The sequence below is a fragment of the Microcoleus sp. FACHB-831 genome, from assembly GCF_014695585.1.
Taxonomy (GTDB): Bacteria; Cyanobacteriota; Cyanobacteriia; order Cyanobacteriales; family FACHB-T130; genus FACHB-831.
Genome location: NZ_JACJON010000025.1, coordinates 1 through 57,671 on the forward strand (window position 1 = coordinate 1; position 57,671 = coordinate 57,671).

Here is a 57,671-nt window from a genome sequence, read left to right on the forward strand (position 1 = left end):
TTGCTAGGATATGCTGCGCGTCATTTGCTCACAAGGTGCTGATTCTTCTACAAATTTCAGCTTAAGCCTTGTGAGTTTTCTTACAACAGCCCCCCACTTTTAAAACATCCTCTTAGGGGAAGTGTTAGGAAGGAGCGGTAGAGAGGTTCACAAATCCTTTAAAATTGCTATAAAATTATTTTAAAGCAGCACACAGACTTTAGGGATGTAGTTAAACTAAAGCACCTGGTAGACGTAAATTGCGTTTTTAGGATGGAAATAGAAGATTATAAAGGGGGAGTTATTACTTAACATCAGTTAACGCCCCATAGACAAAAGCAACAAGTTACGTTTAATTAGGCGCGTCTGATTGTAAAAAAAATGTTACTTTCTTGAGCGAGACAGAAAAGTTTAAAGATAGGCTGGGTGTTTGATTTAATAATTAGGGTAGAGATCAACTTCCTATGCGCTACTTATTCCTAATTTTGGTGTCTTTATTACCAGCGTTGCTCGGACAGCAGGTTATAGCAGCGCCGTCGTCTCAAAAACCAATTGTGGCGAGGCAAAGTTCTTTCAAGTTAGCCCAAACAAACGATTTCTGGCAGCAAAGCAGGGAAATCGTGCAGCAACAGATAAATTTAATTGAGCGTATAGAAAGAGCGATCGCAGGGCCAGATTTAAATAGAGCGCTAGCTACGCGATCGCAGCTTACCTTCCACCAAGGCATTGTTGAAGACTTTCTCAGAAGTCAATACTCCAATCCTGCTGTCTTGTGTTCTCCCAGCGGCGCGAACAGGTCGGATTTGAGCGTTGAGCAAAAACAGGTTTACTGCTATCTTTATGCTTCTATTGGTCAACTCCAGCCGCTGCGATCGCTCCTGGAAGCGCGTTCAGTAACACTTGGAGATCTTGCGGGAGTAGACCCTATTGTTCCAGATGATGGAAGGTTAGACTACAGCAAGCCGATAACGCCTCCTTGGGCTAACGCTCCGAATTTGCCTGCACCAGAACCGGGAGTAATTGGTAAGCCAGCGAAGAAGCTGCTAGCTAATTACGATCCGCCAATCCAACCCGCGATCGCGCCTCCGGTACAAGGAACGGTGGCGATACAAGCTGCAAGACAGCTTTTGGCTCGTGCGATCGCCGCCTTTCCTCCAACTTTCAGGTTTACCGATCCAACCGAAACCGTCAAAGAAGTCGAGCGCCTGACGTACAATGCATATCCTCTAGAAGCTGAATTCTATGCTAAGTTTCTGGCGGTACCCAATACGGGCATTTCCCTTATATTGCCAGCAGAGGCTTACAATCCAGATCCCAATAAGCTGAGAAATCGATTAGCACCTACGCTAGCACAGCGTAATCCCTACACCCTCTTGCACCAACGCCAAAATAAACTTAGCCCCCGCTTAGCTGTGCGTTCAGAGAAGGGTAATTTCCGCCTTGCTCAGCCGGGATTGGATTACGGGTTTATGGTAGATGTGGGCGATGTACCTTTAGAAAAGCTAGATTCTACGCTGAAGCAAGCCAGAAGACTTTCGCCACAAATGCGACAGTTATTCCTCACTTATAGCCCTCCCAATCGGATAAAAGCGTTGCAAGAACACGGACGAAGCTTTTATAGCGGTTCGCTGGCTAACTATCCCCCGAATCAGTTAGGCTACTCGCAAGCACCAGCCGTGTTGAACCATACATATGTGGTGCGATTAGTGCAGTTCAAATTGCCGGAAGTTCTTTTAAATCTTCAGCCAGTTGCTAGACGCGATCGCCGCAAAATTGACGAACTAATTCAAACATCTAGCAGCGATGTACTTGTAGCTTTCCGTCCAGTTCACCGCCGCACTGATGGCACTTATACTATTTTGTGGCGATTCTTGGGCGAGTTCCCAGATCCGCAAGTTAAAGACATTGAAGATTACCTCAATTTAGACTAATATCATTGCTCATCAATCTCTGAATTTTTACCTAACTGTTTCAGATACCCGACTTATCTAAGAAGTCGGGTATCTCGCAGGTTGCGTCTTACATCTTAGGGCAGTTTTGCACCCGTAAGTTTTGCATCCTTTATTTGAACGTTGCTCATATTAGCCGCGCTCAAATCTGCATAGTTCAAATTGGCACTTGTCAGGTTAGCATCACTTAAGTTTGCACCCGTTAGATCGGCGCTTGGCAACTTAGCACCCGTCAAGTTAGTTTTGCTGAGGTTGACATTAGTTAGATTAGCACCTGTCAAGTTAGCACCTTTCAGGTTAGCACCGCTCAAATCGGCATTTTTGAGATCGGTATATGCTAAGTTAGCACCCCTTAAATCGGCATTTTTTAGGTCTTTTCCCTTAAGATTTGTATTCCACAGGGTTGCGCCTGGGAGATTTTTTTCAGGTGATTCTGGTGGTTTAAATGTTCTGGGTGCAGGCTGGGTAAATTGCCACAAACCACCCAAACTCAGTATCGCCGCCGCGCTAATAATAAATACTTGGGGTAATTTGATGTTATCTTTTTTTGCAGGCCGAAGTTGTAGTTGCGCGATCGCCTGCTGGATATATTTTGGCGGAATTGATGTATTTGCACCCGCTTGGTGCAACGATTCAAGAGAATATTCTTTATTTTCTCTAACGTATAACCAAGCAGCCAGCTTTAAAACTTTTGGGGGAATTTTTAGACGAATTCGACGTTTTGCGTGGTTCGGGTGTAGGTGATTTGAGTCAGCAAGATGTGAGTTCATAGCATCACCAGAACGACTGCATTTGGGATTTGAATGAATCAAAGCACTCGCCAACGAGTGCTTTGTATTAAATTTCCCAAATTTGTTTTATTAACACTTCTATATTAAAATTTGTGACGCGATCGCACCTCTTCCGCTGGTATGCATCGATACTTACCCAACGGATGAGTTTACTAGGGATGCGCCCTATTCTTGTAGGGGGAGGGAGGCGATCGCATCTCGCTTGCAACTCCCATCCTCTATCAAACTATTCATCTGTGAATTAGCCGGAATTTATTTTTTAATCTCATAAGAAGAGACTGTTGGCACTCCCCCATGATTATCAACCATCAACTGCGCCACTTTGTTGGCCATTTATAATAAAATTTTTTATCTATTAGTTATACATATTCTCGCGCCTTTTGCGAAGCTTTAAACCGCATTCGCTTCGGCGGTTTTTTTTAGTATAGCAATCCTATTTGAGTTGTGAGATGCTAAGGGTTCAGATCCCCGACTTCTCCAAGAAGTCGGGGAGCTAGCAGGAACGTTCAAACTGATAATCAATTTGTAGCTTTATCAGCAGATTTCGGCTTATAAGTTGAAGCAACTTGCAACTCTTTCAACTGCTTTCCATCCACACCAGAAGGCGCATCGGTTAACAAACACCGCGCCTGCTGCGTCTTCGGAAATGCAATTACATCGCGAATTGACTCTTCACCAGCTAACAGCATCACCAATCGATCTAAGCCGTAGGCAATTCCCCCATGCGGCGGCGTGCCATATTCAAATGCTTCTAATAAAAACCCAAACTTGCTATTAGCTTGCTCTTTAGTTAAACCAATAGCTTCAAATACCTGCTCCTGAACTTCTCGCTGGTAAATACGGCGACTACCACCGCCTACTTCTGTACCGTTCCAAACTAAATCGTAAGCTTGCGCTCTTGCAGTTTTTAGGTCGCTTAAATCGTCAGGATGAGGAGCAGTAAACGGGTGGTGCAATGCCTCTAATCGCTTCTCTTCAGCATTCCACTCAAACATCGGGAAGTCTACCACCCACAACAAGTTAATCTTGTTTTGGTCAATCAAGCCCAATTCGCGACCAATAACTTGCCGCAATCTGTCTAAAGTTTTATTGACAGTGTTAGTATCTCCGGCACCAAATAGCAAAAGATGGCCTGCTTTTGCACCAGTTCGACTGAGCAATTCTTGCTTTTGCTCTTCGGTCAAGTTGTCTTTAATTGCGCCAATGGTGTCGATTTCTCCATTATCGCGCACGCGGATGTAAGCTAAACCTTTTGCACCTGCTTCGCTGGCTTCTTTGAACAAGTCGCCACTAGAACCGGGTTTAATTCGCACGTTGGAGATAGCATCGTTACCGCCGGGAATTGGTAGCACTTTGACAACGCCGCCAGATGCAACAGCGCCAGAAAATACTTTAAACCCGGAGTCTTTCATCAAGTCGGAAACGTTGACAAGTTCCAAGCCAAAGCGTGTGTCTGGTTTATCGCATCCGTAACGTTCCATCGCTTCAGCGTAAGCCATACGCGGGAAGGGACGCGGGATGTCTAAGCCTTTAATAGCCTTAAAGATATGACTAACTAAACCTTCATTTAGTTGGATGATATCTTCTTGGGACATGAAGCTCATTTCCATGTCCAACTGGGTGAATTCTGGTTGTCTGTCGGCTCTTAAATCTTCATCGCGGAAACAACGAGCAATCTGATAGTATCTGTCAAAGCCGGATACCATCAGCAGTTGCTTAAATAGCTGCGGAGACTGCGGTAATGCATACCACTCGCTAGGATTGACGCGGCTGGGTACGAGGTAATCGCGTGCGCCTTCGGGAGTAGACTTGGTGAGAATAGGCGTTTCTATTTCAATGAAGTTTTGCTCGTCTTCCAAGTAGCGGCGCATAGCTTTAACTACTTGGTGGCGGAGTTGCAGGTTGCGAGTCATGCGATCGCGCCGCAAGTCCAAATAGCGATACTTCAGCCGCAAGTCTTCGCGCACGGATTCTGTATCTCCCGCGCCAACCTGGAAAGGCATCTGCTTGTGTACCTGATTTAGCAGTTCAATCCGATCGGCGTAAATTTCAATCTCGCCAGTGGGGATGCGGGGATTGAGTGAGTCTTCGGGACGCTTGCTAACTCTACCTGTAATTCTGAGGACGTATTCGTTCCGCTGCTTCGCCGCCTCTTCGTAGGAATCAGGCGTGCGTGCTGGGTCGCTGATAATTTGGACAATTCCGGTGCGATCGCGTAAATCTAAAAATATCACACCCCCGTGATCGCGGCGACGGTCTACCCATCCACATAGGGTGACTGTCTCTCCAATATTTTCCGCTCTAATTTCGCCGCAATAATGGGTTCGCATAGTTGCCAATCGGGATGCCTGCTGCAAAACTGGGATTCTTAACGTAACAAAATGTGAAAGCTTTGCCCATTATCCAGCATTCCTGGCAATTCTGTTGCATTCAAATGACTAAAGCTCAACCAACTGTCGGTTGAGCGCTACCATCGTTATTCTGTTTTAAAAAGCGTTTCCGGCTTAATTCCCCGGTTTGCCCAGTTCTATAGCTCTTTTCACTAGATCGTCGCTATCGAGGCTCGGCTGTTTTGACGCTTGGGGATTAACGTCCGCAGCCATTTGACGGTAATCGTCCGGGCTGTTCTTTGCTTCCGGTGAAGATTTCATCTCTGTTGCATCGCTCACTTTGAAGTCAGGTGCAGTAGCTGCTTCTGCGGCTTTCGCGCCTTCTTCTGTGGTATCTATGGCACTAACGCTAAACGCCTTTGATGCTTCGTAGTCACCAGCTACGTCGATTTCTGGCGTATCCTCGTTCCCCGCGAGCATACTTTCCGCAGCCAGTTGAGCGTCCTGAGTTGTAGCTTGGTTTGGATCTGGTTTCAATTCTTCAGTCATAAGTAACTCCTATTTATCTAGACTTTTTTTATCTGCAATCTAGATTTTAAGGGAGCGATCCCCCTTCCTTTTACCCTCTTGGGATAGATTTTCCTGGCATCTTTGTGCAAACCCTAAGCTGCCCTTTATTAGTATTTTAAATCTCTCTCTTGGAGGGCGATTTCAACTGGCAAAGTTTGATATCCATTATCTGGAACTAATTAAATCACTTTTGGGCAAAATTTATGGTTTCAGACCAAAACAGCATAAAATCGCAAGCACTCTCAGACGAAACGTTAAAAGTGGTTAATGCTTTTGAAGCATTAAACACTGATGATAAATTGGCATGGTTTTATTATGTTTATGAAAAAATGGGAGACTCAATCACCCCAGCAGCGCCAAACGCTGCCGATCCGGAGCTGACTCCCAAACTATTAGGAGACTATTATGAATTGGATGACCAACGCCAGTTGGCAATCATGCGAGAAATCGTGAACCGCGAGGACACAGAATATTCCCGCGCCTACGGGGCATTGAAAGAGAATAATCAGTTAATGGTCTGGTACGCTTGGGCGAGAGGTATGGGAGATACGGTCGTGGGTATGCCCGCAGATTACCAAGCGAGCAAGCCCATTAACGATTTGATGAGCCTAATTGAAGGCTTAGACTTCCAGGGGCAAATGTCGATGTTCCGTACAATAGTCAGCAAGATGGGTCACACCGACGTTAAGCCTATTCCCACCCAAGCTGAAACCGGGAAGACATCTAGCCTGTAGATAAATTAGCTAGACGCATCTTACCTTAAAAGGTGAAATTCTTAAGAAGAGTGTTTTTCCCTTAGCGGAACACTCTTTTTTATTTGGTTTCAAAGTGCGATCGCCATATTACTGCGCTGGCTAAAGTTACACGCTGATTGCTTTGCCTAGAGCGATGGTGCAAGCATCTAGTTATAATGTCTAAGAAGTAAAAAATCTACTTAACACTTTAACCCCAGCTTCATAGTGCGTGAGTTTAAGTTATCCTGCCTATTGCTAAACTTCTACTTAAAAAAGTTACCAATTTAGGAACGCCATCGTGCCAATCAATACAGCCAAACTTCAAAGCATTTTGCAAAATTTTGTTACTTCTGCGAGTGATGTTCAGGGTGTAGCCCTCGTCTCGCCTGACGGATTATCTTTAGCTGCAACTTTACCGGGCGAAATGGATGAAGAACGAGTTGCTGCAATGTCTGCTGCTATGCTGTCTTTAGGCGAACGCATTGGCAGCGAGTTGTCGAGGGGAACGATAGACCGCATCTATGTTGAAGGCGATAAAGGCTTCGGCATTTTGACTTCGTGCGGCGAAGAGGCGGTATTTTTGGTGTTAGCGAGCAAGGCTGCTAAACAGGGTGTGCTGATGCTAGAAATTAAGCGCGTGCTTCCAGAACTGAAGACGCTTTTAACTTAAAAAGTCGGTAAGCCAAAATAGCGCGATCGCGTTCCAAAAGCTCTAATCATCACTAATTGTTCGTTTGAAAAAGGGTTTCTTTTTACAAGCTACACATCGTCGGAATAATAATGCCTGATATCTTAGTTTAGGTAATGAAAGTACTACCTCTTTGCCCCCTATCAAGGGAAACAAAAATCATTATGAATCCTGAATCATGAGGTTTTCTCAGGGACAAAACCTGCGGCAAATTATCCCCGTTGTCGTAACAGGTACAGTAGGCGCTGGTAAATCTAGTTTTATTCGCTCGGTCAGCGACATCGCCCCTGTCGATACAGATCGTAAAGCTACAGACGAAACAGCTTTGATGAAGAAAAAAACAACTGTAGCTATGGACTTTGGACGCTTGCATTTAGGCAATAAGATATCAGTCCATCTTTACGGTACTCCAGGCCAGTCTCGCTTTGATTTTATGTGGGATATTTTGATTCGCAGGGCGGCTGCTTATATATTATTGGTAGATGCCCATCGCCCCAGCGATTTTCGCTATGCTCGTAAAATTTTATCTTTTATGAAACAGCGGGTAAATATTCCTTTGATAATTGGTTTAACTCATACTGATTGTAAGGGGGCTTGGTCTAAGGATAATGTGGCGATCGCATTGGGTTTTGTTGATGAGAAAAGACGCCCCCCAATTGTTATTCTCAATCCCACGCAGCGACAATCGGTAGTTCAGTTGTTAACTATATTAGTGCAACAAGTTTTGCAAAGAACAAGATAATTTGAAGTGGAAACTTTAACCTCGCCCCCTGCCCCTGTCTCTTGGAAATTTCCTGTAAGGAGAGGGCTACCGATTAGGATTGGATATGTTAGTTGATGTGGAAAATAAATTATGGAAGATGGAAGAAAATATCTCAATCGTCGAAAGTTGCTGAAGAGATACGCAGCTGGCGAGAGAGACTTTGCTGGGATTAGAATCAGTTCGTCCGGACTGGATGGAGAAGATTTGCGGGAAATTGATTTGAGCGGAGCCGATTTGATAGGTGTTAATTTGAGCGGCGTTAACCTGAGCTATGCCAACTTGAGTAGAGCCAAAATGCTTTGTGTTAACCTCACTAATGCCAATCTCAGTTATGCCAATTTGCGAGGAGTTGACTTGAGCGGTGCTGATTGCATAGGGACTGACTTCTCCAATGCCAGTTTGAATGATGCTATCTTGACGGCTGCTATATTTGATGGGGCTAACCTCTACAGGGCAGCGATTGGTGGTACTGCCAAATTCATAAAAACTGACTTGAGGGGAGCTAAAAATTTCCCCCCCCTCGGAGAAGGTGTTTTCGTGTATCAAACCTTTAGAGAAGATGGAAGTTTCTTCGAAGGACCTGCTTGGATTGAGTGAGGTGTTTTTAAACTTATAGTATTAAAAAAAAAGGGCTTAGTAAAAAGCCCCTAAACTTATGAAAGCTACTAAAAGATTGGTTAGAAACTAGCCCACCGCTACTTTTCCAATTTCGTCGGGGGTGAGATGCGAGTGTAAAACTTCTCCGTCGCGGAACCAGACTATACGTTTTGTGAGACGCGCTACATCGGGTTCGTGAGTGACCATTACTACAGTTATACCACTTTCATTCAGCTCTGTGAAAATGCCCATTACTTCTTGGGTGGTTTTTGAATCGAGTGCGCCTGTAGGTTCGTCAGCTAGTAGTAAGACTGGACGGTTGACAATAGCCCTCGCGATCGCTACCCTTTGCTGTTGTCCTCCAGATAGCTGATTTGGTTTATTATTTAATCGATGTTCCAACCCAACGCGCACCAAAGCTTCCCTAGCGCGATCGCGTCTTTCAGCATAAGGAATACCAGCATAAACCATCGGCAACATAACATTTTCCATTGCCGTTAACTGGTGCAATAAATGGAATTGTTGGAACACAAACCCCAGCTTGCGATTGCGAATGTTGGCTAACTCAGAGTCTTCCATCTGCGCCACATCCTCGCCATCTAGGTAATAGTGACCAGCCGTAGGTCTGTCTAGACAGCCAATAATATTCATAGCGGAAGACTTACCCGAACCCGACGCACCCATAATCGAGCAATACTCGCCCTGTTCTACCGTTAGGCTAACACCAGCAAGGGCGCGAACTTCAGTATCGCCCATACCATAGACTTTGGTAACGTCCTCCATCCGAATGATCAGGGGCTTTTGCACAGAAGCGGTTTTCTGCTGTTGGGCGCTATCAACTGCTGTCTGTTGGCTGTTGGGTGTCATATCAAATTTGGGTCTACTTGTTAATAATTATGGCAGAGCAGCAAGGGAAGTGCTTCACCTATTCAGGTGACATCAGTGGTAATTTGAGCTACCAAAGGCGGTAAGAGAGAGCAGGCTTGCTCTAATTCACGATACGTGGAAATTAGTTTAAGTTCCAACCTGGTAAATAATAGGTCGATATCTAGGCAAGGGAATTGGTTTACCCTCTGCACTTGCAGCCTCAAGCCATGCAGCCTTAGCAACAATCACCTCACGCACAGCTTCTTCTGGTGTTTCGCCAAAAGCAGAACAGTATTTTAAGTCAGGAATATCGGCAATATAACCCTCATCCTCTTCGCTGTAGAAGACATTAATGTGATAGTCTTTCATAGTTCATCCTCAAGCGTGAGAGCGTACTCTTCAATTAACAATAAAAATTGGCGTATTTGGTAGGGAATTGCCTTGCCTTTTTTATTCTGAATGTTAATAAGCCCTGGCACAGAAGGATGTTTAAAGATATGATGGCTACCGTTGATCCGATCCAGACTGAACCCAAATGCTTCAATCAGCGTCACCATTTCATCAAACTGGATATTCTTCGATCCAGATAGAACTTTTTCCAGTAATTTGCGCTTTTTCACTGTCGTTATGGTTAGAGTCGTGAATAGCAGCCTTACGCACTTCTGAGAGCAACAATTGGGTCAAGTTTAGCTGCACGTCGCGCCGGAACAACCCCAAAGAATAAACCAATACCGCCCGAAATACTGACAGCCATAATAATTGCGATGGGCGAAACTCCAGCTTTCAAAGGCGTCAACGCACTAATCAGCCCAATACCGCCTACACCAAGGACAGTACCTACTAAACCACCAGCAGCCGAGAGAATAACCGCCTCAATAATAAATTGAATTAGGATATCTTGTTCTTGGGCACCGATAGCTTTACGGAGTCCGATTTCCTGAGTGCGTTCGGTTACGGAAACCAGCATGATATTCATAACACCAATACCGCCCACTAGCAGAGAAATAGCCGATGTTGCTGCTAGCAACAAAGTTAGAGATCCACTGATAGTATTGACAATTTGAAGTAAATCTTTCTGGTTGCGGACAGTAAAATCATCCTCATCAACAATTTTGTGGCGCAACCGCAGCAAGTTAGCAATTTGGAACTGGGCGGCGCGACTATTCGCTTCATCTTTAGCAGAAACGGAGATAAAAGAAACTTCCAAACCATAAGGAGATGTACGCCCGGTTAGGCGGTTTGCCATCGTAGTTATAGGTACATAAATCGTGTCATCCTGGTTGCTTCCCAGAAAAGAGCCTTTAGACTCCATTACGCCAATTACTTCAAAGCCAAGATTTTTGACTCGTACCCTTTGATTTACCGGATCTGTATCACCAAAAAGTTTAGTTGCTACCTCTGACCCTAAAACAACAACTTGGTTATTGCCTTTAATATCTTGGTCGTTGAAAAATCTTCCTTTAGCAACGTTAAAGCTGCGGACGGGCAAAAATGCGGGCGTCGTTCCAATAATTTGAGTATTGGTATTTTTGTTGCGGTAAACGATTGGGAATCGATTTTGTATTTGGGGAGCTACATCTTTAACAGAAGGAACCTGAGTAGCGATCGCTTCTGCATCTGCCAGCACGAGTGTCTTTGGCACGTCTCTGTTGCGTTCTGCATTTTGATTGCCCGGAATTATAAACAGCACGTTTGGCCCTAGCGACTCAAACTGCTCTGATGCTAATTTCTGAGCGCCTTGCCCGATTCCTACCATTGCAATTACCGAGGCATTGCCAATGATAATACCCAGCATAGTTAGGCTGCTACGCAGTTTATTAGCCACCAAAGTTGTAGCGGCCATTTTAACGCTTTCTACAATATCCATACTTGTTAGTGGTAATAGGAATGGGGAACTTTGGGACTGCTTTAGGGGATTAGGGGCATGGGGAACTCCGGACTCCGGACTCCGGACTCCAGACTTTCAATTCCCAATTCCCAATTCAGGCTTATTCATTTTGCGGCTGGTTGCGCTTGCTGTTTTTGGGCAAGTCAATAAACACGCGATCGCCCTCAGTTACTCCCTCTAAGATCTGCGTTTGATCTTTAATCGACGACCCAATCTTAATTGGCTTAAACTTGGGTTCGTTCTTTCCATCCGGTATCAGTACCCCAGTCTGGCCCTTCTCGGTGACAATCGCTACCGTTGGCACCACTAGGGCATTATTAACCTGATTTCCCAAAAACGTCAGATCAGCATTCATCCCCGACCGCAGCTGCTCTTTGCCAGTATCAATTGCCAGCCGCACCTCAAATGACGTGACATTTTGATCCAATATGGCTTCGGGTGCGACTAGCCGCACAGTCCCTTTAAATACTTTTTCGGGATAGGCATCAGCGACAATTTCAACCTGCTGTCCGGGTTTAATTTGTCCGATATTCACCTCTGGGACTTTAGCTTTAATTTCTAAATCCTTAGCGATCGCCACAATAGAAGTAGACGTAGCCGAATTCGTACTAGAAGCCGATGTAGTCGGCGTCACGAAAGCGCCTACGTTGGCATACTTTTGCGTCACAGTTCCATCAAACGGTGCGCGGATCTCCGTATCTTCTAGCTGATATTGCGCCGCCTGCAATTGAGCTTGAGCCGCGTCAACCGCTGCTTTTAACTGGGCAATTTCCTCTGAACTCTTACCATTTTTCAGTTGTTCTAAGGCAGAACGCGCTTCTACCACAGCAGCTTCTAGCTGGTCAATTTCCTCTGGACGCTTGCCTTTTTGGGTCTGCTGTAGCCCAGATCGCGCCTCTTCTACTGCGGCTTTGAGCTGGTCAATTTCTTGAGGCTTGCCATTTTTCACCTGCTGTAAAGAAGACCGTGCTTCCGCCGCTGCTGCTTCCAAGGCTTGTATTTCCTCTGGACGGCTGCCCTTCTTCACCAACTCCAAGCGTTTTTGGGCTTGTGTCAGGCCAGCCCCAGCTGTAGTATTTTCGGTCTTCACCTGGTTGAATTGATCCTGAGAAATCGCTCCCTTCTCTAGCAAGGTTTGATAGCTTTTCAATCTTTGTTGCGTCTGATTGACCCTCCCCAACGCATCGTCAACTTGGGCTTGAGCTTGGGAAATCTCTTCTGGACGACCCTGCCGCGCTTGAGCCAGACGCGCTTCGGCTTGAGCCAGACGCGCTTGTGCCTGGGCAATTTCTTCGGGACGACCTGCTTGGGCTTGAGCCAGACGCGCTTGCGCTTGAGCTAGACGTGCTTGAGACTGGGAGATTTCTTCGGGGCGACTTGTCCGCGCTTGAGCCAGCCGCGCTTCGGCTTGAGCCAGCCGCGCTTGAGCCTGGGCTATTTCTTCCTTCCGGCTGCCATTTTGGGCATCTGCCAACGCCGCTTTAGCTTTAGCCAAGTTAGCTTCTGCTTGTCTGACCTGCGCCTTAATCTCCCTATTTTCCATGACGCCGATGATTTGCCCCGCCCGGACTTTATCCGACTGCTCCACACGCAACTCTGCCAAACGCCCAGAGGTTTTGGGGCTAAGGTTGACGCTTTGAATCGGAACTACAGAGCCGCTAGCGGTAATCCGCACGCTCAAGGTTTGCGATGTAACTGGTACGGTCAGTTTATCGATTTCTACTTGGGGCGTACTTCGGGATTTAATGTAGTAAGTTGTAGAACCAACGCCCAATACGCCCGCTGCCACCAGCCCGATTATCCAACGGTAGGCATTGTTGCCTTTTTTACGTGGTGAGGGCGGTTTTTGTGGGTTGGACTTGGGAGTTGTTTTGGCGCTTTCTGGTTCGGCGACGCGAGCAGCCGTTCTGGAATTGCCATTGAAAAAGTTAGGAAGTTGCATACGTGTTGTCTGTCAGATTCAGGCACTAAAAAGTAGCCGATTTATCCTTGACGGGCAGAGGCGTCCGGATATCCGGATGTCGGGAGGAAGTAGGAAGATAGATGAATGTTACTTTACCTTTCTTAATCTTAGCGACTTGAGATGCCCGGATGGAAGGAATTTTTGAAGGCTGGATCGCCAATATCCGCCAAGTTTTAGTAGTATTTACCCTTCGCCTATGTGTAAACCCTGGAAGTTTACCGATGTGTAATATAGTTTTCTATCTACTAGATTAAGATGGGCTAACGGCGAAGCACTTCACCCATTAGGGTAAAATGACGTTCGCGATCGCCATTTTTCGTTTCCCCAAGGCGCGACACGCATTCGCGGGCAGGCGGCACTACACCTACGCTCTTGATATCCTGACTTGGATACTGGTCTGGTGGGAAGACTTCTGCCAATTAAATTGAGGATGGGTTAACTTATCGGAAGATTGCTTTAAGTTTTGCCCCGGCAACCTAAAGCGTCTCCTTTTGTTTGTTGTTCTTCTGAGGCTGCACAGTGCCCAAGCGTATACCTTTATTATCCCTTCTTGTTCTCCTGGGTTTATGGAGCGTGCCACAGCCGAGTTTTGCACAGGCTCTCGTCCCTTATACGCTGCAACTTGATTCAAAAGAGCTAGAGCAGCAGGGCTTGATCCTGGCACAAGATGCGGCTCAATTGGCAAGATTTCAACAATTTGAACTGGCGCTACCCAGAGCGCAGTTGTCTACTCAGCTAGCTCCTCAGCGGTTTCAAACCTGGTTTTTGCTGGGAACTTTGTACGTGCAATCACAGCAGGTAGATAAGGGAATTACCGCTTTGCAAAAGGCTCAGTCCTTGGAACCCAAGGAGGCTTCGATTCGGTTTTCTCTGGGTAGCGCGTACTTCCAGCAAGGCAAGTACCAGACAGCAGTTTCTAGTATCCAAGAGGGTTTGAAGTTAAAACCCGATGTTCCGGAAGCTTTATTTGATTTGGGCAATGCTTACTATAAGCTGGGTAATTCGCAGCAAGCGATCGCTCAGTATCAAAAAGCAGCCGCCAAAGATCCCAAGTTCTGGCCAGCTATTAATAATATTGGCCTAGTTAAGTACGAATCTGGTGATGTCGAAGGGGCGCTTCGTCAGTGGCGCGCGGCGAACTCTCTCGATAGCAAAGCCGCCGAACCCCTGCTGGCAATGGCGGTGGCGCTGTATGGCAAGGGGGACAGGGAACAAGGTTTGAGGATGGGAGAGGCGGCTATCCGCATCGACAATCGCTACACTGATTTGAAGTTTCTTAAGGATAATCTCTGGGGCGATCGCTTGATAAACGATACGAAAAAGTTCCTACAAATTCCCAGAATTCAAGCCAGTATAGCTGAAGCTAAGAGCCAACCTTCACCAAGCGAAATGGCACCCCAATAATCGGTAATAGGTAATAATGAATGATGAATTAATAAAAGATTTGATAATTCATCATTCATATTTTTTCCAATTACCTATTCCCCAGAAGTCTATGATTTTTGCAACATTGCCATAATCTGCTCTACAAATAGTTGATGGTCAACTACTGGTTTAGAAATATAGCCATCAGCGCCGCTCTGCTTAAGAAAGTTTTCGCGATCGCCATCCATAGCGTGAGCCGTTACCAAAATAATCGGTAATTTAGCCGTTTCCGGATTACCTTTCAAAATCTGCGTAATTTTGATGCCATCAACTGATTTGCCTTGATAAACACTGTTGGTCAGAGAAACATCCATCAAAATAATGTCAGCTTCCCCGGAGTGGGCAATTTGGATTACCTCTTCCACATCTTCAGTGTGCTTCACGTCCAACCCGCCACGCTTACTCAAAATTTTCGAGAAAACGCGAACATTTATTGGCTCGTCTTCTACAATCAAAACTGTTGTCATGCTTCGCTTTTCCTGAGTTCCCAGTCATTGGCGCTGAAGGCTTGCCCATCGCGCTTGATGCACTATTTAGCCAACACCGCCCTAATCCGCTCTACAAACAGTGTAGAGTCAACCACTTGTTTAGAAATATAGTCATCAGCGCCGCTTAGCTTGCAAACGTGTTCGCGATCGCCATCCATAGCGTGAGTTGCCGCTAAGATAATCGGTAATTTAGCCGTTTGCGGGTCAGCTTTCAACATCTGCGCGATCTTGATGCCGTCAACTGACTTTCCTTGGTAAACACTGTTGGTCAGAGAAAGATCCATCAAAATGATATCAGCTTCCCCAGCTTGGGCAATTTGGATTATCTCTTCCACATCTTCGGTGTGCTTCACGTCCAACCCGCCACGCTTACTCAAAATTTTCGAGAAAACGCGAAGAGTTATTGGCTCGTCTTCTACTATCAGAACTGTTGTCATGCTTTGCTTTGGCTGATTTCCTATATATTGGGGCTGATAGGCATCGATAGCGCTATTTTGGCAACAGGCCAATAATCTGCTCTACAAACAGTTGATGGTCAACCACTGGTTTAGAGATGTAGCCATCAGCGCCACTCAGCTTGAGGAAGTTTTCGCGATCGCCTTCCATCGCGTGAGCCGTCACTAAAATAATCGGTAATTTAGCCGTTTGCGGGTCAGCTTTCAACATCTGCGTGATCTTGATACCGTCAACTGACTTTCCTTGGTAAACGCTGTGCGCCAAAGAAACATCCATCAAAATGATATCAGCTTCCCCAGCGTGGGCAATTTGCATCACCTCTTCCACATTTTCAGTATGCTTCACGCCCAAGCCGCCGCGCTTGACGAGAATCTTGGAAAAAACACGAGCATTTATTGGATCGTCTTCTACTATCAGAACGGTTTTCATGGAGCTTTTCCTTTTAAGTCGCGCTCTTTATGGAGAGTTTTCCTTAATACAATCTTGCTTGTAATCCTATAGTGGTCTAATGCGTTATTTTCGGCGGACTTTTGTTCATACATAACCTCTATAAAGTAACAGCTCCTTCCCAAATAGACTAAGGATTTGTATAGGAAACCTGCCATAATTCAGGCTACGGCGGAATAGCAAGAGTATGGGGAAGTATAAAGACTCATCATCAGTATAAGAGGAGCGAGAAGGGTTTGTTGATTGTGCTTATGCCAAAAAAGCTTTTTTCTTCTCCCTTCTTTATTGTGACGCGGAGCGATTGCTATGTTTAAAATACTGCCTCTTCTCTCCTACGTCATCTATCGTTGAAGCGAAAGATTTAGGTTATGCTTGTTGTGCCTTTTTATTCCAGGGGTGTATATGTTGAAAAAGTGGCTCTGCTGATTAAAAGCGATCGCTACTCCTTTCCCTGGGGGGTGTGTCTTGGGGAATATACCCCTTAGAGGGTGGCGCTTCGCCAGCACTATCGCTCTTCGCGTCGGCTAGCATATACCTTATGACAGCCTGAATTCTAACGAATCAGGAAACCAAGCGTATCGGCGATCGCTTGGGGGTAACGAATGCTCTCCCCGACCCAATTTTATAAGCTAGAACCAATAACCCCTTTTCTTTGTGTTTATACTTAGATAATCTCAGCCTGCTTGTAAACTTGCTCTTGCACTCACACAAGATTTTCTGTTTGTATTTAACAGTATGTTCCTCTCACTCTAGCTGCGTAATTTGTGGTATTCTGCGTTTCTAAACGCGGCATCCTTGGCAGGGAGAGCTTTTAGCGATCGCTTTGTTTCCACCTGAATGCTGTTTATTCTTGACGCGCTTTTGTGGTTATCTGGGAATATGCGATCGCTTGTCTCAACAGGTAGTTAGCCTATTTGTAGAGATTTTTATTTACAAAACAGAGACATTAATCTCTTGGGAAATGCGGTTAAATTTAGAGATAATATGTCTCGCGACTAATTGCAACTTGGTTGTGGGTGACGAGTATGATGCTGATTAACACTTATGATACCAGTTGGTACTTAGTCAACATCTAGTCCGGAAAATGCCGGGGAACCCAGGCTGCAACACTCAATCCAACTCGCAGCGTTACCTGGTGTTCTATACCAGATATAGCGAAAATTGTCAAAATATTGCCTGGTTTGACGATAAACCATCACTCTGAAGATACAGAATACTTTTTTTTGTCAGGAAATTAGGGAAAGAAACTCATGGCGAAACAGCTGAACCTGCTGGTTAATGACAGGGTAATCCCCACGGCTTTACACGCGGAGATGCAACGGTCTTATCTTGAATATGCCATGAGTGTGATAGTCGGGCGAGCGTTACCCGATGTCCGCGACGGTTTAAAGCCAGTGCATCGACGCATCGTGTATGCCATGCACGAACTGGGACTTACTCCAGACAGACCTTACCGCAAGTGTGCGAGGGTAGTTGGCGACGTATTAGGAAAATATCACCCGCACGGAGACCAAGCGGTATACGACGCCTTGGTGCGGATGGTTCAAGAGTTTTCTAGCCGTTATCCGCTGCTTGCCGGACATGGAAACTTTGGCTCGGTAGATAACGATCCGCCCGCAGCGATGCGATATACGGAAACAAGACTTGCTTCCATAAGCCATGAAGCGCTACTGGGTGAAATTGGCGAAGCTACGGTTGATTTTACCGGAAACTTCGATAATTCCCAACAAGAGCCAACAGTTTTACCAGCCCAACTGCCCATTTTGTTGCTTAACGGTTGCGCTGGAATTGCCGTAGGAATGGCAACAAATATTCCTCCACACAACTTGGGCGAGATCGTAGATGGCTTAATTGCTCTAATTGATAAGCCAGATTTACCCGATGAGAAGTTATTCGAGTTGATTCCAGGGCCAGACTTCCCTACCGGAGGGGAAATTATTGGCACATCTGGGATTAGGGAAGCTTATAGCACGGGCAGGGGTAGCATCCCAGTGCAGGGAGTAGCAAGCATAGAAGAAATCCAGGGAAGCAAGGGGCGCCAAAAGCGGCAAGCGATTGTGGTGACGGAGTTTCCTTTCCAGGTGAATAAGTCATCCTGGATTGAAAAGATCGCGGAACTGGTCAACGGGGGGAAGATACAGGGAATTTCTGACTTGCGAGATGAGAGCGATCGCGAAGGACTGCGCGTGGTTATCGAACTCAAACGCGACACCAACCCGCAAGAGATCCTCGCTCAACTCTACAGACAAACGGCACTGTGTACAAACTTTGGGGCAATTCTGTTGGCGTTGGTAGACGGACAACCGCGCATCCTGACATTGCGCCAAATGTTAGATCGGTTCCTCTCATTCCGAGAGCAAACTTTAACCCGTCAATACACCCACGAACTGGGCGAGGCTAGGCGACGCCTGCACATTGTTGAAGGGATCTTGACAGCATTGACAAACTTGGACGCAGCGATCGCCATCCTGAGAAATGCCCCAGATGGCAGCACGGCTAAACTTACTCTAAGCAGCGAATTCAATATCAGCGACAGCCAAGCAGATGCTATTCTCGCCATGCCACTAAGACGGCTGACTGGTATGGAACGGCAAAACTTACAGCAAGAATTTGACCAACTCAGCGGTCGCATCGACGAATTAGAGGGATTGTTGAACGATCGCCGCGAATTACTCAAAGCCTTGAAAAAAGACCTGCGATCGCTCAAACGCAAATACGCCGATCCTCGTCGCACCAGAATTCGCCTTTTAAAAGCAGGGGAACCAGAGAGCAAGGCCGCTAACGAGAAGGAGAGTAAGGGAACCGACGATAAAGGCAACAAAGGATCAGAAAAGTCCAAAAATCCCAAATCCCAACTCTCAAATCCCAAATCTCAAGAACAGGAGAATCCCAAATCCCCAGCCCCAAATCTACAATTGCATGCCGAACCCGCAGAAGAAGAGGTAGTTGTAGAAATTACCCAGCGGGGGTACGTGCGCCGCTTACCAAAAACTGGGAATAAATCTGCGTCTGCGAAATCTAATGATGATTTTGCTGTTCAAACTAAGCTCATTAGTACAGAACAAGATTTAGTCGTACTCACCAAACTGGGCAAAGCTTACCCCGTAAAAGTGGGAGATATTCCACCCACCTCTGGGGGAAGCAAGGGAACCGCACTGATCCAGCTTTTACCCACTTCGGCTCAATCTGAAACAGTAACGGGGCACTTTTTCCTAGCAGATGCCCAAAAAGCCGATTTGCTCTTACTTACTAAGCAGGGGAAAATCAAGCGCCTGCCTATGTTAGAACTTGCTACCCTTAGCGGACGGGGGCTAACGCTGATCAAGCTTAAAGATAATGACGAGTTACAGTATGCCACTCTTACTAAAGCAAAAGATCAGGTGGTAATAGCTACTTCCGGGGGACGTTTGCTGCGGCTGTTAGTAAATGACGAACATCTACCGCTAACAGGACGATTGTCTAGCGGTGTGCCAGCGTTGCGCGTGGGTCGTCAAGAGCAAATAGTTGGTTGTTTTATAGGGGGTGTATATGACAACATCTTGCTGGTTTCCCAGTTAGGGTACGCCAAGCGAATGCCAGTTTGCGCTATGCCGCTGTCTGTACCGGGTAATATTGGCACTCAGGCGCTACAGTTTACTAGCAAAACAGATTCAATGGCTGGAATGGTTGCTGCACCAGAAGGAGAATCGGCGAGTTTAGCGACGAGTACGCAGCGAATCGTGCGAATAGCTGTGGATTCGGTGAAGTTGTTTGGGAAAGATGGGGCGGGCGATCGCATCCGTCAACTCAACCCCGATGAAAAAGTCATCAGTGTCATTTCTTGTCGTTAGCCATTAGTCCGGAGTCCGGACTCCGGACTCCGGAGTCTGGAGTCTGGACTCCCAATCCCCAATTACCCATTAACCCGAACTGGCCAAACACCCAAGCCGATTATCCGCGCTGGAAGGTCGCGCAAAATCGGCAAACGCAGGAAAGCAGGTGGCTTAAACGGCTGACTGGAGTTGAGAACGCGAGCCAATACCTGCTTCTGAATTAACGACTGGAATTGTTGGATAATACGTGTCGGCCACTCGCGCTGGCGCTGCACTTCCGCCAGATCCCACAAATGCAGAGAATTACTCTTAAGCGGTTCAGCTAGAACGTTCGCTGCAACAACTGCATCTTGAATTGCGTAGTTAATGCCAACTCCCCCAACTGGAGACATTACGTGAGCAGCATCGCCAATTAGCAACAGTCCCGGACTATACCAACGAGGGAGACGGCTGGACTCGACTGAGAGAAAGGCAACTTGACTCCAATCGTGCAAGTGTTGGACGCGATCGCTCATCTCTGGAACAATCTCTACAATTGACTTTCGCAGCGCTTCTAATCCAGCAGCGCGAATCTGCTGATAGCCACCTTTGGGGATAACATAAGCCATCTGCCACTCGTCAGTACGATCTAGCATTGCTATGATGTGGCCTATCCCGATACGTCCCAACCCACCGGAGGGATCTTGTGGCGTGCGAGGTAGGCGGAACCACAAAACATCCATTGGCGGCGAGGTTTCGATGGGTTGAAAGCCAGCCATTTGCCGAATGTGCGAGTGGCGACCGTCGGCGCCTACTGTAAGACGCGCCCTTATTTCATGCACTCCCCCGTGTCCCCTGTAGCGCACCCCTTGGACAACTCCATTTTCCTCAATCAAATCTTGTACGTTCGCACCCATGATTAACTGAAAATTCGGATAATTTTTCGCTTCTTGGGTGATGAACTCCAGAAAACGCGCCTGGGGCATCATCGTAATGTAGGGATATCGCGTCTTCAAATGACTAAAGTCAGCCAGCCTTACAGAACCTTTAGGAGTAACGACGCTAATGTTGCGGATCTTGCTGTGTGGCAACTCTAGCAATCTGTCAGCTAAACCGAGTTCCTCCATAATCTGCATGACGCTGGGGTGAATTGTATCTCCCCGGAAGTCCCGGTCAAAGTCTTTGTGTGCTTCGAGGAGGCTAACGGAAATTCCTTGCCGTGCTAAAAGCAGCGCTAAAACAGCACCAGCGGGGCCACCCCCGACGATGCAGCAGGTTGTCTGCTGGACATCTAGCACTTTTGATTCTTTATCCTGAACAGAGGTTGTGTCGATAGCCATAATCAAAACTCCTTTTCTTTGATTGACTGGTTAATCAATTTGACGTTAAAAAAAATATCGGCTTTACTCGCGTTAATTTGTTTGTGGGTTAGGTATTTCCATCCCCCGCAGAAAAACTTCAACTAAAGTTTTAACCATTGTCTCCTTACTCAATCGCTGCGAGTCCGGTTGCGGAAAAACCTCGCGGGTGAGCAAGAAAGCTATTAGGGGGCCAATGAAACAGCGTGCTGCTGCGCCTGCATCCATGCGATGCATTACGCCTGCATCCATCTGTTTTTCGAGATAACAAGTTAAGAAGGCAAAACCGCGACCAGGCCCGATGGTGTTAAGCATTTCAGCAACTATAGGTCGCCGGATGGATTCGCCCAGCATTAGCTTGAGGAGGGCGATCGCAGTCGCGTTGTCAGCTACTTTGAGAAATGTACTAGCAAAGAGAGTGAGTGCATCTGGAGGTGTTAGTGTCATCATCTCTTCGCTGTGGGTAAGCAATTGCAGCATGGGTATGCGCTGCTCAACCACTTGGCGAAACAGGTCGCTTTTGTCCTTGAAGTAGTGGTAGATTAGACCGGGCGAACCAACCCCAGACGCAACGGCAATATCTTTGTTGGTCGCCTTCTCAAAGCCTTTGCTAGAAAAGACTTCTAAGGCTCCGTCAATAATTTGCTGTCGCCGACTCTCGTAGTCTTGTTCGTCCCTTGGTGGCATGGTTGCAGTTCGTTGATTGACTGATTAATCAAATTGTAAGTCGTAGAGCGATCGCTTGCTTCATGTTTTAGATACAAAATCAACCATAATGTCAAAGTACGATGGGATCGGGCTAAAGCGCTTCACCCATCTGCATCGCCTGAATGGGTGATTCTGAAACATCGCAGCTGTTGAAATATCGTGGCTCAGGTTATTCTCGAAAACGTCTACAAAAGCTTTTGGGCGCGTAAAGGGGAACGGGCGATCGCACCCGTAATGGGACAACCCTTGATATCATCATCGGTTGATGAACCAACCCCGCAATCGGGCAGTGTGAATATTTTGCGTCGCATCACCTTAACCGTCCAAGATGGCGAGTTTATGGTATTGGTGGGGCCATCGGGTTGTGGCAAAAGTACGCTTTTGCGCGTAATTGCTGGGTTGGAAGAATTGACTGGAGGGAATATTTGGGTAGGCGATCGCCCCGTTAACGATTTGCCACCCAAGGAACGAGACATAGCAATGGTGTTTCAGAATTATGCTCTTTATCCCCACATGACGGTTTACGATAACATCGCCTTTGGTTTGCGGCGAATGAATAGGGGAGAAAGAAATCAAAAAGATTTTGTAGACAATTTGTTGGTGGGAGTGACGCGCAAGCTACCTAAAGGTTTGCGCTACATGACTAATAGAGAAAAAGCAGTAGATGAGCAAGTGCGTACTGTTGCTAAGTTATTGCAAATTGAAACATTTTTAGACAGATTGCCAAAACAACTTTCTGGTGGGCAAAAGCAGCGCGTAGCATTAGGAAGAGCGATCGCGCGTAATCCTCAAGTGTTTTTGATGGATGAACCGCTGTCTAATTTAGATGCAAAACTCCGGTCAGAAACTCGCGCCCAAATTGTTAAATTACAGCGGCATTTAGGGACGACAACAATTTACGTTACCCACGATCAAACTGAAGCAATGACGATGGGCGATCGCATTGCTGTAATGAATGCTGGACAAATTCAGCAACTTGCCTCTCCTTTAGAACTTTACAACCGTCCAGCTAACCAGTTTGTAGCTGAATTTATTGGCTCTCCGCCGATGAATTTTCTGCCAATTCAAGTTAAAGCACCGCTATTGATTACCCAAGCTCAATTTAGGCTAACTTTGCCAGAAATGTGGGAATCAGTATTGCAGAAATATGACGGTAAAACTTTAACTTTAGGAATTCGACCAGAACACTTAAGCATTAGCCTTGCAGCGCCTAAAAATTTGCAAGTGCGAGTTGAGTTAGTGGAAGCTTTGGGGAACGAAACTTATTTATCTGTTAGTTTGATAGATTTTGGCGCGATCGCGCCTACTTTACAGGTAAGAATTCCCCCCGATCGACCCGTGAGAATTGGCGAAGAACTCTGGTTGTCCTTAGCATCAGATAAAATTCATTTGTTCGATCCTGAAACTGGTGTTGCAATACGCCCGTAATGCTTTTAATGTTAATTATCTGGCGTATGTAAGAAAAGGTAAATTGTTATGGGCTTTTTGAGAGAAATATTCGGCCCTAGTAAAGAAGAAGTCTGGCAAGAACTGTGTAACCAAATCGGCGGGGAAATGAAAGGCGGATTCTGGGGTGGGAACAAAGTTGAGATACGGGTTAAAGAATGGATAATTATTCTGGATACCTACACGGTTTCTACGGGTAAAAGTTCTACTACTTATACTAGAATGCGATCGCCCTATGTAAATAGGGATGGTTTTCAGTTTGCCATCTATCGCCAAGGCTTTTTCAGCGAAGTAGGAAAAGTGTTTGGAATGCAGGATATTGAAACTGGCGATTCTGAATTTGACCGCAACTTCCAGATCCAAGGTAATGATGAATTTAAAGCAAGGGAATTATTTGCAAACCCCAAAATTCGTTATCTAATTCAGCAGCAACCCTCGATTCACTTTGAAGTTAAAGACGATGAAGGCTGGTTTCGCGCCAGTTTCCCTGAAAAAGTCGATGAACTTTATTTTCAAGTAACAGGCGTCATCAAAGATGTCGAAAGGCTAAAATCTCTGTACGAGTTATTTGCCGAGACCCTGAATCAACTATGCCACATAGGTTCAGCTTACGAAGACGATCCAAACCTCAGACTTTGAAATAATGGATGTTGGTAGGAAGAAGAGCCTAATTTTAAACCTTTCACTTAGGCCTTACCGCCAACACTCCAACCTTCAACAATTGCATAATTTATATATTTTCAGGCATTTTATGTGTAAACTTAACTTAGCAAAATAAACGCTGCTAATGCGGATATGATTGGCAACAATGACCGTTAAAAAAGTAGATTGACCCAAATGCTCCAAAAGCTTAAAGAAGCCCTAGCGATATTTACTTCAAACATAGGTTTATTCAGTCTCCTTGTTCTTACAATTTGGTTGCCAGCTACCCTTTTTATGGAATATGTCGATATTGCCGTTCCTCTGCGAAGTGAGTTGGAAGAACTAAGGAGAGGAATAAGAATATCAAATTTTATAGAGTTAGGATTTAGCCCCATTTATATAGGCGCTCTTATTTATTCAGTATCGCAAATCAAAGAAAGCCAAATAGTTACTTATTCAAAAGCAATGTCTGTGGGTCTTCGTAATTGGGGTAAAATTTTCGGAGTCCGGTTCTGGACTGGTTTATTAATTGGTTTAGGATTAATTGCTTTTGTAATTCCTGGAGTCATTATCGCCGTTCGCTATGCACTTGTTGTTTGTGTTGTTGTGCTTGAAGGAGGTAAGTCACCGCGAACAATGGCAAGAAGCGTTACGCTTACAAAAGGCAAAAGATGGCAAATATTCGGCGCAATAATTTTAGCTTGGTTAGGAATATTGATTTTTACATTACTGGTTACATTGCTTGTAAATATTATCTTGGAATTAGCAGGGCAGCAAGAAAATTTTGTTATTTCTGTATTATTGGGTTGTTTTATAAAAATTGGCTTTGCAATTCCCGATATATTAATGTTTTTATATTATTGGGAAGCGAGGGAAAAAGAATTAGTTGATGAGCAAATTACAACCTAAATACCAAATTGGTTAGAAACAGAACCAATATAATTTAATTTAAATATAGCCCCCAACCGTTTCCAAAGTTGCTGGAGTTGGGGCAACAGAGCAGGTTCAGACAAAGCTAAAATAGAGCGGTCTGTCATAAAATCTGCTATCCATACGCCTATGACCACTGCTGCTCCGGTAAAAACTAAGTACGAAGCCATCATCGGTTTGGAAACTCATTGCCAACTGAATACCGCTACCAAGATTTTTTGTAGTTGTTCGACGGAATTTGGTGCGACTCCAAACCAAAATGTCTGCCCAATATGTATGGGGATGCCTGGGGTATTACCAGTACTGAATGAAAGGGTGCTGGAGTACGCTGTTAAAGCAGGACTGGCACTTAATTGTCAAATTGCTCCCTATAGCAAATTCGACCGCAAGCAATACTTTTATCCCGACCTACCTAAAAATTATCAGATTTCCCAGTACGATTTGCCTATTGCGGAACACGGTTGGCTAGAAATTGAGCTAACTGATGAGGCTGGCAATCCTATCCGCAAAAAGGTTGGTATCACCCGCCTGCATATGGAGGAAGATGCTGGGAAACTGGTTCACGCAGGTAGCGATCGCCTCTCTGGTTCTACTCACTCGCTCGTAGACTACAATCGCACTGGCGTACCTTTGGTAGAAATTGTATCGGAACCGGATATCCGTTCTGGTCAAGAAGCGGCTGAATATGCCCAAGAATTGCGCCGAATTCTGATTTATCTGGGCGTCAGCGACGGGAATATGCAAGAAGGTTCGCTGCGCTGCGACGTGAATATATCAGTGCGTCCAGTTGGACAAGAGAAGTTTGGCACGAAGGTAGAAATCAAAAATATGAACTCCTTCAACGCCATCCAACGCGCCATTGAGTATGAAATTGAGCGTCAAACCGCAGCTATAGAAGCAGGCGATCGCATTGTACAAGAAACTCGGCTGTGGGAAGAAGGCAGCCAGCGCACTATCAGCATGCGCGTCAAAGAAGGTTCTAGCGATTATCGCTATTTTCCAGAACCAGACTTGGCTCCTATTCAAGTACCATCAGGGCAATTGGAGCATTGGAAGTCAGAATTACCCGAACTCGCAGCCCACAAGCGCCGTCGTTACGAAAGCGATTTAGGTCTTTCTGCCTATGATGCCCGCGTGCTAACCGACGATCGCGGGGTAACGGAGTATTTTGAAGCTGCTGTTGCCTTCGGAGCCAATCCCAAGCAAGCCGCTAACTGGGTGATGGGGGATATCAGTGCTTATCTCAATCAAGAGAAACTGAACATCAGCGCACTAGCACTCAAACCCGCTACTCTAGCTGAACTAATCTCTTTAATTGAAGACAACACCATCAGCGGCAAAATCGCTAAGGAGATTTTGCCAGAGTTGCTCTCTAAGGGGGGTTCGGCTAAGGCATTGGTTGAGTCTAAGGGACTTGTGCAAATCTCCGACGCTGGGGCGCTCGAAACCATTATTGATGAAATTTTGGTGTCAAATCCCAAAGAATTGGAACAGTACCGCAGCGGCAAAACTAAGCTGCTGGGCTTTTTTGTGGGACAGGTGATGAAGAAAACTGAGGGACGGGCTAACCCGAAGCTGATCAACGAAATTCTGGCTAAGAAGCTCAATGCTTGATCCCAGCTTTACATTAAAGGGGGAAAACTTTACAAAAAACATATGTTAGGGGGTATCACCCCCCACCCCCAATCGCTATAGTAGGGGTAGTAGATGCACCCTGATGATCGGGAGAGTCGCCAAGTGACTCTCCTTTTTTTGTTTTCAATAACATTGTTGCAAATTATCCTCTTCTCCAAAAAAAGTTTAAAAAGGGGGTGACACCCCCCACCCCGAAATGATATATTGATGTTTAGTAGATGCACCCTGATGATCGGGAGAGAAGCCAACTGGCTCTCTTCTTTTTTTTTCGGGGTAAAGGACGAGTGGCTTTCGCGATCGCTGCGCTTCACAAGCATCCGAGCGGTATTGCAGACAACGACAAAAAAAAGATTTTAAAAGGGGGTGACACCCCCCACCCCGAAATGATATATTGATGTTTAGTAGATGCACCCTGATGATCGGGAGAGAAGCCAACTGGCTCTCTTCTTTTTTTTTCGGGGTTAGATGACGGACTTGGATCTGCGAGTACATTTCCGGAGTCCAGAGACTTGCTATAATCTGCTCACTCTAGGGAAGCGAAAAGCTTATAGGAGGAGTGATGTCAGACTGGCAGGTAATTAGCGGTGGGGTTACTGCGCCGAGAGGATTTCGGGCAGCGGGAATTAGGGCAGGGCTGAAACCTTCAGGATTACCAGATTTAGCATTGATTGTGTCGGATGTAGAAGCGATCGCGGCTGGTGTGTTCACTACATCTGTTGTTCGCGCCGCACCTATAGACTATTGTCGCCAACGACTGCAAGCCAAACATAGTGCGCGTGCTATTCTCTGCAATGCCGGACAAGCGAATGCGGCTACAGGCGAACAAGGGTGGTTGGATACTCTAGAAAGTGCAATGATGCTGGGGCAAGCGCTGAATATTCCCTCAGAATCAGTATTGATAGCGTCTACTGGCGTAATCGGACAACGGATTAAGATGGACGCGCTAAAGGCGGGGATTCCCAACTTAGTAGCGGCGGTGTCGGAAACTGGTGGGGATGCAGCAGCAAAAGCTATATGTACTACTGACTTAGTACCGAAATCAATAGCCCTAGAGACAACAATAGGCGATCGCACCGTGCGAATAGGCGGTATGTGCAAAGGAAGCGGGATGATTCATCCCAACATGGCGACAATGCTAGCCTTTGTGACTTGCGATGCAGCAGTTTCGCCATCGCTATGGCAGAAAATGTTGAGTAGAGCCGCAGATCAAAGTTTTAATCAAATTACAGTCGATGGCGATACAAGTACAAATGATAGTTTGTTTGCCTTAGCGAACGGTCAATCGCGGACACCTGCGATTACAGAGATGGGGGCTGAAGCTGAGAAATTGGAAGCAATGCTGACAGAAGTTTGTCAGTATTTAGCGAAGGCGATCGCGCGTGACGGAGAAGGTGCAACTTGCTTAATTGAAGTGCAAGTTACAGGCGCAGTTGATGAAGAAGCTGCACGTAAAGTAGCCAAAACAATTGTAGGTTCATCTTTAGTTAAGTCAGCAATTTTTGGTCGCGATCCAAACTGGGGAAGAATTGCAGCGGCGGCGGGACGTGCTGGGGTTGCTTTCGATCAAGAAAATTTGCGAATTCAGCTAGGCGATTTCTTAATGATGGAACATGGGCAACCCCAGCAATTCGATCGCGCAGCGGCGAGTGCTTATTTGAAAGCTGCGGCGGCTGGTGCTTATTTGAAAGAAGATACTGTTTTAATTTCGGTGAGTATTGGCAACGGTGCGGGTTCTGGTACAGCTTGGGGTTGTGACTTGAGTTACGACTACGTGAAGATTAACGCCGAGTATACGACATAAGGATGCGATCGTATTGCCCTGGCGATGTTCGTAATCGCGGCTAGACAAACGAAGTCCGCCTTCGCGGACTAAGAAATGTTCAATTTAACCCGCGAAGGCGGGTTTTGTCTGTGTAGCCGCGAATTCTATTCGCCAAAACAATTTAAAATATGCCTCAGCATCCATAAAGCAGACGATTTAAATTATGCGTTTCTAACACAAATGAGGTCAAATTTCACGCAGTTATATCTCCATTGCGTTTGGGCAACATGGGATAGATTGCCTTTAATTACACCAGATATTCAGAAGCAGCTTTATTCAGCGATTATTGGAGAGTGCAACCAGCTAGGATGTACAGTCATTGCCGTTGGTGGCGTTGAGGATCATATCCATCTCTTAACAGGTTTTTCGACTACTGTAACCGTATCTAACCTGATTAAGCAAATCAAGGGCAGTTCATCTCATCTAATTACCCACGAAATAAAACCTGGTGAATTTTTTAAATGGCAAGGCAGCTACGGGGCTTTTACTGTTAGCCATGATGCTATAGATAAGGTGGCTGACTATATCAGAAATCAGCGCATTCACCATCATCAAAAATCACTGATTTCTACTTGGGAAATAAATACGGACTAATTTATGAAATGTCCTAGCGATGTTCGTAATCGCGGCTAGACAAACGAAGTCCGCCTGCGCGGACTAAGAACATTTTTCATTTAACCCGCGAAGGCGGGTTTTGTGTGTGTAATTTCCCTGGCGATTGGAAATCGCGGCTAGACAAACGAAGTCCGCCTACGCGGACTAAGAACATTTTTAATTTAACCCGCGAAGGCGGGTTTTGCCTGTGTAGCCGCGAATTCTATTCGCCAGGACGATGAAAACTTTCTACAACCCTTACCTCGCGGCTTTTGCCTGTGTAGCCGCGAATTCTATTCGCCGGGACAATGAAAATTTTCTACAACCCTTACCTCGCGGGTTTTGTCTGTGTAGCCACCAATTCCATTCGCTGGGGCGATTTCCCTCGCGGGTTTTGTCTGTATAGCCGCAAATTCCATTCGTTGGGGTAAGACATTCGCCTGGTTTTGATGTGCCACAATAAACCTAATTGTCTCACACTCATAAACAATGGTTTGGGCAGCAGGAAAGCAGTTGCAGGGCGGGCGATACGTCATTGAAAAAGTTCTGGGAGAAGGGGGCTTCGGGATTACCTACAAAGCACTACACAAACTGCTAAATCAGCTAGTCGTGATTAAAACGCCCAACCAGAGACTAAAATATGACCCCGACGAATACCCCAAGTATTTGCAGCGATTCAAGGAGGAAGGGCAGCGACTGGCAAGGCTGTCTGAAAAGCCGCATCCCAATATTGTGCGCGTCAGCAATTTGTTTGAAGAGGGCGGAACATACTACCTGGTGATGGATTTTGTGCCAGGGGTGAGTTTGGAATCTTTAGTGCGGCGTCGGGGGGCGTTACCTCAAGAAGAAGCAATCGAGTATGTACGACAAATTGGGGCAGCCCTAACCATAGTACACAAGGCGAATCTGGTGCATCGGGATGCTCACCCAGGTAACATTATGGTGCAGAACGATGGTAAAGCTGTGCTGATTGATTTTGGCATTGCTGCGGATCTTGCCCTAAAGGTAAATACTTCTAAGCATCCTGCAAATAGGGCCTTTGCTCCCCCTGAACAGGAAGAAGGCAGTGGTGAGCCAACTGTAGATATTTACACTCTTACTGCATCTTTATACTATGCGGTGACTGGCCAATTCCCTAGTTGGCAACGACAGGGAAACAAGCCCAAATTAGTTCCACCGAAGCAATTTGCTAATATCAGCGATGACTTGAATCAGGCAATTCTCAAAGGGATGGAATTAGACGCAAGAAAGCGCCCTCAGTCGGTGCAGGAATGGTTGAAGTTGCTGGAAGTGGCGAATCGCGCTGCTCCGGCTCCTCCACCCCAACGAACAATAAGAAGAAATTTTAATTGGCAGGCGCTGGGCGAGCTGGTAGCATTCTTTCTATACAACACTTTAATGACCCTCTCATTCTGCATTATATTTGATTGGGATTGGACTTTGAATTGGGTTGCTGCTTTGGGTATTGGTTTGATTCTTTTTAATACCCTCGTTTGGTGTTTAGCTTCTTATTATTTTTATTTGCATTATTTCCAATTGCGGTTCGGCGAGATCTTCTTCATGATTGTGCTACTAGGAAATACTTTATGGCTATTTGGGGGGGGCCGTTGATGTGTCACCTATTAAAGTTTCGCTCATAACCACAACGCTTTTTCAAACCTAATTTGATTTTAGCCCATGATAGCGATCGCCCTCATATAAAAACTCACCTCAACTGTGTCACCAAAAAGGTAGAGTAATCTAGAATAATCTTTTCTACCCTTGATGTGAAAGTGAGAGAAATGATGCGATCGCGTAAATTATCTAAAAAATCATTCCTAAAATTATTGACGCTGGGATTAAGTTTGTATGCGCTTATATTACTGCCATTTATTGTAATGGGCATTAGCGCCCGCCTTTGTGTCGATCGAGGCAGGAGTTTGGAAAAGCAAGGGAAACTAAATGACGCGATCGCATCTTACCGACAAGCTACTAAATTTAACTCTAGCTATTTGTATGCTCACGTTCTTCTGGGTGATGCTCTTAGAAAAAAAGGTAAATTTGATGAAGCGATCGCGGCTTATAATAAAGCTATTCTACTCGACCGTAATTATGTGTATGCTCACCAATCTTTGGGCAATGCGCTCAAACAGCAGGGTAAAATAGATGCGGCGATCGCTGTTTACCAAAACGCTATCGAGCTTAATCCCAAAGATGCTGTTTCTTATTCTATTCTAGGTCGTGCGCTATACGAGCGGGGTAAATTAGACAGTGCGATCGCTGCTTACAAAAAAGCTATCGAAATCGACCCTAAAATTGCAACTAATTACATCAATATAAGTTTAGCACTGAACAAACAGGAGAAATTAGACAGCGCGCTCGCTGCTTACAAAAAAGCCATAGAACTCGATCCTAAGTTAGCCAATAAGCACAAAAAGCTGGGTGAGGCATTAGCTTACGATAAAAAACAAGACGCAGCATTAACAACTTACCGACAAGCAATTAAACGCAATCCAAAAGATGCCAGCGCTTACAACAATTTTGCCCAAGCGCTATACGAACAGGAGAAATTAGACAAAGCGATCGCTGCTTATCGACAAGCAATTAAGCTCAATCCGAAATATGTCTCTGCTTACAATAATTTAGGCGATGCGCTGACAGAAAAAGGAAAATTAGACAGTGCGATCGCAGCTTACAGACAAACTATTAAACTCAACCCATCATCTGCCTCTGCTTACAATAATTTGGGCAATGCGTTAAGAAATGATGGTAAACTCAAGAGCGCGATCGCTGCCTATCGCCAGTCCATCAAAATCAATGACAAAAATGCCTCTGCTCACAACAATTTAGGTTTTGTTCTACAGCAGCAAGGAAAATTTAAAGAAGCTATTAAAGAGTTTAGTTTAGCGATACAATTAGACCAAATTTGGAAAACACCTAAAATTAATCTCAGTGAAACACAGCGTCTTTTAGCTATTCGCGATAACCCCAATATTTTAGCACGAGCAGAACGATTGCCAAGTAAAAATAAAGAACCTTTAGTTTCCCTCAAGCGTTCTATCGTAAGGATTATTTTAAAGACACATTCCAATTATCGTACTGGTGCAGGATGGGTAGTTAAACGTGAGGGAAATACAGCTTGGCTTGTCACAAATCGCCATGTTGTAACAGATAAAAATGAGCGGCAATATCAGAAAATTGAGGTTGAGTTTTATAGCGAACCCCGACCCAATCAATTCCGCAAGCGACGAGCCGCTGAAATTACTAAAATTAGCAAAGCTGACGATCAACTGGATTTAGCTTTACTGAAAGTTACCGAAATTCCCAAGGATATCAAACCCTTACCCATATCTTCAATAGCTATTTCTCCGGGCACACCAGTTACTATCATCGGACACCCGATAACTGGCAATGATTGGGCAGCCATAAAAGGACGAGTCCGCAATAATATAGATGGAGAATTACAACTATCAACCATTGTAACCGGAGGCCATTTTGGTAGTCCTGTTTTAGACCAGAATAATCGTGTTGTGGGCATCGTGTGGGCAGGAAAATTATTAGATAGAACCACTACAGCACCAGATAAACCTGGGTATGGTATTGCTTTTCCTATGAAACCAGTTATAGAACAACTGCAAAGCTGGGGAATAGACTAGATAATCGAGAATAGAAAAGGCTATCCCATTAGGGAAGCGCTGCTTATTTATTGTTATCGCTTCTAGTAATTGAAACCAATGTTAAGACGGATTTCTGTGGTCGGCACAAGTGGTTCGGGCAAGACAACTTTAGCGCGTCAAATATCGCAAATTCTTGCCATTACCCATGTGGAATTAGATGCACTCCACTGGGAACCGAACTGGACGGAAGCACCAAAATATCTCTTTCGCGATCGCGTATTACAAGCTTTGAGTGGCGACAGTTGGGTTGTTGATGGAAATTACACCGCAGTGCGCGATATCGTTTGGGGTCGAGCTGATACAATTGTTTGGCTAGATTACTCTTTACCAGTCATGCTTTCACGGGTGGTGCGTCGCACTTTGCGGCGGGTGTTAATGCAAGAAGAACTCTGGAGTGGAAACCGCGAAACATGGCAAACAACTTTCAGCCGCGCTTCGATTATTTTGTGGCTGCTTCAAACTTATCAAAAAAACCGAAAAGAATATCCAATTTTATTTAGCAAACAGGAATATGGCCATCTTCAAATAGTACATCTGCGATCGCCACAGATTACAAAAAATTGGCTATTTACTATAAAACCGTAAAAAGATACCGCAACTATTTGTATTTTTTATCAAGCTTGGTGAAGAGCTAGCGCTCTTTTTTAACCCCCAGAGATGACAGATCAATATATAGCGTTTACACAAGGAGAAAATCTGAAAAAATACTTTTTTACCCGACCGAGCCGATTCACCTAAAATTTTATAAATTGTGCTTAGTAAATAAATATGACGAATATCATTTTCAGACGAGCATCAGCGGCTGATTATCCTGAGATTATTGCTCTGCATAAAAAGAACCTTTTCTCGAATTTATCTGATATCGAGAGGCAGGATGGCTTTTTATCAATTGATATTAGCGATCCTCTGCTTGCAGCTATAAACGAAGACGTGGCGGTTATTGTCGGTGTGCAGGAGAAAGTAGCGATCGCATATGTTTGTGCAACCACTCAAGAATATTCTCAGCAGATTCCCTTGCTCAAATATATGATGAGCTTGTATCCTGAAACGATGTTTCAGGGGCAGCCTTTGAGCAATTATCGTTCTTTTTTGTATGGCCCCGTGTGTGTTGCGGCTGCTTACCGAGGGACTGGTATCCTACAAGGTTTGTTTAAAGCACTTCTAGCTCAAGTAGCCACACAGTTCAATGCTGGTGTTGCTTTTGTAGCAAAGGACAATCCGCGAAGTCTTCGGGCGCATACTCAAAAACTCGGTATGGAGATGCTCAGAGACTTTGAGTTTAACGGCAAATCGTACTTCATACTTGGATTTCCAGTGCTACCTCAATCGCATTCTTAATCTATTTCTTTGAGACGCCAAAGCCACCAAAACTAACACGGCGAATATTCATCTACCAATTGCCACAGGTTGATCGTTTGAACGTATTTTTTCATATACCAAGCACTGCAAAGACCAAGCGTGCTTGTGCAATAAATCAATTTAGAGAGTTTACATAGGATAATCAGGCCCTTAGCGAAAGGAACACGCCGTTGGGGGCGATCGCTCCTCTGCTCCTCTTATACGATACCGGGATTTAGATTTTGCCTCTCTACTTCAACCCCAAAATACTAAACCCAAAGGGTATTAGAAATACGGTTCACTTTGTACCCTGAACTACCTGCAAATTGCCACCTGCATAAAGTTTGGCGTTGCTTACCTCAACCCTAAACTCCTCTAACAACGCAGCTAAAACCCTTTCGAGCAATTGCCCAGCAGTTTCCCTCTCAACCAATAGCGACCGTTGCAGCGACACACGCGAGATATCCAATGCTTTCACATTATGGGAGTATCGCACCATAAATTGCGTAGCCTGACCAGAACTGCAACAGTGTCCTTAAGATAGTTCCCATCGCCTTATCCCCGGTAAAATTGTGTATCCTTTGTTGCCAACTGCAACCGCAAAAAGCATATATTGTTAAAATCAGTAACAAATATGAAAGATTGGGAAACTGTTACCGCTATGGGTCGAGTTGGAGTTTTGCTGCTAAATCTAGGCGGGCCGGATGAATTAGAGGATGTCGGGCCTTTTCTGTTCAATCTGTTTTCCGACCCAGAAATTATCCGCATACCGTTTACGTCGCTACAACGACCCCTTGCATGGTTGATTTCCACCCGGAGAACCAAAAAATCGCAAGAGAACTACAAGAAAATTGGCGGCGGTTCGCCACTGCGGCGGATCACAGAAGCGCAGGCGATGGCGCTACAGGAAAAATTGCAGCAAAAAGGGCAAAATGTCAACGTATATGTGGGGATGCGCTACTGGCATCCTTATACAGAAGAGGCAATCGTCCGCATTAAGCGCGACAACATCGATCGCGTTGTAATTTTACCTTTATATCCCCAATTCTCCATCAGCACAAGCGGTTCAAGTTTTAGGCTTTTAGAAAAACTGTGGCAAGAAGACCCAGCACTGTCGCGAATTGAATATACAGTAATTCCCTCATGGTATCAGCAGCCCAAATACCTCGAAGCAATGGCGGAGCTGATTGCCAAAGAACTCGACCAATTTGCCAATCCTGATGAGGCTCACATTTTCTTCAGCGCTCATGGTGTTCCAGTGAGTTACGTTGAAGAAGCGGGAGATCCATACCAGAAAGAAATTGAGGAATGCACTGCTTTAATTATGCAGACCCTCAATCGACCCAACGCGCATACCTTGGCTTACCAGAGTAGAGTGGGGCCAGTTGAGTGGCTAAAGCCATACACTGAAGATGCGATCGCAGAACTCGGTGCCCAAGGCGTTAAAAATATGGCTGTCGTGCCTATAAGCTTTGTTTCCGAACACATCGAAACTCTCGAAGAAATTGATATCGAATATCGAGAAGTAGCCGAAAAAGCTGGCATTCACAACTTCCGTCGCGTGAGTGCGCCCAATACTCATCCCCTCTTCATTGAATCACTCACCGATCTGGTAGTTGATGCCCTCAATGCGCCTGCGGTGAAGCTATCGCAAGTCCCACAGCTTAAGAAACAAGTCAAAATGTACCCGCAAGAAAGTTGGGAGTGGGGTCTGACTACAACGGCAGAAATTTGGAACGGACGTCTGGCGATGCTGGGCTTTCTAGCGTTAATCCTAGAGTTAATAACTGGTCGCGGACTTCTGCACTTCGTAGGAATTTTGTAAAAGTAACAAGCGCGAAGCGTCGTAGCAAATCCGAAAAAGGCACAAGGAAGAATTCTTTCTTGTGCCTTTTTCCTTTTAAATTTCTTACTCTGGTTCCTTAGAGCGACTTTCAGCCTTTTTGTGACCTCTATACCAGCGATACCACTCCTTAGAGCTGCGGACTGCCAGCCAAAGGAGCATCATAGCAATTAATCCTCCAGACCTGGGAGCATCAAAGGCAAAAAAAACAAGCGAAATGCACAAAGCGTCTTGGATAAAGACGATCCATAGGGGTAAGCCGCGCAAGCGATAGAACCACCCAACTTGAACAAGCTGCAATACGAAAGCTAATAAGCCACCCACCGTACCGATAATCCAAATGAATGCAATTGGAACATCGGTGAGTTGAGCCACAGCAATACCCATAATGGCTCCCACAATCGGGCTGAAGAGCAGCTGGACAACTTGCAACACGCGCTGACCCAGTAGCTTTTTGGAAGCAAATAACTCAAACAACGACCAACTCGTAAGCACCCCTATCACTATAGGAGGAGGAACTCTAGATAAAAGCGGTACTTTAGACCAGAGATCTTCACTCAATAGGCCAATGACCAGAAGGGGCAGGGCGATTCTCATTCCTGCCGCAGCCGATGCTGAGAGAGCGGCTAGGATTTCAATCATATAATTGCCTTGCTGCTTGCAATAGAAGTTGGTGGCTTAATAGCAAGTTGGCCATCTAATTATTCTGAAGATTTGTTCTCAATCCGGCTTTCTCTAAGGTTAAGAATGCCATTTTCAGCGCAAAGTAGTGTAGAGGGGTGCAGCCTCTTACTCAAGTTTAGAAGCCTTGCGCTGAAGTCGGCGCGAAGCGCGATCGCACCCTTAGCAAATGTTACTAAGAATGAGATAATAGCGGCAAAACTAGCGTCACGAAATAATAAACCAACGGTGCAGTAAAAACATAACTGTCGGCGCGATCTAAAATTCCACCGTGACCTGGAATCAACTGGCCTGAGTCTTTTACCCCCGCGTCTCGCTTCATCATCGACTCTGTTAAGTCTCCCAAAAGGCTAGCTATACCAATCAATAGCCCCAAAGCGGCTCCAGTGAACTCCCAACTGGGCCAGTTGAGATACCAAGCTCCAGCGGCTGCTACGGCGATACTACCTACAACGCCAAAAACTGCTCCTTCGACAGTCTTTTTAGGGCTGATATCGGAAAGGCGAGTGCGACCGAAAAACTTGCCGAAAGTATAGGCACCAATATCAGCCGCCCAGATACACAGGAAAGCCAGAAGGGTTAAAGTTAATCCTTCTGGGAGGGCGTGGAAATTGGAAAAGTTTTCCGGCCAGAAGCCATTCAAGGGTAATGTGGTGGCGACAGCAGGCGAGAGGTCTACGCGCAACCGTACCCAATAACTGGGCAGATAGCCGCCGTAGAACAATCCCAAGATAGAAGCTGAGATATCCGCAATTGAGGCAAACTTGGGCTGAAATAGCAGGTAGAAACAGATCAGGGTTCCTGCTAACGAAAACATGGCATCTGTCAGCGATGGCGCTAGGGCGGCGGTAACTAGCAGCACCTGGCTAACCACGAGGGTGGTTTTGCCAGCTGGGGCCATACCCTTGGCGCGAGTCAGCTGAAAATACTCTAATTGACCCAGATAGACAATGAGGCCGATGCCAAGGGTGAAGTACCATCCACCAAGGATGAGCATTCCCAAAGCAAGCGCGATCGCAATTATTCCACTATAGATACGTGTCCAAGGCATGAGGCGCTTAACCAGTGCTTAATCTAGCTTCTCACCGCTGAGGATAAAAATCGGATTTACAGCCGCAAAAATTTGATGGGTTCCCCGCGTCTCCAGACGATTGACAGCTGACTGGACTACCTCAATGTTACGGGCTTGTAACTGAGCAAAGCTTTCTGAGACAGCATATAAACTCTCTAGATTATCAGCTGTAGCCACCACGCGGCCTTGCGGTAGCAAGTATTGCCAAACTTGCTGGAGGATTTCTTTGATCGAACGCCCCCCTTCAATGCAAACCCGGTGAGGAGGGCCGGGTAGGTCTTTCAGGCATTCTGGGGCACTACCTTCGACGACATGGACATTGCGAACGTCAAAGCGATCGCAGTTCCGGCGAATCAAACTTGCCACTTCCTCATCCCTTTCTACCGCCACTATCCTACCTTTGGGACAGAGCAACCCAGTTTCCACTGGTATCGTGCCCGTGCCTGCACCAATATCCCACAACACTGAGTTTGGTTTAAGTCTGAGCAGGGAAATCATTAATACCCGCACTTCTCGTTTACTCAAGGGAATACCAGGCAGACGCTCGAACAAATCATCGGGGATACCAGGGGTAACATAAGGCCACATAATAAATCCGGAATTGGGTGTGGGGCATGGGGTATGGGGCATGGGGCATTGGTATTTTTGGCTATTTGCTATTCCCTATTACCCATCCCCAATTCCCCGTTCGCTATTACCTAACAACTTTTAAAGTCTTTAGGGCGGGATCGCTACAACCTGTAATACTGCCACCGAGGGCGAGAATCTGTTTCAGGTAGTCGAGGGCGGCTGGGGTAATTTCTTCTCCAGGCATTAACACGGGAATTCCAGGTGGGTAAGGACAAACGAGTTCGGCACTAATGCGCTCTAGGGTTTGTTCTATCGGCAGCGTTTCCGTCTGCGAGAAGAAGGCATCGCGGGGGGAAATGGATGGATAAATAATGAACGAAGAAGGATGAATTTGGAGCAATTCCTTTTTCCACCTTATAAATACATCCTGCCAAGAGTTTATGGACTTGGGACGGCTATGCTCAGAGGCTAAAGTGCGTAGGGCGGACACTAGGGCGTCAATATCTGCCTGCGTGTTGCCCAAACTAATGATAAACGTCAGATGTTGCAACGATGGTAATTCAGCTGTAACGCTAAGCTGTTGATCTAGAATTTCATCTGCCTCAAAACCAGTCAAGTTTAACTCAGAAACGCCTAGAGTTAGCCGCGTCCGGTCGATATCGACAAAGCCTTGCGTGTTTGCAAGTTCCAAAACTGATAATCCGGGAATCTGGTTAATCCTGCTTTTTGCATCATCAGCAAGCTGCAACGTGCGAGTCATTAATTGTTTTCCGTGCAGTGCCATTTGCTGACGTGCTGCATCGAGAGAAGCTAGGAGTAGATAACTGGGACTGGTGGACTGCACCAACTGCAAGGTTTTATTTAGTTTGTCAATGTTTATCCTGTTGCCTCGGACGTGCAGCATTGAGGCTTGAGTCAGGGCGCTGAGTACCTTGTGAGTGGATTGAACGCTCAAGTCAGCACCCGCGGCTAAGGCTGGGGTGGGTAAATCTGGATGAAACGCAAAATGAGCGCCGTGAGCTTCGTCTACTAACAGGGGAATGTTGTGTTGGTGGGCAATTTGAGCGATCGCTGCTACATCCCCGCAAACGCCATAATAAGTTGGGTAAACCATCATCACCGCTTTGGCGTCTGGATGCTGCTCTAGGGCGGCTGCCACAGAAGAAGCTGTGATGCTGTAAGCTAAACCTAAAACTTGGTCGTATTCCGGGTTAACGAAGACAGGGATAGCACCAGAGAGAATAAGACCTGCGATCGCGGACTGGTGGACGTTCCGAGACATCACGATCTTGTCACCCTTGCCACAAGTCGCCATTATTGCCGCTGTCACCCCACAAGTCGAACCATTCACCAAAAACCAGCTATGCTCTGCCCCAAAGGCTTCGGCTGCAAGCTGCTGCGCCTCTTGGATAACGCTTTGCGGCGCAAATAAGTTATCTAATTCCTCCAACTCCGGCAAGTCGGCTGGAAAAACAGCTTTCCCCAACAAATCTGCCAGTGGCTGGGGAATTCCTTGTCCCCGTTTGTGTCCTGGCGTGTAAAATGCCGCATGATTTTTATTAGCACACCAGCGTAGGGCATCCAGTAAGGGCGTTTTTGCTTGAGACAAAGATATGTAATCGGAGGGAAGTCGCATAACAGTAAATGCAAATAGTTAGCCACGCACTTTCTTAACTTGACACATTTCGTGTTAGCAAGCTGTGGACTAACACGCTCAATACCTGCTAGAGTATTCGACTGGCGTGGATTGGGGAAAAGCGCATCCCTAGAGCGGGCAAATAGATTTCGCTACTTGGGGAGATGCGATTATACAGCTTGCCATCTAGCTTAGTAGAGTTGCATCATTAAATTGGATTGCCATGATTAGTCCTAATTCTATTAGCATCCCAGAACCTCAAATTCCCACTCCTTCACCAAATCCGCTACCGGGGTCAATTCCCGAACCATCTCCCATGCCAGGGCCGATTCCGGAGCCAATTCCAGGGCCAGTGCCAGAGCCAGTGCCTGCTCCCATTCCCCAGCCAGCGATCCCAGAACCAGTCCCAGAGACAGTACCTGCTCCCATTCCCCAGACGGTTCCAGGGACGATTCCCCAAACTGTTCCTAGCCCACTTTAAACGCGATCGCCCAGTTTCAACCCAGCTTAACTTGCTAACTATTAAGCTGAATCCAAAATCAAAATCTAAAACCCAAAATGCTAAGAGCCGGAATTGTTGGACTGCCCAACGTTGGAAAATCTACCCTATTTAATGCCCTCGTTGCTAATGCTAAGGCTGAGGCGGCAAATTTTCCTTTTTGCACGATTGAACCCAATGTCGGTGTCGTCTCCGTGCCAGATGAGCGTCTAAATGCTCTGGCTAAGATATCCGCCTCTAAGCAAATTGTGCCTACAAGAGTTGAGTTTGTAGATATTGCGGGTTTAGTAAAAGGCGCAAGTCAGGGAGAGGGACTGGGCAATAAATTTTTATCGCACATTCGAGAAGTGGATGCGATTGTCCATGTAGTGCGCTGTTTTGAAAATGATGATATTATCCACGTTTCCGGTTCTGTCGATCCGGCGCGAGATATAGAAATAATCAATTTGGAGTTAGTTTTAGCCGATTTATCGCAAGTAGAGAAGAGGATAGATCGCGCCCGCAAACAAGCTCGTGGCAACAAAGACGGCCAAATTGAAGTCACAGCGTTGGAAAAATTAACCGCTTTGTTGAATGAAGGCAAGCCAGCACGACAGGCTAAATTAACCGAAGAAGAAGCCGAGTCAATTAAGGGGTTGGGATTGCTTAGTGGCAAACCAATTATCTATGCAGCCAATGTGTCTGAGGATGATTTGGCTACTGGTAACAAATATGTAGAGCAAGTGCGGCAAATTGCCTCTGCGGAAAATGCTCAAGTTGTCATTGTTTCTGCTCAAGTGGAAGCAGAATTGGTGGAATTACCCGATGAAGACCGAGCAGATTTTCTGGCATCTTTGGGTGTGGAAGAAGGCGGCTTGAAATCTTTGATTCGCGCCACTTATGAACTATTAGGTTTGCGTACTTATTTTACTACTGGCCCCCAGGAAAGCCGCGCTTGGACGATTACAGCGGGGATGGTAGCACCGCAGGCGGCTGGTGTAATTCATACTGATTTTGAGCGCGGATTTATCCGGGCGGAGACTGTAGCTTATGAAGATTTAGTTGCAACGGGTTCGATGAAAACTGCAAAAGAAAAAGGTTTAGTACGCAGTGAAGGTAAAGAGTACGTCGTTAAAGAAGGCGATGTACTGCTGTTCCTGTTTAACGTTTAGGTTAGTGACTCTAAGGAGGACACAAGATGAATATTACACAACTTCTGATTGCTTGGCTGGTCACCTCTGTTAGTTTGTTTATTATTTCCAAATTGCCAACAGGAGTGGAAATTGACGGGTTTAATAAAGCCCTAGTTTCGGCAGCAGTTTTTGGAATTGTGAATGCTTTGATAGGACCAGTTATTAAAGTATTAGCTTTACCAATTACCTTTCTAACTTTTGGCTTATTCGCCGTAGTTGTCAACGGGATTATCTTTGGTTTAGCTGCTGCGTTAGTACAAGGATTTCGGTTGCGGTGGGGAATTTGGAGTGCTTTGATAGGAGCAGTTGCACTAGGGATTATCAACTCTCTACTATTTAACCTGCTTGGTTTCAGGTAGTCTACGGGCTAATTTTGTAAGAAACCCGGCTTCTCCAAAAGCCGGGTTTTTTAGTATTTACTCGCTGCGAGGAGTGTAGAATTTGAGTGCGATCGCCAACTTCAGCTTATCCCAAACTTTCTACTTACTGGGAGCCAATTAGCCAATAAGTCACCATTTCTCCCTTACCTTTGACTTTAATAGTTCCTCGCTTCTCAAACACATACTTATCCTTTAGTCTCTCATAGGTGGCTGTTGTCACCTGAATAATTCCCGGTTGACCGGAAGATTCCATGCGCGAGGCAACATTAACAGCATCTCCCCACAAATCATAGATAAATTTTTTCGTGCCAATTACTCCAGCTACGACAACCCCTGTATTAATGCCAATGCGGATTTGAATATTCTCCTCTTGCTCGCAGCGTAAATGTCTAACCGCAGCTTGCATTGCCAGTGCCATTTCTGCGATCGCCTCTGCATGATCGGGTTTGGGAATGGGTAAGCCACCAGCTACCATGTAGGCATCGCCAATAGTCTTGATTTTTTCTAACCCTAACTTTTCTGCTAGCTCATCAAATGTGGAAAAAATTTCATTGAGTAAGTTAACCAACTCAATTGGTTTCAATCGCGCTGATAACGATGTAAAACCTACAAGATCGGCAAACATAATTGTCACTTCGTTGAATTGTTCAGCGATCGCTGCGCCACGCTCGGCTAACACACCTTGATTTTCTTTAAGCTGATTAGCGATCGCCTTCGGCAAAATATTCAGCAATAATTGTTCTGACTTTTGTTGTTCTAAACGGAGAGCTTCCTCAGCTTGTTTGCGATCGCTGATGTCTCGTGCAACTAATATCGCCCTTTCTTCATTAAGGGGAGAAATAGTCTCTGCCAACCAAACATCTTTTCCCTCAATTGGCAGGCAATATTCAATCGAGACAGTTTTTTGGCTAGATACTGCCTCTAAAATGCCCTTGAGAATCAAATCAGCTTCCGCAGACGGCAGATCCTCATGCAATTTTCTGCCAATCATTGCCGCTGGCGGCTTATACAAATTCACCGTATTGGTGGGTATAACATTAAGGCACCTTCCAGAAACATCCCTAACAGTAACCACATCCGTCATAGCTGCAAACAGTGCCTTCATTTCTGCTTGCACTTTCTTTTGTTGCAACACCGTCCCCGATTGAGCTGCCACAGCATTTACTAACTCGCTTAACCGTTTATCCTCTGAACTGGTTGAGCGCATGAAGAAAACTAGAACGGCCAAAACAGGTGATTGGGAACTGAGCAAATAATTACTCTGTTCCTCTGTCGGCTCGTTATTGTTGCCCATAGCAACGATCGGCACGCCAAATCCACCTTTTAAACCGCATTTTGTAGCCAATTCCAGTCTGAGGAGAACATCGTCAATCTCAGTCAACTGAGGTACCCACTGAGACTTGTGGGTTGACCAGACTTGTCCGGGAATCTCTTCAGTGGGAAGGAAGGTAAGAACTTCGCTATATTCTCGGAAATTCCTAATCTCCTCCGCTACATTGGGGTCAATTCCCGCGAACTGACAATACCAACGGGAACTGCATACTAAAGCTGACATATCAGCCGTAGGAATCCAAGCTTCGCCATAAGTCCAACTGGTTATTTCGCACACCTGCTGCAAGGCGATATCCAGAGCAGTATCAAAATCTGGAGCAGCGCTAATTGCCTGAGCAATTGTTGATAATAACCGCACTTCTTCTTCAGCTTGTTTGCGTTGCGTAGCCGCCGCCACGGCATCGCTGATATCCTGATGAGAGCCAACCATCCGCACGGGTTGCCCGTTTCTATCCCATTGCGCTTGCCCCCGTGCCAAAATCCATTTGTAGCTGCTATCTTTGCAGCGCAGGCGATACTCACCTCTATATAACGGGGTCTTGCGCTCTAAATGGCCTTGCAATGTAGCTATTGTTTGATCCATATCCTCTGGATGGACGAGATTGAGCCATGCATCGAAGCTGTAGGCGATGTCTTGTTCCGTGTAGCCGAGCATTTCTAGCAAGAGAGCCGAAGCAAACACTTCCCCAGTAGTAATATTCCAGTCAAAGATGCCATCCCCCGTGCCGAGTAGGGCTAGTTCCCACCTTTCTTCGCTCTGGCGCGATGCTTCTTCTGCTCGTAAGCGTTCTTTGATTTCCTGTTCGAGCTGTGCTGTCCGCTCCCGCAGTGATGATTGCTGACGTAAAATGGTCAGTTGATTTTCGATCCGGGCTATTACTTCTTGAGCCTGAAAGGGTTTTGTTATGTAGTCTACGCCACCGATATCAAAGCCTTTGACTTTATCCAATACATCATCCAAAGCGCTGATGAAAATTACGGGAACGTCACGAGTATGTTCATCTGCCTTTAGTTGGCTACATACTTCATAGCCATTCATCCCTGGCATATTTATATCAAGCAAAATTAGATCTGGCAGAGCTGTCTTAGCTGCCATCAATGCCATCTGCCCAGTGAGAGCCTTGCGAACTTCGTACCCTCCCCCAGCCAGCACTGTCGATAAAAGGCGCAGGTTGTCCGGTGTATCGTCAACAACTAAAATGTTCCCTTTTGTTGCCTGAGTTTGTATGTTTAACATTGTTTGTTATATCAATTAATTGGTGCAACTGGGCAGGGCATTAAAGTTTTAATACGCGGTATTAATGGTTTTGTAAATGGTGGAGCTTGAACCGCAAAAAATGGTGGCAACTCGCTCGGAGGTTAGCTTTGTTTGGCTTGGGTTTAAGATGGTGCCAAGTTGGAATAGTCATCAACCGTAAGGATTTTAAGTTATTGATGGAGAACAGTTGCTGATGGAGCGAGTCTCGCTGAAAGCCATTGTGCCACTTTAATAATGCAAAATACCAACTTCTACTCTAAATAGAGAAGAAAGTTGGTTCAGAAAGAACATAATTGGAGCATAACGTCTTTTTTTAAAGGTAAGTGATATTTTTAAATATAACTTTTTTAGATAAATTGGCTGAATTGTAGGGTGAGTTAATAAAATTTCAGTTAATAAATTATTTTAAATTGATAAATAAAGTGTGAGAAGGCGCGCTCGCGCTCCGCTAAAAACCGCTTTTCACGTTAGTGTCGATTTAAGTTGCCGCAAGAACAAAGGTTGCTGAAGCAAAAGGACGTTAGGCGCGGCGAAGTGATGTTAGATGCCAAGAGCCATTGCTATTCCCATTCTGGTGTTAAAGCAGGCATCAAGCGCTGCCAGTTACCCAAAAGCTTTTCCTGCCAGGGTATTCCCTTCGAGCCTTTGACTACTAGCTGAGTAGTTTTCTTCTTACGCACGCCAATCACAAACCGCGACAGTACGCTCATTCCTGAACTATTGAGGAATTCTAGGTGTTTTAGGTTCATTGTAACCGTCGGTGGCTCCTGCGCGATCGCCTCATCAAGTAACTGCTCTATAGATTTATAATCCGCTATTCCACTCTCCCGCAATAAACCCTGGAAGTCTACTGTTGCCGTTGCTGGATCGTAGGATACCCTATAGTCATTTGTTTGAATTTCCATTTTATTAAATCTCCTTACTTACCATCTAAATAATTTATCTTATCTACGTTGTTAGCTGCACCATTGTGGTAACAGTTGTAATTTTTGGCTCTTGGCTTATTGTCTCAATTTTCCAGCCCAATTTAGCACTATAATCGTTTATCATACTGAGAAATCCTAACCGAGATTCTTCGCTTTTCTCCTCAGCACCTTTTTCCAATTGACGAAAATATAATTCCTCACTATCGGAATTTATTATTTCCTGAATAAAATCTATGAATTTCTCCAAAATTTGTTCGCTAACGCAATTGTTAGTAACTAAGACTAATCTTTTATCAATTAGACACATACCCAATTGAATTGGATGTTTAACGCTTTTTTGATGAAATTTCATTGAATTTTCTAATAACTCATTAGCAATATAAGTAACCGCAGTTTTAATATGAAATTGCCTTTCATAAGATTTGATATCTTGCTCATTGACGGGGAATAAAGTTGCCCAATAATCCGTAATAAAAGCAATAGACAAATACCTTGTCTGCTTGCGCCGCTCAAGGGGAATAGAATGAACAAAAAAGTCGAACATAAAAAGCTTATTGTTGGCAAGTATCTCTTCTTGAAAATCTCCAAATATTTGATTCATGGCCCTTTAATTGTGTATTTTATGCGGAAAACTCTTCTTAAGAAACGGAATAGGCTTAGGAACAGATTTAGTTATTCACTACTAACAAGCAAGCTACTTCTGCTTAAGCACCACCAAAGTAATATCATCAAAGACCTTTTGCTCCCCAATATGTTGTTTAACATCGTCAATTACCACTTGTGTAATTTCCTGTGCTGAGCGATCGCAGTTGCACCTGACGATTTCACATAATCTCTCTAATCCGTATTGCTTTTGATTGATGTCAAACGCCTCTGTAACACCATCGGTGTATAACACCACTAGATCTCCTGAATTTAACTGCACCTGTTCAGAGGCGATGAAGTCGGCAATATCATCCTCCATTCCAATCGGAAAGCCCAGACTAATTGTATCAATCCGCTCAAGTTGGCCTCCTGCACGCACCACAATTACTTCCTCGTGTTGTCCGCTGATACTCAACATACCGTCAGCGTAGTCGAGAATGGAAAGACTTAAGTTTTTATAGGGATTGATGCGTTGAGCATTGCGATAAATCGTGCGGTTGAGAATATCCAAAAATTGCACCGGATCGGTTTGATTACTTTCTTGTAGGGTTCTAACGGCGGTTTGGGTCATTAGCATTAATACACCACTTTCTAACCCATGTCCGGTAACATCACCTATGCTAATCTTGACTTTACCATCATGTTGCAGAACGTCGTAATAGTCGCCGCCCACTTCATCCGCTGGTTCCATAAAGCCAGCTATTTCTAACCCTTCAATTGCATCGACTTCTGACTGCTTGGGCAAGATCATCTGTTGCAGTCGCTTAGTTACTTCTAACTCAGCACTAAGGCGAATATTTTCCGCTTTGAGCTTATCGTTGAGGTCGCTAATTTCTTCATTAGCTTGAGCCAGTTGAGCGGTGCGCTGTTTAACTTTGTCTTCTAGAGTTTGATAAAGTTGGGCATTTTCAATTGAGATAGCCGCTTGAGACGATAATATTTTTACTACTTCCAAATGCTCGGGCGTAAAGGCTCCTGCGGTGAGATTATTTTCTAAATAAACAATACTGATGAGTTGACCTTGATTAATTAGCGGAACGCACAAGATAGATTTGCTCTGATGCTCTTTGATGTATGGAGCGTTGGTAAATTGGCCTTCAGAGGCGGCATCATTTAATACTACACTTTCCTGAGTTCGGACAACATAGTTTAATATTGCTGAGGGTACGCGGTTATCGATGGGAATTGACTGCAATACGGTGATGCGATCGCCATCTATTGAACCTTCAGCTTCTATCAGTAGTTCTGCCTGGCTTGCCAAAATCAAATATCCTTTTTGCGCTCCCGCATTTTCAATTAAAATATTCATCAAGCTAGATAGCAATCTCTCCAGCACAATTTCGCCAGAAATTGCCTGGGAAGCTTTGACAACTGTAGCAATATCTAGGGAGTAACGCGAACCAGTGGTTGTCAATCTTGTAGTATTTTTGGTGTCTTGAATTCCCGTACCAGTTGCAGTTAACAAGTGAGGATATCGCCTCTCTAAATCTTTTACCTTAGCCGTAGCACCCCATAGCTGATAGCAGTAACAAGCCTCCTGCATATAGGCTCTGGCACTCACTTTTCTCCCTTTAGATAAATAAAACTTGGCAGCTAGTTCGTAAGCGAGGGCGGCTTCATTAATATATTCGTGTTCTTTAGCAAGGGCAATAGCTTTCTCAAAATAGTCTATTGCTAAGGCATCTTTGCCAATAACTCGATATCGCTCTGCCTCCACCAATATATATTTATGCAAGTGATTCATGGGGGCATGATGCGCCCATTTCTTCATCTTTTTCTGATTGGCTATAACTTTTGACATACGGTGTTTTTTGTCTAAATTTAGCGTATCTTTATATAAAGAGAGTTGAGCCAAAGAATCATAAAAATAGAAGTAGGGAACGGTGAATGTTGCGGTTGCACCATCTAGATACTGTTCGGCTTGAACTGCATTTGATGCTGCTTCGCTATACTGCTCAAATAGATAACAAAGCAGTAGTTGATTGAGGTATACATAAAAAATTGATGTTCGCGCCTTAGCTTGAATTAGCAACGGCAAGTCAGAGCGATTGTCGTAGGCATTTCCGATTAAACAGTAGGGGGTTTCAGCACGATCTAATAAGTTAAGAACAGCTTGGTGAAATGGCTTATGCATGCTAAGAGATTGTTCTTGGTTCAATTGAACCATAACCTCACTATACGCTGCCATTTGGGGTTCAAGTTCCGATAATTCCTGGCCACTCAGATACGCATTGAAGCAATAAACTAAGGCTGCATAAGCAGCATACTCCAAATCTCCAGTTTCCAGGCCACTTTTGTAACCCTCTAACAAAGGTAGCAACGTTTCTTTAGCTGGTGTTTTCCAATGTCCGATAAAGCCATTGGTTATAAAGAGCGCTTTAGTTTTGAATTCTCTGGCATTAAATTGCTCCAGCAACCTCAACGCCAGCTGACCAAATTCATAACCCGCTTCAATATCTCCTACAACTCCACACAAAATTAAGCCATAGATAGCGTAAGCATAGATAGACTCAGCGCTATTACCATGTTTGACAGACAGAATCACCTGCTTAAACGCAATTAAGGGTAGAAATGTAGGTGCAGCAATAAAGGCTGGTGAAACTATTCTCGATAGGATACGCAGCGCTGCTAATTTGTAAGGAGCGCTCATCTGGCGTAGATTCGCTAAGTCTGAAATCCGTTTAACTGCTAATACTGACTTGGTTTCTACTAATCCCATCAAGATATTCAGATTGTTAGGCTTTTGGGGTAGTTTCACCCTCAACTGCCTCAAAATTTCCACTCCTGCATCAACTGCCTGCTCTAGCTTTGTCTGGGCAATTAGGGCAAGAATTTTTACTTCAATAACTTTCACTTTGTCTAGGACTGTTTTTGCTCTTTGCAGCACGATTTGAACTAAACTCTCCATCTGCTCAAAGCCACCACTAAGGTACGCCGCCTCTGCTGCTTCTACATAGAGTGTCAATGTCAAGTCATACTGCGTCTGCCAGCCTTTTTCCCCCAACAATTTTATGCCAACTTGCAAGTAATTTAAGGCTGGCTCATATGCTGCCGATGCTTTCGCTTTCTTGCCAGCTATGAGATTTAACTGAGCCAATTCATCTCTTTCTGACTGAATAGAAATGAGTTCAATCCCAAAATTTAGTTGATTAACAATATCAAAAATTTTTTCTTCTCGATGGTCGTAAGAAGTATTTTGCAGGAGCAGTTGCCCAATTTTTCGATGGATGAGTGGCTTGTCCTGTTCGGGAATCAGCGAATAAGATGCCTGCTGAATTCTGTCATGAACAAATTTGTATTCGGGTAATGGGTAATTGGTGGGTGTTAATGTGTTATCGTTGGATTCTTGCTCGCTCAGAGCTACTTCTAAATCACTCCTATTACCTGGGGACATAACTAAACCTTCGGCAACCGCTGCGTGCAAGTCATTAACCATTTCTCGCAGGGATTTTTCACGATGGGTTGCTAGCATTTGCAAATCAAACTGATTGCCCATGCAGGCTGCTAGCTTTAAGATCTGTTGTGTATTCTCTGGCAGCTTTTGAATCTTTAGGGTCATCAGCTCGACAATGTTATCAGTGAATCCCCGCGCTTTAATTTGATCTAAATCCCACTGCCACCTAAGAGTCTGAGAGTCAAACTCTAACAATTTTTCGGTATAAAGGGATTTGAGAAACTCATTCATAAAGAAGGGATTGCCGCCTGTTTTAAAAAGCACTAATTCGGCTAAGGGCTGGGCACTTTCTTCAGAACAGTTGAGAGTATCTGCAATTAGGTGAGTAATGGTGGATAAAGCCAAAGGAAGCAGAGAAATTCGCTCGACAATTGCTCTGTTTTTGCTAATTTCCTCTATTGTCAACATTAACGGATGAGCCGAAGAAACTTCATTATCTCGATACGCGCCAATTAAAAATAGTCCTTGGTACGAAGCGTTCATCAGCAGTTGCATAAGCTTCAGAGATGCGCCATCTGCCCACTGTAAGTCGTCCAGAAATATCGCCAATGGGTGTTCTGGGTTGGTAAAGATTTTGATGAAGTTCTGGAACACTAAATTAAAGCGATTCTGGATTTCTGTCGGGTTAAGTTCTGGTACCGGGGGTTGCTTGCCGATAATTAATTCCACTTCAGGAATTACGTCAATAATGACTTGACCATTTATCCCCAAAGCGGCTACAAGTTTCTCCCGCCACCCTTTAAGCTGTTCTTCACTTTCCGTTAAAAGTTGTTTGACTAATCCTTGAAAAGCGTTAACAACGGCACTATAAGGAATGTTGCGTTGATACTGATCAAATTTTCCTGAAATGAAATACCCACGCTTTTGGGTAATAGGTTTATACAGCTCTTGCACCAAAGCTGACTTGCCGATGCCAGAATAACCAGCAATCAGCATCAGTTCGCTTTTGCCCGAAGTCACGCGCTCAAAAGCGCTTAGTAAAGTGTCAATTTCTCGCTCTCTTCCATAGAGCTTTTGAGGAATTTGAAATTTATTGGAAATATCTTGAGAGGCGAGAGCAAAGTCATCAATTTTGCCTTTTGCCTGTAACTGATTCAGGCATTCTTCCAAATCAGCTCTTATTCCATAGGCATTTTGATATCGCTCCTCCGCCGTCTTTGCCATTAATTTCATAACAATGTCTGAAACGGCTAAGGGAATCTCTGGATTAACTTGGTGGGGGGTGAGAGGCTGTTTAGCAATATGACAATGCACTAACTCTAAAGCATCGGTAGTTTCAAACGGTAGCCGTCCGGTAAGCAATTCATAGAAGGTGACGCCGAGGGAATAAAAGTCGGTGCGGTAATCAAGAGTTCGGTTCATCCGTCCCGTTTGCTCCGGTGACATATAGGCTAAAGTGCCTTCTAAAAGATTGGGATTTTTCAGTGTAGGATTTTCGCGAGTAAATACTGTAGAAATTCCAAAATCAATGATTTTGAGAATCCCTGTTTCTAGGTTAAATACTATGTTGGCGGGGTTGATATCTTTGTGGATAATATTGGCAGTATGAATATGGCTCAAAGTTTCAGCCGTTTTGATAGCAATACTAAGAAACTCCTTTAGCGCCAAAGGTTGCCCATCTATTAATTGCTTTAAAGATGACGCGCCAAAATCTTCAAGGATGATGACTAAAGTTCTCTGATAGGGTTCTAAGCTATACGCTTTAACTACTCCATCCAGATTCAGATTGCGTGCGATCGCATATTCCTGTTTATATCGATTAAGTTCATTCGGCGTGGGATAATCTTGTTTGAGAAGCTTAAGGATAACAGCTTGCTTATCCTCCTGTCGGATGCCCCGATAAACTATTGAATTGCTGCTTTCATAGATTTGCCTGAGAATCTGGTAGCCGTCAATCTGAAGCATTTTTGGTTTTTCTAAAGTAGGAGGTTAAGTAAAGATTGAAATGATAGGCGATCGCGTTTTGAGCAAAGATATCTATTATCCCTGCTTATCTAATTTTTTGTATTGAGCGCTCCAGTTAACCAATTCAGTTAATATTGCACTCATCAGAAAATTTTTTAATTCAAGAAGTGGAGAAGCAACCTGCGCTTCCATTGGAAGCGCAAGTTAAAATTAATACCTTCTTAGATGCACCAATAGCTAAACATCCTAGCAACCGCTAGCAGCTAGGTATGTAGTTAAATATAGATTAAGATAACATCCAAAGCGCTGCTGACAAAGCCTAGATTAGAATTCACACTAACCTACCTATAGTATTTCACCGATATAGCATCTAGTTTCAGTGCATCCCCTTTCTTATTTCAGGTTGCTACTGCATCTTTTCAGAGAGGAGTTTTGCTGATTTTTCTATTGTCATTACTATAAAAAGTAGGAGAAATAGGAGCGGCCATCATGGGTATAGCAATTTTTAAATAAAATCTGTACTTGAAAAGACATTTGTATTGGTTTTATTGGGAATTAATCTTTTAGATATAATCAAGCGAATATGGCGGAAATAATTACACTAACTCAATTAAAAAATATCCTATTGTAGGTTGTGTTGAGAGACCAGATCCGCCATTGGCAAAAGTTAAATGTGTTTTGCCAACTTCCTACACAATCTGTTGTTCGATAACTTATTGCTTGCAAGCCATCACTAACTAGAATCACCTTTTCCCCACTATGAATCTTATATTTTGCTAAGACTAATTAACCCATTCTTCTGCAAAAAAGCAAAAAATTATCCATAGTTCGCCGCGCCTTGCCGTGTTAAGTGCGTTATTGCTTGTGCTTTATAGGAATTTCAATTGTAAACTCAGTTCCTTTGCTTAATTCACTCTGACAATACAACTTACCGACGTGTTTTTCTACTACGATTTCGTGGCTGATAGATAACCCCAATCCGGTTCCTTTACCTATCGGCTTTGTCGTAAAAAACGGGTCAAATAGCCGACGGCGTACTTCCTCTTTCATCCCAGAACCATTATCTGCAATCTTAATAGCTACCGTAGCGCCTTCTATCACTTCAGTACGAATCTGGATGCAAGGTGCAGTTTGGGTGGAGCCTATGGACTCCTCTAAAGCATCAAGTGCATTGCTAATGAGATTCATAAACACCTGATTAATCTGTCCGGGATTGCACTCAACTAAAGGGAGTTTGCCATAATCTTTAATCAGCACGATCGCGGGATGTTCGGGTTTGGCCTTAATACGATTTTGCAGCATCAGCAACGTACTGTCTAAACCTTCGTGAATATCAACAACTTTCATCGCTGCTTCGTCGCTGCGCGAGAAGTTACGCAGCGACAGTACAATTTCGCTAATACGCTCAGCTCCCACTTTCATAGACGAAAGCAATTTAGGCAAATCTTTAACAAGGAAATCTAAGTCAATTGCCTGTATTTCATCCTCGATCTCTGGTGTCGAATGGGGGTACTGTTGTTGATAAAGTTGCAACAAACCTAAAAGGTCAGATGTATATTGACTAGCGTGGGTGATATTGCCGTAAATAAAGTTTACTGGGTTATTAATTTCGTGCGCTACTCCGGCCAATAATTGGCCTAAAGATGACATTTTCTCGCTGTGAACGAGTTGCAGATGCGTTTGTTTCAGATCTTGCAGAGCTTGTTGCAGTTCGGTTGCTTGTTCTTTGAGTTGAGCTTCCGCGTGCTTGGCAATAGTAATGTCTTGCGCCACTATCATCCCAGCAAAAACCTCTCCCCGATCGTTTTTTACGGGTATAGCATGCACCTGATAAATTATCTCACCGCACGCTTGTTCAAAGACTGTTGCTTTTCCTGCTAGTGCTGCACGATAATAAGGCTCGACTTGAGCATAACAGTCTGGCGGAAAAACTTCCTGTATTGTCTTTCCTTCTAATAATTGTTTTGAAAGGCCGACTTCCGCTAAACCCATTCCTTCTGCAATCGTAAAGCGCAAATCTAAGTCAAATAAAAATACGGCACCGTTAGGGAAATTCTTAGCAAGGGTGCGATACAGGTCTTCCTGTTTTTGTCTTTCTTCCTCAGCCAGCTTTCGTTCTGCGATTTCCTGTTGCAGTTGCAAATTAGCGTTTGTGAGGGCGGCAGTCCTTAGCGATACAATTTCTTCTAGGCGTTGCTGGTAATGCTGTAAAACTGACTCGACTAGCTTGCGATCGCTAATATCTACGATTAACCCATCCCAAAGTATATCCCCGTTTGCTTGTCTTTCCGGACGAGAAGCTCCTTGAATCCACTTGATCTTTCCAGATGGCAAAACGATTTTTCCTTCCCAATTCCAAGGCATCATTGTTTTACAAGAAACCTCTATGGATTGCTGCAATGATTGCAGGTGATCGGGATGAATTCGTTCCCACATCAAGTTACTATTTTGCTGAATCTCCTCTGGCTCTAATTCGTATAATTCACGACACCCGGAACTAACATAAACAAACGAACTGGAACCATCTGGATGGCGTAAAAACTGATAAATAACTCCCGGCACATTCGCTGCCAATTTTTGAAACTTTTGTTCGCTGTCTTCCAGGGCTTCCTGTATTTGCTTGCGATCGCTCTTGTCTCGAATTGTAACAACTACTGCTTCAATTCCCCCATCGTTGCTGGCAACTGGACTTAGCAAATACTCTGAGTGCGCGGTTCCATCAACGGTTAGAAAATCGATTTCACCTTTTATTGCTTTGCCTCGCTTAAACACCGCTTCCATATCTGTTTTTAAGCCGTCTGTAAGGCGATAGGAGAAATTTAGCTCTTGCCAATTTTTCCCTAGTATTTCATGTTTCGCTAACCCAAAAGCAGCTGCACCTGAAGAGTTGACATAGATGTATTTCCCAGCGCGATCGCATACATAAATATAGTCTGGTAATGCCGAAAGTATGCTGTCGAAAATTTGTGTTTGCTGCTCAATCTCTGCCTGCATCAGATGGCGAGACGTGACATTTTCGACTAAAGCCATGACATACTGCGGTTTACCTTTCGCATTCCGCACCAGAGAAACGGTCAAATTTGCCCACAACCACTGACCTTCTCGACAGCAAAAACGCTTTTCAACTTGGTAGGAATCTCTCTCTCCCACCACAACTTCTCGGTATAGTTTTTTATCCGCGATCGCTTCTTCTTTTGAGATAAACTCGCCTAAACATCGTCCCTGCATCTCAATAGCGCTGTAACCTAGCCACTGCGCTAAAGTCGGGTTTACCTCCACTATTGTTAAATCTACGTCCAGAACCACGATCCCCATTGTGGCGTTGTTAAATACTGCCTGCAAAAGCTGCTCGCCTTCTTCGCATACTTGAGTTTCTAGATCTTGACGTGTCGTTGTTTTGACTAGAAACTGAGAGGTTTGCGAACTGTTCGGTATCACTGCTTCTTTCCTAAGACACAAGGGGATTATCTGGTAAATTTACTTAGTTCCTTTTAGTTTTAACATCTAGCCTAAGTAATATTTCTTATATATACGAAAGACATATTTTCTGACCCATGCTGGTATAAATGCATACTGCGAATAGAGCAACCTGTCATGCGATCGCGCGTCTACCTTGTAGTGTATAAATACTTAAATTTTTCCAAATATCAGGTAATTGCCAGCAAGTTCGCTCTAAAAAGTGAAAAATACTACTTTATCCAAATTTTAAATAAGCTTCTTACACAGCGCCTTTTTAAAGATTCAGTAAAAATAAGCCATTAAGCTGTACAGCATAACGGAAAATACTGAGAAGAGGGAGAATAATCGACACCGCCTACCTGGAACGGTTAACAAAGCGCCGTGCCGTATTCCCCTTCTGCAAGAGCCTGTAGCAATTGAGGGATGTACGCCATGTCGATTATGAAAAAGCTGTCAATAACTACAGCCGGAGCCGCCTTACTTACTCTGGGAACCATTACACCCGTAAAAGCAGCCTCTTTTTATTCAATTACCGACTTGGGTACGCTGGGGGGCGAAGAAAGCTACGCCAACGCCATCAACAACTCAGGCCAAGTAGTCGGCTGGTCGTACACCAGTAGCGGGGCACAACGAGGCTTCTTGTGGGAAAACAATGCAATGACCAACCTCGGCACGCTGCCCGGAGGTAACGCCAGCGAAGCGAGGAGCATCAACAACAATGGCGACATAGTTGGCTGGTCAACAACAGCCAGCGACCAACAACACGCCGTTTTATGGCCGGAAAATGGCCAAATACAAGATATCGACCCGACCAGCAGCATCAGCCAAGCCAACGACATCAACGACAACGGCCAAGTAGTCGGCGGTTCGGATGGGCGTGCATTCATCTGGAGCAACCAGACAGGAAAGCGAAACCTCTGCCGCGATGAAGACCTCGGCCCTTTGGATTTCTGTCCTCGCAGCGAAGCCCTGAGCATCAACAACGCGGGTCAGGTGGTCTATTCTTACACTAATTCTCCTATGAGCAGCGGTATTGATCTTTGGCAAAACGGTCAGTACATCAGCGGTGTTAGCGGGTCTTATGGTCTAAGCCAAAGGGCTGCCGTTAATGAGTTTGGCAATGTAGCTGGCACAGAAAATGCGCCGTGTCTTTGCGATAGCGCTTTCTTCAAACCGTTTAACGGCTCGGGCATTTCCCTGGGTACGCTGTATTCTTCCCGACCAGAGGAGGGAGAAAGGCCGTTTAACGGAGCTAGGGCAATCAATAACTTAGGCCAAATAGTGGGTTTCTCAGGTCTTGCTCAATTTGGCCAATTAGTAGAACAACGAGCCTTTTTCTGGGAAAACGGGAATATTTTTGATCTCAACAAATTCATCTCCAATGACTCTGGCTGGTTTTTAACAGAAGCAACAGGGATTAACGATGTTGGGCAGATTGTTGGTCAAGGCACAATTAACGGTAAAAAGCGTGCTTTCCTGTTGAATCCGGTTGCTGAACCCAAGCCCGTACCTGAGCCAGCTTCTGCGTTGGGTTTGTTGGCCTTTGGCGCATTCGGGGCGGCTTCAGGTTTGCGACGCAAGCAAAAATCTAGCTTAACCAATAGCAGTAACGATAGTTAACCCTAACTAGAATTTCTAAAGTCATAGGAGAGTTGTGTCACGCAGCTCTCCTATTGTTTTTAGCGGGTAATGGCAGGGCAAGTGTTTGTAATGGGTTTTTCGTAACTAACTGCTACGCTCGTGTATCACTATTGAGGCGTTGCGGTTGTATTTAGGTTATGACAACTTACAAATCTGTTTTTTGGCTTAATATTTTATCTTTTTTATTAGTTCTTGCTCTGATCCTCTATACCAAGTCTTTTGGCCCCTCAGCAGGAGTTTTATTTTCTCCACCTATTGCACCAAAAGCTATTAGTATTGGTCTGTTAACCCATACGTTCCAATTATTGTGTGCTGTCCCAGCGATAGTTTGTGCATTTAGTTTCGCATTGCTAAGAACTATCCAGCCCCGGCGTAAAGAAAATGTGTTTATTTTGTGTTCGGCGCTAGTAACGGGTGGTTTTCTCCTCAATGAAATTTTTCGGATTCACATCTTTCTGCTTGTACAAGCTGGCGTTCATAAGCTGATAACTAGCTTTGTATTCGCCAGTGTTGCCGTAGCATACGGGTTCGCATTCAAAAGGCAAATAAAGTCAACGCCCTATATGCTGCTGTTGAGTGGCATGGGGTTATTGTTCTTTGCGATCGCTATAGATTCTTTAAAGTTACGCGGTGATGGGCTGCCCATCCTGCTAGAGGGCGTACCCAAGTTGTTTAGCGAACTCAATGTTGCACTTTATTTTTGCTATGTGTGCTACGGGGAAGTATTGCGATCGCTCAATCGAAAAGTAGATTCCTCTGTTAATTACTAAGCCTTGAGTGTTGACGAACCAGAAAACGCACCACGAATCGTAAAATACGCGCCAATCGCAACTTACTATGATTGGTAAAAATTTAGCCAAGCCGCCTGGGTGCCGTCCGCCTCTTCCGCGCACCCAAGCGCCTGAACCCTACAAGAATCGCCAGCAAGTGCATCAAGGGAACACATCGACTAGCACAAGCCTTGCATCAAAATGCGTAACGAAACCATTGCAGATTTAAAGTGAGATGCAGATAGATGCCTGAGATCGGGAGAAAATTCGCTCCTTTTTTTAGTATCCACAATCATTAGACCCCTTATAGATGTATTCGGGTACGAATCCGCCAGGGTGCCCGTGTTGCCATCCATACCAATCGCAAGCAACTTCATCGCGTTTCAAGTCGTTGTTGAAGCGGATGCGCTGCAAGCGCAGTTCTAGAAACTGCTCGCGGCTGTGAGTCGAAAGCCACGAACGTCTATAGCTCACAGGTTCAGTGAAAGACTTTTTCAGTAGAAACACAACGCCTTTTCTAGCGTACTGGTAAGCCAATTGCACGATTATATGAACGATGGGCTTACCTCGCTT

The 57,671-nt window shown here is 45.0% G+C and carries 49 protein-coding genes (1 of these 49 running past the window's edge); 23 read left to right on the forward strand and 26 right to left on the reverse strand.

Annotated features, from left to right (window positions below; all coding sequences use genetic code 11):
• Positions 1–443 precede the first annotated feature (443 nt).
• A complete protein-coding gene (locus H6F77_RS03505; RefSeq protein ID WP_190485405.1) occupies positions 444–1,910 on the forward strand; it encodes a hypothetical protein in 1,467 nt (488 codons plus the stop codon).
• 95 nt (positions 1,911–2,005) lie between these two features.
• On the opposite strand, the gene H6F77_RS03510 is transcribed toward H6F77_RS03505, so the two are convergent.
• From H6F77_RS03510 to H6F77_RS03520, 3 genes are all read right to left on the reverse strand, one after another.
• Entirely contained in the window at positions 2,006–2,698 is a 693-nt protein-coding gene (locus H6F77_RS03510) for a pentapeptide repeat-containing protein (RefSeq protein WP_190485407.1), read from the reverse strand.
• A gap of 539 nt (positions 2,699–3,237) precedes the next feature.
• Positions 3,238–5,049, reverse strand: a complete 1,812-nt coding sequence (gene aspS / locus H6F77_RS03515; RefSeq protein ID WP_190485409.1) for an aspartate--tRNA ligase — start codon at positions 5,047–5,049, stop codon at positions 3,238–3,240.
• Positions 5,050–5,223: 174 nt separating this feature from the next.
• Positions 5,224–5,598 (reverse strand): hypothetical protein, encoded by a 375-nt coding sequence (locus H6F77_RS03520; protein ID WP_190485410.1) that lies wholly within the window; start codon positions 5,596–5,598, stop codon positions 5,224–5,226.
• A 224-nt stretch (positions 5,599–5,822) separates the two neighbouring features.
• On the opposite strand from H6F77_RS03520, the gene H6F77_RS03525 reads away from it, so the two are divergent.
• The 4 genes from H6F77_RS03525 to H6F77_RS03540 all read left to right on the forward strand — a co-directional run bounded on the left by H6F77_RS03525 (position 5,823) and on the right by H6F77_RS03540 (position 8,401).
• Positions 5,823–6,353 (forward strand): orange carotenoid protein N-terminal domain-containing protein, encoded by a 531-nt coding sequence (locus tag H6F77_RS03525; protein ID WP_190485412.1) that lies wholly within the window; start codon positions 5,823–5,825, stop codon positions 6,351–6,353.
• A gap of 298 nt (positions 6,354–6,651) precedes the next feature.
• Entirely contained in the window at positions 6,652–7,023 is a 372-nt protein-coding gene (locus H6F77_RS03530) for a roadblock/LC7 domain-containing protein (RefSeq protein WP_190485414.1), read from the forward strand.
• Between the two features lie 196 nt (positions 7,024–7,219).
• Positions 7,220–7,783, forward strand: a complete 564-nt coding sequence (locus H6F77_RS03535; protein WP_190485415.1) for a GTP-binding protein — start codon at positions 7,220–7,222, stop codon at positions 7,781–7,783.
• 111 nt (positions 7,784–7,894) lie between these two features.
• Positions 7,895–8,401 (forward strand): pentapeptide repeat-containing protein, encoded by a 507-nt coding sequence (locus H6F77_RS03540; RefSeq protein WP_190485417.1) that lies wholly within the window; start codon positions 7,895–7,897, stop codon positions 8,399–8,401.
• 87 nt (positions 8,402–8,488) lie between these two features.
• Here the strand turns inward: H6F77_RS03540 and H6F77_RS03545 are convergent, their stop codons facing one another.
• From H6F77_RS03545 to H6F77_RS03570, 6 genes are all read right to left on the reverse strand, one after another.
• Complete coding sequence (locus tag H6F77_RS03545) at positions 8,489–9,184, reverse strand: ABC transporter ATP-binding protein (RefSeq protein ID WP_242021879.1); 696 nt, start codon at positions 9,182–9,184, stop codon at positions 8,489–8,491.
• Between the two features lie 231 nt (positions 9,185–9,415).
• Entirely contained in the window at positions 9,416–9,637 is a 222-nt protein-coding gene (locus H6F77_RS03550; RefSeq protein WP_190485419.1) for a type II toxin-antitoxin system HicB family antitoxin, read from the reverse strand.
• Positions 9,634–9,888 carry a type II toxin-antitoxin system HicA family toxin gene (locus tag H6F77_RS03555; protein ID WP_199321165.1) on the reverse strand — a complete coding sequence of 85 codons (255 nt, stop codon included), beginning with the start codon at positions 9,886–9,888 and terminating at the stop codon, positions 9,634–9,636. Before H6F77_RS03555 ends, H6F77_RS03550 begins: the two co-directional genes overlap by 4 nt.
• 32 nt (positions 9,889–9,920) lie before the next feature.
• Complete coding sequence (locus tag H6F77_RS03560) at positions 9,921–11,135, reverse strand: ABC transporter permease (RefSeq protein ID WP_190485421.1); 1,215 nt, start codon at positions 11,133–11,135, stop codon at positions 9,921–9,923.
• Between the two features lie 121 nt (positions 11,136–11,256).
• The gene (locus H6F77_RS03565) at positions 11,257–13,098 is read right to left on the reverse strand and encodes an efflux RND transporter periplasmic adaptor subunit (protein WP_190485423.1); all 1,842 of its coding nucleotides are present in this window, start codon (positions 13,096–13,098) and stop codon (positions 11,257–11,259) included.
• Between the two features lie 281 nt (positions 13,099–13,379).
• The gene (locus H6F77_RS03570) at positions 13,380–13,538 is read right to left on the reverse strand and encodes a hypothetical protein (protein ID WP_190485425.1); all 159 of its coding nucleotides are present in this window, start codon (positions 13,536–13,538) and stop codon (positions 13,380–13,382) included.
• Between the two features lie 100 nt (positions 13,539–13,638).
• Between H6F77_RS03570 and H6F77_RS03575 the strand changes: the two genes are divergently transcribed.
• On the forward strand, positions 13,639–14,523 hold the full coding sequence (locus tag H6F77_RS03575; RefSeq protein WP_190485427.1) for a tetratricopeptide repeat protein: 885 nt from the start codon (positions 13,639–13,641) through the stop codon (positions 14,521–14,523).
• An 89-nt stretch (positions 14,524–14,612) separates the two neighbouring features.
• On the opposite strand, the gene H6F77_RS03580 is transcribed toward H6F77_RS03575, so the two are convergent.
• The 3 genes from H6F77_RS03580 to H6F77_RS03590 form a co-directional block, all read right to left on the reverse strand.
• Positions 14,613–15,011 (reverse strand): response regulator, encoded by a 399-nt coding sequence (locus tag H6F77_RS03580; protein ID WP_190485429.1) that lies wholly within the window; start codon positions 15,009–15,011, stop codon positions 14,613–14,615.
• Between the two features lie 62 nt (positions 15,012–15,073).
• Positions 15,074–15,469, reverse strand: coding sequence for a response regulator (locus tag H6F77_RS03585; RefSeq protein ID WP_190485431.1), 396 nt, complete (start codon positions 15,467–15,469; stop codon positions 15,074–15,076).
• A 52-nt stretch (positions 15,470–15,521) separates the two neighbouring features.
• Positions 15,522–15,917: a response regulator gene (locus H6F77_RS03590; protein ID WP_190485433.1), complete on the reverse strand. Its 396-nt coding sequence runs from the start codon at positions 15,915–15,917 to the stop codon at positions 15,522–15,524.
• A gap of 1,268 nt (positions 15,918–17,185) precedes the next feature.
• On the opposite strand from H6F77_RS03590, the gene H6F77_RS03595 reads away from it, so the two are divergent.
• A complete protein-coding gene (locus tag H6F77_RS03595; RefSeq protein WP_190485435.1) occupies positions 17,186–19,765 on the forward strand; it encodes a DNA gyrase/topoisomerase IV subunit A in 2,580 nt (859 codons plus the stop codon).
• A 62-nt stretch (positions 19,766–19,827) separates the two neighbouring features.
• On the opposite strand, the gene H6F77_RS03600 is transcribed toward H6F77_RS03595, so the two are convergent.
• Positions 19,828–21,066 (reverse strand): FAD-dependent oxidoreductase, encoded by a 1,239-nt coding sequence (locus tag H6F77_RS03600; protein ID WP_190485437.1) that lies wholly within the window; start codon positions 21,064–21,066, stop codon positions 19,828–19,830.
• A 72-nt stretch (positions 21,067–21,138) separates the two neighbouring features.
• Positions 21,139–21,771 carry a TetR/AcrR family transcriptional regulator gene (locus tag H6F77_RS03605; protein WP_190485439.1) on the reverse strand — a complete coding sequence of 211 codons (633 nt, stop codon included), beginning with the start codon at positions 21,769–21,771 and terminating at the stop codon, positions 21,139–21,141.
• A 180-nt stretch (positions 21,772–21,951) separates the two neighbouring features.
• Here H6F77_RS03605 and H6F77_RS03610 point away from each other — a divergent pair, with 180 nt between their 5' ends.
• From H6F77_RS03610 to tnpA, 6 genes are all read left to right on the forward strand, one after another.
• The gene (locus H6F77_RS03610; RefSeq protein ID WP_190485442.1) at positions 21,952–23,220 is read left to right on the forward strand and encodes an ABC transporter ATP-binding protein; all 1,269 of its coding nucleotides are present in this window, start codon (positions 21,952–21,954) and stop codon (positions 23,218–23,220) included.
• A gap of 48 nt (positions 23,221–23,268) precedes the next feature.
• A complete protein-coding gene (locus tag H6F77_RS03615; RefSeq protein WP_190485444.1) occupies positions 23,269–23,877 on the forward strand; it encodes a DUF3137 domain-containing protein in 609 nt (202 codons plus the stop codon).
• Between the two features lie 189 nt (positions 23,878–24,066).
• Complete coding sequence (locus H6F77_RS03620; RefSeq protein WP_190485445.1) at positions 24,067–24,789, forward strand: hypothetical protein; 723 nt, start codon at positions 24,067–24,069, stop codon at positions 24,787–24,789.
• A 150-nt stretch (positions 24,790–24,939) separates the two neighbouring features.
• Complete coding sequence (gatB, locus tag H6F77_RS03625) at positions 24,940–26,424, forward strand: Asp-tRNA(Asn)/Glu-tRNA(Gln) amidotransferase subunit GatB (protein ID WP_190485447.1); 1,485 nt, start codon at positions 24,940–24,942, stop codon at positions 26,422–26,424.
• Positions 26,425–27,004: 580 nt separating this feature from the next.
• Complete coding sequence (gene argJ, locus H6F77_RS03630; RefSeq protein ID WP_190485448.1) at positions 27,005–28,246, forward strand: bifunctional ornithine acetyltransferase/N-acetylglutamate synthase; 1,242 nt, start codon at positions 27,005–27,007, stop codon at positions 28,244–28,246.
• Positions 28,247–28,447: 201 nt separating this feature from the next.
• On the forward strand, positions 28,448–28,861 hold the full coding sequence (gene tnpA, locus H6F77_RS03635; protein WP_190485591.1) for an IS200/IS605 family transposase: 414 nt from the start codon (positions 28,448–28,450) through the stop codon (positions 28,859–28,861).
• Positions 28,862–29,154: 293 nt separating this feature from the next.
• Here tnpA and H6F77_RS03640 read toward each other — a convergent pair whose 3' ends face one another.
• A complete protein-coding gene (locus tag H6F77_RS03640) occupies positions 29,155–29,319 on the reverse strand; it encodes a hypothetical protein (protein ID WP_190485450.1) in 165 nt (54 codons plus the stop codon).
• Positions 29,320–29,350: 31 nt separating this feature from the next.
• Between H6F77_RS03640 and H6F77_RS03645 the strand changes: the two genes are divergently transcribed.
• From H6F77_RS03645 to H6F77_RS03660, 4 genes are all read left to right on the forward strand, one after another.
• A complete protein-coding gene (locus H6F77_RS03645; RefSeq protein WP_190485452.1) occupies positions 29,351–30,472 on the forward strand; it encodes a serine/threonine protein kinase in 1,122 nt (373 codons plus the stop codon).
• A gap of 155 nt (positions 30,473–30,627) precedes the next feature.
• A complete protein-coding gene (locus H6F77_RS03650) occupies positions 30,628–32,496 on the forward strand; it encodes a serine protease (protein ID WP_190485454.1) in 1,869 nt (622 codons plus the stop codon).
• A 78-nt stretch (positions 32,497–32,574) separates the two neighbouring features.
• Complete coding sequence (locus H6F77_RS03655) at positions 32,575–33,102, forward strand: P-loop NTPase family protein (RefSeq protein ID WP_190485456.1); 528 nt, start codon at positions 32,575–32,577, stop codon at positions 33,100–33,102.
• Between the two features lie 183 nt (positions 33,103–33,285).
• Positions 33,286–33,855 (forward strand): GNAT family N-acetyltransferase, encoded by a 570-nt coding sequence (locus tag H6F77_RS03660; protein WP_190485458.1) that lies wholly within the window; start codon positions 33,286–33,288, stop codon positions 33,853–33,855.
• A gap of 298 nt (positions 33,856–34,153) precedes the next feature.
• Here the strand turns inward: H6F77_RS03660 and H6F77_RS03665 are convergent, their stop codons facing one another.
• Positions 34,154–34,324, reverse strand: a complete 171-nt coding sequence (locus tag H6F77_RS03665) for a hypothetical protein (RefSeq protein WP_190485460.1) — start codon at positions 34,322–34,324, stop codon at positions 34,154–34,156.
• 192 nt (positions 34,325–34,516) lie between these two features.
• On the opposite strand from H6F77_RS03665, the gene hemH reads away from it, so the two are divergent.
• On the forward strand, positions 34,517–35,680 hold the full coding sequence (gene hemH / locus H6F77_RS03670) for a ferrochelatase (RefSeq protein ID WP_190485593.1): 1,164 nt from the start codon (positions 34,517–34,519) through the stop codon (positions 35,678–35,680).
• A gap of 84 nt (positions 35,681–35,764) precedes the next feature.
• On the opposite strand, the gene H6F77_RS03675 is transcribed toward hemH, so the two are convergent.
• From H6F77_RS03675 to H6F77_RS03690, 4 genes are all read right to left on the reverse strand, one after another.
• The gene (locus H6F77_RS03675; protein WP_190485462.1) at positions 35,765–36,340 is read right to left on the reverse strand and encodes a DUF4126 domain-containing protein; all 576 of its coding nucleotides are present in this window, start codon (positions 36,338–36,340) and stop codon (positions 35,765–35,767) included.
• Positions 36,341–36,554: 214 nt separating this feature from the next.
• Entirely contained in the window at positions 36,555–37,430 is an 876-nt protein-coding gene (locus H6F77_RS03680; RefSeq protein ID WP_190485464.1) for a phosphatidate cytidylyltransferase, read from the reverse strand.
• 18 nt (positions 37,431–37,448) lie between these two features.
• Positions 37,449–38,042, reverse strand: coding sequence for a precorrin-6Y C5,15-methyltransferase subunit CbiT (gene cbiT, locus H6F77_RS03685; RefSeq protein WP_309228795.1), 594 nt, complete (start codon positions 38,040–38,042; stop codon positions 37,449–37,451).
• 103 nt (positions 38,043–38,145) lie between these two features.
• Positions 38,146–39,657 (reverse strand): aminotransferase class I/II-fold pyridoxal phosphate-dependent enzyme, encoded by a 1,512-nt coding sequence (locus tag H6F77_RS03690; RefSeq protein ID WP_190485468.1) that lies wholly within the window; start codon positions 39,655–39,657, stop codon positions 38,146–38,148.
• A gap of 223 nt (positions 39,658–39,880) precedes the next feature.
• Here H6F77_RS03690 and H6F77_RS03695 point away from each other — a divergent pair, with 223 nt between their 5' ends.
• From H6F77_RS03695 to H6F77_RS03705, 3 genes are all read left to right on the forward strand, one after another.
• Entirely contained in the window at positions 39,881–40,138 is a 258-nt protein-coding gene (locus H6F77_RS03695) for a gamma-aminobutyric acid A receptor, epsilon-like protein (protein ID WP_190485470.1), read from the forward strand.
• Positions 40,139–40,215: 77 nt separating this feature from the next.
• Positions 40,216–41,307, forward strand: a complete 1,092-nt coding sequence (gene ychF, locus H6F77_RS03700; protein ID WP_190485472.1) for a redox-regulated ATPase YchF — start codon at positions 40,216–40,218, stop codon at positions 41,305–41,307.
• A gap of 26 nt (positions 41,308–41,333) precedes the next feature.
• Positions 41,334–41,687 carry a phage holin family protein gene (locus H6F77_RS03705; RefSeq protein WP_190485474.1) on the forward strand — a complete coding sequence of 118 codons (354 nt, stop codon included), beginning with the start codon at positions 41,334–41,336 and terminating at the stop codon, positions 41,685–41,687.
• Positions 41,688–41,811: 124 nt separating this feature from the next.
• Here the strand turns inward: H6F77_RS03705 and H6F77_RS03710 are convergent, their stop codons facing one another.
• The 5 genes from H6F77_RS03710 to H6F77_RS03730 form a co-directional block, all read right to left on the reverse strand.
• A complete protein-coding gene (locus H6F77_RS03710; protein WP_190485476.1) occupies positions 41,812–44,277 on the reverse strand; it encodes an adenylate/guanylate cyclase domain-containing protein in 2,466 nt (821 codons plus the stop codon).
• 581 nt (positions 44,278–44,858) lie between these two features.
• Complete coding sequence (locus tag H6F77_RS03715; RefSeq protein WP_190485480.1) at positions 44,859–45,203, reverse strand: slr1659 superfamily regulator; 345 nt, start codon at positions 45,201–45,203, stop codon at positions 44,859–44,861.
• A gap of 43 nt (positions 45,204–45,246) precedes the next feature.
• Positions 45,247–45,825 carry a slr1658 family protein gene (locus tag H6F77_RS03720; RefSeq protein ID WP_190485482.1) on the reverse strand — a complete coding sequence of 193 codons (579 nt, stop codon included), beginning with the start codon at positions 45,823–45,825 and terminating at the stop codon, positions 45,247–45,249.
• A 93-nt stretch (positions 45,826–45,918) separates the two neighbouring features.
• On the reverse strand, positions 45,919–51,228 hold the full coding sequence (locus H6F77_RS03725) for an AAA family ATPase (protein ID WP_190485484.1): 5,310 nt from the start codon (positions 51,226–51,228) through the stop codon (positions 45,919–45,921).
• Between the two features lie 855 nt (positions 51,229–52,083).
• Complete coding sequence (locus H6F77_RS03730) at positions 52,084–54,666, reverse strand: PAS domain-containing sensor histidine kinase (RefSeq protein ID WP_190485486.1); 2,583 nt, start codon at positions 54,664–54,666, stop codon at positions 52,084–52,086.
• Positions 54,667–55,119: 453 nt separating this feature from the next.
• On the opposite strand from H6F77_RS03730, the gene H6F77_RS03735 reads away from it, so the two are divergent.
• Positions 55,120–56,307 (forward strand): PEP-CTERM sorting domain-containing protein, encoded by a 1,188-nt coding sequence (locus H6F77_RS03735; RefSeq protein ID WP_190485488.1) that lies wholly within the window; start codon positions 55,120–55,122, stop codon positions 56,305–56,307.
• 158 nt (positions 56,308–56,465) lie between these two features.
• Complete coding sequence (locus tag H6F77_RS03740) at positions 56,466–57,098, forward strand: DUF8692 domain-containing protein (RefSeq protein ID WP_190485490.1); 633 nt, start codon at positions 56,466–56,468, stop codon at positions 57,096–57,098.
• A 279-nt stretch (positions 57,099–57,377) separates the two neighbouring features.
• On the opposite strand, the gene H6F77_RS03745 is transcribed toward H6F77_RS03740, so the two are convergent.
• A protein-coding gene (locus tag H6F77_RS03745; RefSeq protein ID WP_309228794.1) for a class I SAM-dependent methyltransferase crosses the window boundary here: on the reverse strand, positions 57,378–57,671 show its 3' portion. Its footprint extends 315 nt past the window's final position; 294 of the gene's 609 nt are visible here — the last part of the coding sequence; its start codon lies off the right edge, out of view — the gene reads right to left on this strand; it ends in the stop codon at positions 57,378–57,380.

Bases quoted from the DNA above. Each gene is read 5' to 3' on its own strand.
- hemH (WP_190485593.1), top strand. From the start codon at position 34,517: ATGGGTCGAGTTGGAGTTTTGCTGCTAAATCTAGGCGGGCCGGATGAA.
- H6F77_RS03645 (WP_190485452.1), top strand. From the start codon at position 29,351: ATGGTTTGGGCAGCAGGAAAGCAGTTGCAGGGCGGGCGATACGTCATT.
- gatB (WP_190485447.1), top strand. From the start codon at position 24,940: ATGACCACTGCTGCTCCGGTAAAAACTAAGTACGAAGCCATCATCGGT.
- aspS (WP_190485409.1), bottom strand. From the start codon at position 5,049: ATGCGAACCCATTATTGCGGCGAAATTAGAGCGGAAAATATTGGAGAG.
- H6F77_RS03690 (WP_190485468.1), bottom strand. From the start codon at position 39,657: ATGCGACTTCCCTCCGATTACATATCTTTGTCTCAAGCAAAAACGCCC.
- H6F77_RS03655 (WP_190485456.1), top strand. From the start codon at position 32,575: ATGTTAAGACGGATTTCTGTGGTCGGCACAAGTGGTTCGGGCAAGACA.
- tnpA (WP_190485591.1), top strand. From the start codon at position 28,448: ATGAGGTCAAATTTCACGCAGTTATATCTCCATTGCGTTTGGGCAACA.
- H6F77_RS03715 (WP_190485480.1), bottom strand. From the start codon at position 45,203: ATGGAAATTCAAACAAATGACTATAGGGTATCCTACGATCCAGCAACG.
- H6F77_RS03695 (WP_190485470.1), top strand. From the start codon at position 39,881: ATGATTAGTCCTAATTCTATTAGCATCCCAGAACCTCAAATTCCCACT.
- H6F77_RS03505 (WP_190485405.1), top strand. From the start codon at position 444: ATGCGCTACTTATTCCTAATTTTGGTGTCTTTATTACCAGCGTTGCTC.
- ychF (WP_190485472.1), top strand. From the start codon at position 40,216: ATGCTAAGAGCCGGAATTGTTGGACTGCCCAACGTTGGAAAATCTACC.
- H6F77_RS03740 (WP_190485490.1), top strand. From the start codon at position 56,466: ATGACAACTTACAAATCTGTTTTTTGGCTTAATATTTTATCTTTTTTA.
- H6F77_RS03545 (WP_242021879.1), bottom strand. From the start codon at position 9,184: ATGGAGGACGTTACCAAAGTCTATGGTATGGGCGATACTGAAGTTCGC.
- H6F77_RS03710 (WP_190485476.1), bottom strand. From the start codon at position 44,277: ATGTTAAACATACAAACTCAGGCAACAAAAGGGAACATTTTAGTTGTT.
- H6F77_RS03550 (WP_190485419.1), bottom strand. From the start codon at position 9,637: ATGAAAGACTATCACATTAATGTCTTCTACAGCGAAGAGGATGAGGGT.
- H6F77_RS03540 (WP_190485417.1), top strand. From the start codon at position 7,895: ATGGAAGATGGAAGAAAATATCTCAATCGTCGAAAGTTGCTGAAGAGA.
- H6F77_RS03720 (WP_190485482.1), bottom strand. From the start codon at position 45,825: ATGAATCAAATATTTGGAGATTTTCAAGAAGAGATACTTGCCAACAAT.
- H6F77_RS03585 (WP_190485431.1), bottom strand. From the start codon at position 15,469: ATGACAACAGTTCTGATAGTAGAAGACGAGCCAATAACTCTTCGCGTT.
- H6F77_RS03600 (WP_190485437.1), bottom strand. From the start codon at position 21,066: ATGGCTATCGACACAACCTCTGTTCAGGATAAAGAATCAAAAGTGCTA.
- H6F77_RS03735 (WP_190485488.1), top strand. From the start codon at position 55,120: ATGTCGATTATGAAAAAGCTGTCAATAACTACAGCCGGAGCCGCCTTA.
- H6F77_RS03565 (WP_190485423.1), bottom strand. From the start codon at position 13,098: ATGCAACTTCCTAACTTTTTCAATGGCAATTCCAGAACGGCTGCTCGC.
- H6F77_RS03580 (WP_190485429.1), bottom strand. From the start codon at position 15,011: ATGACAACAGTTTTGATTGTAGAAGACGAGCCAATAAATGTTCGCGTT.
- H6F77_RS03510 (WP_190485407.1), bottom strand. From the start codon at position 2,698: ATGAACTCACATCTTGCTGACTCAAATCACCTACACCCGAACCACGCA.
- H6F77_RS03675 (WP_190485462.1), bottom strand. From the start codon at position 36,340: ATGATTGAAATCCTAGCCGCTCTCTCAGCATCGGCTGCGGCAGGAATG.
- H6F77_RS03725 (WP_190485484.1), bottom strand. From the start codon at position 51,228: ATGCTTCAGATTGACGGCTACCAGATTCTCAGGCAAATCTATGAAAGC.
- H6F77_RS03590 (WP_190485433.1), bottom strand. From the start codon at position 15,917: ATGAAAACCGTTCTGATAGTAGAAGACGATCCAATAAATGCTCGTGTT.
- H6F77_RS03660 (WP_190485458.1), top strand. From the start codon at position 33,286: ATGACGAATATCATTTTCAGACGAGCATCAGCGGCTGATTATCCTGAG.
- H6F77_RS03680 (WP_190485464.1), bottom strand. From the start codon at position 37,430: ATGCCTTGGACACGTATCTATAGTGGAATAATTGCGATCGCGCTTGCT.
- H6F77_RS03520 (WP_190485410.1), bottom strand. From the start codon at position 5,598: ATGACTGAAGAATTGAAACCAGATCCAAACCAAGCTACAACTCAGGAC.
- argJ (WP_190485448.1), top strand. From the start codon at position 27,005: ATGTCAGACTGGCAGGTAATTAGCGGTGGGGTTACTGCGCCGAGAGGA.
- H6F77_RS03615 (WP_190485444.1), top strand. From the start codon at position 23,269: ATGGGCTTTTTGAGAGAAATATTCGGCCCTAGTAAAGAAGAAGTCTGG.
- H6F77_RS03605 (WP_190485439.1), bottom strand. From the start codon at position 21,771: ATGCCACCAAGGGACGAACAAGACTACGAGAGTCGGCGACAGCAAATT.
- H6F77_RS03595 (WP_190485435.1), top strand. From the start codon at position 17,186: ATGGCGAAACAGCTGAACCTGCTGGTTAATGACAGGGTAATCCCCACG.
- H6F77_RS03560 (WP_190485421.1), bottom strand. From the start codon at position 11,135: ATGGATATTGTAGAAAGCGTTAAAATGGCCGCTACAACTTTGGTGGCT.
- H6F77_RS03705 (WP_190485474.1), top strand. From the start codon at position 41,334: ATGAATATTACACAACTTCTGATTGCTTGGCTGGTCACCTCTGTTAGT.
- H6F77_RS03525 (WP_190485412.1), top strand. From the start codon at position 5,823: ATGGTTTCAGACCAAAACAGCATAAAATCGCAAGCACTCTCAGACGAA.
- H6F77_RS03535 (WP_190485415.1), top strand. From the start codon at position 7,220: ATGAGGTTTTCTCAGGGACAAAACCTGCGGCAAATTATCCCCGTTGTC.